Below are 55,804 nucleotides of genomic sequence, written 5' to 3'. Positions count from 1 at the left end.
CCCGGCGCTGCGCGAGCGCGGCGAAGACATCCTGCTGCTGGCCAACGCGGTGCTGGCCGAGCACGGGCACGAGGCGCACCGGCGCATCCGCGGCTTCTCGGCCTGCGCGACACAGGCGATGATGCAGTACGCCTGGCCGGGCAATGTGCGCGAACTGATCAACCGCGTGCGCCGCGCCATCGTGATGACCGACAACCGCAAGATCACCGCCGAAGACCTGCAGCTGCATGGCGGGGCGGAGTTGCCGCGCAAGACCCTCGACGCGATCCGCGAGGAGGCCGAGCGCGAGGCGATCCGCACCGTGATGGCCAGCCACGGCTTTCATGTGGTGCCGGCCGCGCGCGAACTCAATGTGTCGCGCGTGACCCTGTACCGGCTCATGCACAAGCACAACATTCGTGTGGAGAGCCACGCCGCGGTCGGCGAATAGGTGCAACAGGCGCAGACCGCCGACAGGCGGTACCGGCCTGCTCCGAGGCGCCTGTGGGAAAGGGGAAGCGGCGACGTCCGCTCGCCGCTTCCGCCTTTCCCCGTGCCGGCCGGCACGTCAGCGCACAACCCCCAGGGGCCGCCCGGCCCCCGTCCCGCCCGCGAACCCGCCGCTGGCCGTATCCGCTGGCCCCGAGGCGAGGTTCATGCTGATCTTGCCGCGCGCAGGGCGCGGCCCGCTTTCATCCGGCTGTCGCCACGGCACGATGTCGAGGCGGCGCAGGCTGTCGCGCGCGTGCCGCTCGGGCGGCGGCAGCGCGTCGCCGCCCGGCGTGTCTGGTGACAGCTGCAACTCCCCCCAGGCCCAGCCGAAGCCGCGCACATAGACATCGTTGCTGACGGCGGCGTGGCTGTTGGCGCTGGCTGCGTCGGGGCGGTCGAACCAGGCATAGCTGGCCCCGGCCGCGCCGCTCGAGCAGACGGCCAGCGCGATGGCAAGCATGACGGCTTTCATGTCCACGCCTCCCTGTGGAAAAAAGGTGACCGCCGGGGGACGGAGCACCAAATTCGGGCGGATACGCTGGCTCGCGTGCCCGCTTGTTGTTTGTCTGCGGCACTGCCGTGCCGGCTGCTACGCGCGCCGCTTGCCCTCATGGCGGCGAAACGCAGGCCTGGCCTGCACAGGTCCCCGGGTCACCGCGCACGCGGCGCCTTGGGCGGCACGCGCAACCTGTGGCGCGCGCGCGCGCGGATAGGGCAGCAGCGGCGCCGACAGCAAGTCCACCTCTGACGGCGGCGGACCGGCCAGGCGGTAAGCGCGCCGGCGAGCCGTCATGCGGGAGGGGGGATGACGCATGGCTGGGTTCTCTCCTGTGTGCCAGATTGGGTCTGCACAGGGACGGGCGCAGGCTGGCAGGCCTGCGCTTGCCGGAGGCAGAGCGACAAGTGTGCCAAGGGCCGTAAAGGCTTGTGGCAGGCGGCTTTACGGCCCGCACCACCCATCCGGGTGGGCACAGGGGCGCCGCGGCGGACCAATCGGTTTCGCCGTTGCAACGCGGATGGCGCGCGTCGCGGCCGCGCAGGCACGGCACCGGCCGCCCCTTGCGCGCACCGGGTGGACGATTGCCGCGCGGCACGGCGCTGCCGCCACGGTCTTGCAACCCGTTGCGTGCTTGAAACAGGCGTTACATCAGTCTTGCCCGCGGAGTTGCGGCGCGCATTGAGGCTCAGGCGCACATCACGCTGGCGCGGCCACGCAGAAACGGGTACGCCCCGGGGTGCGCCAGCGTGCGTGGCGTCAGCGTGGCTGGCCCGATGCGGGGGCGCGTGGGGCGTCGGGGGTATTGGACGTGGCGGGCGCGGACGGCGCACCCGGCAGGGCGCTGGACGCGGTGCCGGAGATCGGCTTGGGGCCCGGCTGGCTGCGCTCGCAGCCGGCGCAGCCCAGCACTGCGACGATCATCAGCACGGCCGCGGGGCGTGTGCGGAGGTTGCAGGTCACGGGTGCCTCCTTGCGCCGGCGCGCGGGCAGGGATGCGCCGGCAGGTATGCCTGGTCTTACTGTAGCAGGTTGCCTCCGGTGCGCCGCTCGGTGCCTCTATCGGTGCGCGGCTCCGTACGCCCGATTGGGCAACCCGCCCGATGCGCAGTATGATGAACGCAGAGTCCGCCGCGCACACCGCGCCGCGCGGGCAGGCGCAACGCACGCGCGCTCCGCATGGCGGGTCGCGTCAGCACAAGGCCGTGACCGACAAGACCGACCCCCCGACCTCTCCTGCCGCCAGCGGCGTGCCGCAGCCGCGCAAGCATCGCCCGCACTGGCTGCCCGACCGCCACACCGGCGCGCGCACGTTGCGCGTGGTCGGCGCCGCCATCAACTCGTGGTTCGCGCACCGCGCCGCCAGCAAGGGTGCGGCCCTGTCTTTTTATATGTTGTTCTCGCTGGCGCCGATCCTGGTGCTGGTGATCTCGATCGCCGGATTGTTTTTTGGCGCCGAGGCCGCGCGCGGCGAGATCTTCACGCAGCTCAAAGACCTGGTGGGCGACCAGGGCGCCGCCGCCATCCAGCAAATACTCGCCGCCACGCACCGCGCCGGCGGCAGCGGCATGGCGGCACTGATAGCGACGGGCATCCTGTTCGTAGGCGCCACCAGTGCCTTTGCCGAACTCAAGAGCAGCCTGGATGACATCTGGCATGTGCCGGTGCCCGCAACGGCCAGCTGGCGGCAACTGCTGCACGCGCGCCTGCTGTCATTCAGCCTGGTGCTGGTGCTGGCCTTCATGCTGCTGGTATCGCTGATCGTCAATGCCGCGCTGGCGGTGGTCGAGCGGCTCTGGGGCCAGTTGTGGACACAGTCGTGGTTTGCGCCGGTGGCCGATGTGATCTCCACCGTGTTTTCCTTTGCCGTGGTGACCACGCTGTTCGCCGTGATCTTCAAGATGCTGCCCAATGCACGCATCGCCTGGCGCGACGTGACCATGGGTGCGGTCATCACCGCGCTGCTGTTTTCGTTCGGCAAGCGGCTCATCGGCCTGTACCTGGGCAACAGCGCCGTGGCCTCGTCGTACGGCGCCGCGGGCTCGGTGGTGGCGCTGATGCTATGGGTGTACTACTCGGCACAGATTTTCTTTTTCGGCGCCGAACTGACGCGCCAGTACGCGCTGCAGTTCGGCAGCCTGCGCGGCAAGCCGGCGGACAAGCTGGCCGAATAGGAACAGCGCAAATCCCGTAGCGGCGCCCAAACCGGTAAAATAACGCCCCATTCCCTTCGCGTGCCCGCAGTGCTCGGCCCCGTCGCCGCCTGCGGCGCTGCCGGTCCTGGTCCCGGCCACCCGCCGGGCCATCCAATATTCCCAGTCAAACTCCGCTGCCGTGAGCTCGCTCGTTTCTGAAATTGCGCGTCGACGCACCTTTGCCATCATCTCCCACCCCGATGCGGGCAAGACCACCCTGACCGAAAAGCTGCTGTGGTTCGGCGGCGCCATCCAGGTCGCGGGCGAAGTGCGCGCGCGCAAGGCCGACCGCCACGCCACCTCGGACTGGATGGAGCTGGAAAAACAGCGCGGCATCTCGGTGACCTCGTCGGTGATGCAGTTCCCCTACCGCCGTGACACCGGGGATGGCAAGGCGCAGGAGAACATCGTCAACCTGCTCGACACCCCGGGCCACGAGGACTTCTCCGAAGACACTTACCGCACGCTGACCGCAGTGGACTCCGCGGTGATGGTGATCGACTCGGTCAACGGCGTGGAAGCGCAGACCATCAAGCTCCTCAACGTCTGCCGCCTGCGCGCCACGCCCATCCTGACCTTCATCAACAAGCTCGACCGCGAGGGCCGCTCGCCGATCGAGCTGCTCGACGAGATCGAGGACGTGCTGCAGATCCAGTGCGCGCCGATGACCTGGCCGATCGGCATGGGCAAGGCCTTCCGCGGCGTCTACCACCTGATCGACGACAAGGTGCAGCTGTTCGATCCGCATGGCGACAAGGGTACGGCCGCGATCCTGGACGGGCTGGACAATCCGGAACTGGACCGCATGCTGGGCAGCCAGGCCGAAGAGCTGCGCATCGAGATCGAACTGGTGCGCGGTGCCTCGCACACCTTCGACAAGGAAGCCTTCCTCAACGGCAAGCAGACCCCGGTGTACTTTGGCTCGGCCATCAACAACTTCGGCGTGCAGTCGCTGCTGGATGCGCTGTGCGAACTGTCGCCGCCGCCGCTGGCGCGCCATACGGATTCGCGCGTGGTGGAGCCGCAGGAGCCCAAGTTCACCGGCTTCGTCTTCAAGATCCAGGCCAATATGGATCCGCGCCACCGCGACCGCATCGCCTTCGTGCGCGTGTGCTCGGGCCGCTTCGAGCGCGGCATGAAGCTGCTGCACGTGTCGGCGGGCAAGACCGTGGCGATCAACAACGCCATCACCTTCATGGCGCAGGACCGCAACACCACCGAAGAGGCCTATGCCGGCGACATCATCGGCGTGCCCAACCACGGCACCATCCGCCTGGGCGATGTCTTCACCGAGGGCGAGCCGCTCAAGTTCACCGGCATCCCGTCGTTCGCGCCGGAGTTCTTCCGCCGCGCGCGCCTGAACAACCCGCTCAAGGTCAAGCAGCTGCAGAAGGGCCTGCAGCAGCTGGCGGAAGAGGGCGCCACGCAGATGTTCCGCCCGCTGGCTTCCAACGACCTGGTGCTGGGTGCCGTGGGCATCCTGCAGTTCGATGTGGTCGCGCACCGGCTCGAGCACGAGTACGGTGTCGACGCCATCTTCGAATCGCATGAATGTGCCACCGCGCGCTGGCTCAAGGGTACCCCCGCGGAGATCGAAAAGCTGATCGCCAAGGCTGGACATAACGTAGCACTGGACGGGGCTGGCGACCATGTCTACCTGGCGCCGAGCATGGTGAACCTGCGCTTGACGCAGGAGCGGTTCCCGGAACTGCAGTTCCTGGGGACGCGCGAGATCGTGTGATCCTGTGTATCCGCTGCAAGCAAAACGGCCCGCGTGATGAACGCGGGCCGTTTTGCTTGCAGGCTGTTGGCCCCCCGCTTCCGGCCGCTTGTACCCGAAAGGCGGCAGCGACGCGCATATCTCGCCGCTTTTTGTGTGCGTATGTGGCCATCTGTATGCATGAATTAAGCATGCGCTTTAGAATCTTGCCTTTGTGCGCTGCAATTGCTGGCATCGTGTCCCCGATGGCACGGTGACCCGCGGCAGCGCACAACAATTTCCGCCTCCCTCCCGCACCCATGTCTTCCCCTGCCACCGTCCCGGCCGCCGAGCCGGACAGCGTATTCCGCGACGCCGTTTTCCGCCGCTACTGGTTCGCGCGCCTGTGCACCACCATTGGCTACCAGATCTTTACCGTGGCGGTGGGCTGGCAGATGTACGACCTGACGCGCGACCCGCTGATGCTGGGCATGGTCGGGCTGGTGCAGTTCCTGCCGTCGGTGGTGCTGATCCTGATGTCGGGCCATGTGGCGGACCGTTTCGACCGGCGCCGGATCGTGCGCACCTGCCAGTCGATCGAAGCACTGCTGGCCGCGGGGATGGCGGCAGCCAGCTTGAATGGCTGGATCGACAGCCACTACATCTTTGTTTTCGTCGCGCTGATCGGGGCCACGCGCGCGTTCGAGAACCCCACGCTGCAGGCGCTGCTGCCCAGCGTGGTGACGCCGCGCCAGCTGCCGCGCGCCGTGGCGCTGGCGAGCTCGGCCGGCCAGACCGCCATCATCATCGGCCCGGCCATCGGCGGCTTTGCCTATGTGGCGGGCCCGGGCGTGGTGTACACGCTGAGCGCGACACTGTTTGCCATCGCGGCCGCGCTGGTGAGCGGCATCACGCTGCGCCAGGCCGCGCAGCGGCTGACCGCGCCGGTCAGCGTGCGCACCGTCTTTGCCGGCTTTGCCTATATCCGCAGCCGCCCGGTGCTGCTGGGGGCGATCTCGCTGGACATGGTCGCGGTGTTGCTGGGCGGCGCCGCGGCGCTCTTGCCGATCTACGCACGCGACATCCTGCATACCGGGCCTTGGGGCCTGGGGCTGCTGCGCTCGTCGCCGGCCATCGGTGCACTTGCCATGGCGCTGTGGCTGGCGCGCCATCCGCTGAACCGGCGCGCCGGGCGCATCATGTTCGCCGCGGTGGCGGTGTTCGGGGTCGCCACGGTGGTGTTCGGCGTGTCGACCTGGCTGCCGCTGTCGATGGCGGCGCTGGTGGTGCTGGGCGCGTCGGACATGATCAGCGTGGTGGTGCGCTCCACGCTGGTGCAGCTCGATACGCCGGACGACATGCGCGGGCGCGTCGGCGCCGTCAACTCGGTCTTTATCGGCGCCTCCAACCAGCTGGGCGAGTTCGAGTCCGGCGTCACGGCGGCGCTTTTCGGCCCGGTGGGGGCGGTGATCCTGGGCGGCGTCGGCACGCTGCTGGTGGTGGCGGTGTGGATGCGGCTGTTCCCGGCGCTGGCGTCGCGCGACAAGCTGCACGACCACTCGGCCTGAGCGGGGCGCAAACGGGCAGCGAAATGCGCAAAGCGTACCCGTTTCTGCGTGTGCGGATTTGGGGCTGCGGGCGGTATAGTCGAGGCTCGCGCGCCAACTTTCGTCGCTGAAAGTAGCGCACGCCGAGCCCAGCCGCACCCTTTACCAACGCGTGCAACCCATGCCCATGCCGACCGATCCGCTCCAGCGCCACGCCGTGTTCGCCGCACTCAGCGGCTCGCGCGCGTCGCTGGAACGCGCCGCCGCGCTGGGCGATGGCCTCGGCGTGGCGCTGTGGCGCAACCGGAACGACAGCACCGGCTACGCGCAGCCCGGCCACCACACCATGTCGGTCTACCTGGAAGGCGGGCACGCCACCTACCGGCGCAACCAGCCCGGCAACAAGGGCGCCCCGGGCCGGCTGTGCCTGCTGCCTGCCGACCATGAATCGCGCTGGCACGTGGGCGGCCCGCAGCGCTTCCTGCACCTGTACTTCCGCCCCGAATACCTGGCCTGGCACTGCGTGCGCCTGCTCGACCGCGAGCCGCGCGCGGTGGCCTTGCGTGACCTGACCTTTGCCGACGATCCCTATCTGTTTGGCCTGAGCCAGCGGCTTGCCGCCATGAACTGGGGCCAGCCCGACGCGCGCATGGCCGGCAATGCGCTGGCGCACGAGGCGGTCAGCCACCTGGTGCTCACCCACGCCGGGTGCGCCGCGCCGACGGACTGGCGCGGCGGCCTGTCGGCGCAGGCGCGGCGCACCGTGCGCGACTGGATCGAGAGCCACCCCGGCGACAACCCCACGCTGGGCGAACTGGCCGCACTGGCCGGGCTGTCCGAGTTCCACTTCGCGCGCATGTTCCGGGTGTCGTTCGGCATGCCGCCCCATGCCTGGATCCTGCGCGCGCGGCTGGAGCGGGCACAGCGGCTGCTGGCCGATCCGCGCCGTCCGCTGCACGAGGTGGCCGCCCGCGCCGGGTTTGCCTCGGCCAGCCACCTGAGCCATCGCTTTCGTGCCACATTCGGCGTGACACCCGGCGTCTGGCGCGCGGGCGCAACGCACGCTGCCAGCATCGGCTGATCCGGCGCCAGCCGTTACGGCGCAAGGGCTGGCGCCGAACCCGCTGGGCTCGTCCCGAAATCCCGGGAAACCAAATCCCGCTCCGCTTGTCCCCCTCAGTGTGGCGTGTTTCCAGCTTTGTCAGTGATCGTCTGACATCGTATATTCAACGTTCATCAATTTTTCAAATCGATGTTCGCGTATGGTGGCCGGCGGACGCCCCCGAACGCCCGTTGCAGCACGCAGAAACGGGTACGCATTGCCAGCACCGTCTAGAACCCCGACAACAACCGCAAACGGAGCCGCTCCCATGAACCTCAACCTTATCGATGCCAACAAAGTCGAGGCGGGCTGGACTTACCTGGTCCAGTTCGCCATCAATCAGGGCATGAACTGCCTGGCGGCGCTGCTGATCCTGATTGCCGGCTGGTGGCTCTCGGCCCGCGTTGCCACCGCGGCGCGGCGCGCGCTCAGCGGCACCCATGTCGACGCCACCATGCGCCCGCTGCTGGCCAATACGCTGCAGTGGATGGTGCGCGTGCTGACCATCGTGCTGGTGCTGTCGCAGTTCGGCGTGCAGACCGCCAGCATCATCGCCATGCTGGGCGCCGCGGGCCTGGCCATCGGGCTGGCGCTGCAGGGCACGCTGCAGAACATTGCCGCCGGCATCATGCTGGTGCTGCTGCGGCCGTTCCGCGTGGGCCAGTACATCGATGCGCAGGGCGTGGCCGGCACGGTGCGCGAAACCGGGCTCTTCATGACCGAGCTGACCACCTTCGACGGCGTCTGCCTGCGCGTGCCCAACGGCAAGCTGTGGGGCAGCGCCATCACCAACTACAGCGAGAACGCCACGCGGCGCGCGGACATCGAGGCCACGGTGACCTTCGACAGCGATGTGCAGCGCAGCCTGGAAGCGCTGCGCGCGATGCTCGCGCGCGAGCCGCGCCTGCTGGCCGAGCCCAGGCCCGAGGCCATGGTAGTCAACTACACGCAGCAGGGCATCACGCTCAACGTGCGCTACTGGACCTCGAACGACGACTACTGGAACGTGCGCTTCGCGTTCTACGAGCGCATCAAGCACGTGCTGGAACAGGCCGGCAGCAAGCTGGCGGTGCCGATCCAGGAACTGCATGTACCGGGCGCCGCCTCCGTACCTGGTGCGGTGAAGGTGGTCGACAGCGCGCCATCGACGGGTGCGCCGCGCCCGGCCGGCGCGGCCCCGCGCCAGCCGGTGCAGCACCTGGGCTAGCCCTGCACGGGCACGTTGCTTTCGCTGGCCTCGGTGGCCTCGTTGTCACCCTCGCTCTCGTCCGAAAACAGCGTGCAGGCGCCGCTTTCGGCAGTGCTGACATGGCGCCGGAAGGTGGCGAACAGGTCGCGGCCCACGCCGTGGCGATTGGCGCGCAAGTCTGGCCGGGCCGGCTCGCGCGCCTGCCATTCATCATCCCGCACCAGTACATCAAGGATCCCGCCAGGCGCATCCACCATCATCATGTCGCCGGTGCGCACGCGCGCTATCGCGCCGCCGTGCAGCGCCTCGGGGCAGACGTGGATCGCCGCGGGCACCTTGCCCGACGCGCCCGACATGCGCCCATCGGTCACCAGCGCCACATGGAAGCCGCGGTCCTGCAGCACCGTCAGCGTGGGCGTGAGCTTGTGCAGCTCGGGCATGCCGCACGAGGCCGGGCCCTGCCACGGCAGCACCGCGACGAAGTCGCGCTCCAGCTCGCCGCGCCTGAACGCGTGCAGCACATCGTCCTGATGCGCGAACACGATCGCCGGTGCCTGCACCACCTGGTGCTCGGCCTTGACCGCCGACGTCTTGATCACCGCGCGGCCCAGTTTGCCGTCCAGCAGCTTGATGCCGCCGTCCGGGGCAAAGGGCGCATCCGCGCCGCGCACGATGCTGTCGTCGAGCGGCACGGCCGGGCCATCGATCCAGGTCAGCTTGCCGTCGCGCAGCACGGGTTCGCGCGTGTAGTCCTGCAGCCCGCGGCCGACGATGGTGGTCACGTCGTCGTGCACGAGGCCGAGCGCCAGCAGCCCGCGGATCACCACCGGCAGCCCGCCGGCGGCCTGGAACTGGTTCACGTCGGCCTTGCCGTTCGGGTACACGCGCGCCAGCAGCGGCACCACGGCCGAGAGCTCGTCGAAGTCGTCCCAGCTCAGCACGATGCCGGCCACGCGCGCCATCGCGATCAGGTGCAGGGTGTGGTTGGTGGAGCCGCCCGTGGCCAGCAGCCCGACGATGCCATTGACGAAGGCGCGCTCGTCCAGCACCTCGGCCACTGGCGTATAGCGCTCGCCGCCGTGCACCAGCCTGAGCGCCTGGCGCGCGGCCTCGCGCGTGAGCGCTTCGCGCAGCGGCGTGTTGGGGTTGACGAAGGCCGTTCCCGGCAGGTGCAGGCCCATCATTTCCATCAGCATCTGGTTGGAGTTGGCGGTGCCGTAGAAGGTGCAGGTGCCGGGGCCGTGATAGGAGCGGGTCTCGGCCTCGAGCAGTTCCTTGCGGCCGATCTTGCCTTCGGCGTAGAGCTGGCGCGTTTGCGCCTTTTCGTCGTTGCTGATGCCGGTGGTCATCGGCCCGCCCGGCACGAACACCGCCGGCAGGTGGCCGAAGGACAGCGCGCCCATCACCAGGCCGGGCACGATCTTGTCGCACACGCCCAGGTACAGCGCCGCATCGAACATCTGGTGCGACAGCGCCACGGCCGCGGCCAGCGCGATCACGTCGCGCGAGAACAGCGACAGGTCCATGCCGTCCTGGCCTTGCGTGACGCCGTCGCACATCGCGGGCGTGCCGCCGGCAAACTGCGCGGTGCCGCCGGCTTCGAGCGCCGCTTCCTTGAGCCATTGGGGGAAGGCCGCCAGCGGCTGGTGCGCCGACAGCATGTCGTTGTAGGCCGAGACGATCGCCAGGTTGGGTCGCTCGTCGGCTTTCAGCCGGATCTTGGCGGCGTCCGGCATGGCGGCCACCGCGTGGGCCAGGTTGGTACAGGAAAGCTGCGCGCGTTCGACCTTCTGCCCGGCCATGGCGCGGGTGCGCTCAAGATACGCCTGGCGCGAGGCGGCGCTGCGGGAGACGATGCGGGCGGTGACCCGCTCGAGCACTGGATGACGTGGCATGGGGTTCTCCTGCGGGGGAGCTTTCAGCCTAGCGCACTTTGCCGCGTACCGCACGATCCCCCGCGCGGTGCACGCAGAAACGGGTACGCTTCGCGTTTCGGTCATGCATTTGCCATGGCATGTGCCGCGGCCTGCGCCTCGCCAAGCGCTGGCGAGTCACGTAAACTGGCCACAACGCGCGCCTTCCATGGCGGGTCTTCCATCGCTAAAGGAGTTCAGGGTGAGCATGCCTGATTTCGACATGGTGCTGTGCGGCGGCACCGGCGACCTGGCGCGGCGCAAGCTGCTGCCTTCCCTGTTCGATGCGCACCACGCGGGCCTGCTGCATCCGGCCGCGCGCATCCTCGCCACCGGCAGCCAGCCGCTCTCGACCGCGGACTACCTCGCCTCGCTGGAGCAGACCGTGCGCCCCGCGCTGGCCCATGCGCCGCCGGAGTCATGGGACAGGTTCTGCGCGCGCATCGTCTACGTGCAGGCCGATGCACGCGTGCCGGCGCATTTCGATGCACTGGCCGAGCAGGTGCTGGCACGCAAGCCAGAAGTGGTGGTGTGCTATCTCGCCACCGCGCCGCATCTGTTCGTGCCGATCTGCGAGCAGCTGGCACGCACCGGCCTGAATACGCGCCAGGCGCCCAACGTCCGCATCGTGCTGGAGAAGCCGCTGGGGCATGACCTGGAATCGAACGAGGCCATCAACTCGGCGGTGGCGAAGTTCTTCGCCGAAGAGCAGATCTACCGCATCGACCATTACCTCGGCAAGGAGTCGGTGCAGAACCTGATGGCGATCCGCTTCGGCAACGCGCTGTTCGAGCCGCTGTGGCGGCGCGAGTGGGTGCAGGACGTGCAGATCACCATCGCCGAAGAACTGGGCGTGGAAACGCGCGGCGACTTCTACGACCACACCGGCGCACTGCGCGACATGGTGCAGAACCACTTGCTGCAGCTCCTGTGCATGGTGGCGATGGAGCCGCCGGCCAGCCTCAGCGAAGACGCCATCCGCGACGAGAAGATCAAGATCCTGAAAGCGCTCAGGCCGATCACGCCGCAGGACGTGGCCGAGAAGACCGTGCGCGGCCAGTACAAGTCGGGTGCCATCGGCGGCAAGCCGGTTCCGGGCTACCTGGAAGAAGCGGGCATCGCGTCGGACAGTCGTACCGAGACCTTTGTCGCGATCAAGGCCGAGATCGCCAACTGGCGCTGGGAAGGCGTGCCCTTCTACCTGCGCACGGGGAAGCGCATGCAGTCGCGCGTGGCCGAGATCGTGATCCATTTCCGCGACGTGCCGCACGCGATCTTCCCGCGGCCGCTGACGCTGTCGCCGCAGAACCGGCTAGTGATCCAGTTGCAGCCCGAGGAAAGCATCCGCCTGTACTGCCTGGTCAAGCAGCCCGGCGACACGCTGGAACTGACGCCGACCTCGCTCGACCTGGACTTCGCCAACTCGTTCAAGGTGCGCCGTGCCGGCGCCTACGAACGGCTGCTGCTGGACGTGATCCGCGGCCGGCTGGGCCTGTTCGTGCGCCGCGACGAGCAGGTGCAGGCATGGCGCTGGGTCGAACCCATCATCGATACCTGGGAAGCCAGCACCATGCCGCCCAAGCCCTATACCGCCGGCACCTGGGGGCCGGCCGCGTCGTCGGCGCTGATGTCGCGCGACGGCGGGCTGTGGCACGAGGAGGCCTGAGCCATGCGCCCGCAGAATCGCAAAGGAAACCATCATGCGGCTGTTTGAACATCCCACCCCGATGGACCAGGCCGAGGCGCTGGCCATCTCCATCGGTCATGCGCTGGAGCTCGCCATCCGCGTCAAGGGCTGGGCGGTGCTGGCCGTCTCGGGCGGACGCTCGCCGGTGGCGATGTTCGAGCGGCTGCGCCACCGCCACGTGCGCTGGGACGCGGTGACCATTACACTGGTCGACGAGCGCGTGGTGCCGCCCGATCACGCGGACAGCAACGCGGCGCTGGTGCGCGCGCACCTGCTGCGCGAGGCCGCCGCGAGTGCCGCCTTCGTGCCGCTGATTGCCGATGCGCAGGACGTGGCCGCCCCCGCGCAGGCGGTGGCGCGCGCCAACGGCGCATTCCGCCAACCCGACGTGGTCGTGCTGGGCATGGGCGAGGACGGCCATACCGCCTCGCTGTTCCCGGATGCGCCCGAACTGCAGAGCGCGCTGAGCGAGCCTCAGCCGGGCTACGTGATCACGCACCCGTCGGTCGCGCCGCATGCCCGCATCACGCTGAATCTGGCGGCGCTGCTGGCCGCCGAGCGCGTGTTCCTGTCAGTGTCCGGCGCGGCCAAGGCCGAGGTGCTCGACCGCGCGCTGCAGGGCCCGACGCCGTCCTTGCCGGTCAGCCTGGTGCTGTCGCGGCACCGGCACGGGTTTGACGTGTTCAAGACCTGACTGAGCTGATTTCCAAGGGGAGCGATACCCGACGCCATGGCCACCACTGCATCCTCCTATGCCGATTTCCCCCGCCTGCTCGGCGATATCGGCGGCACCAACGTGCGCTTTGCCCTGGAAACCGCGCCCATGCAGATCGGGCCGGTGACGGCGCTGAAGGTGGCCGATTTCACATCGCTGGAAGCCGCGCTGCGCCAGTTCCTCGACGGCCTCGCCGCGTCGGGACAGCCCGCGCCGCGGCACGCCGCGATCGGCCTGGCGAACCCGGTGACCGGCGACCAGGTCCGCCTCACCAACCACAACTGGTCGTTCTCGATCGACGGCATGCGGCGTGCGCTCGGGCTGCAGACCCTGTTGGCCATCAACGACTTCACCGCGCTGGCGATGGCCCTGCCGCACCTGCCCGCCAACGGGCTGGCACAGGTGCGCGCCGGCACCGCAGTGCGCACCGCGCCGCTGGCGCTGGTCGGGCCCGGTACCGGCCTGGGCGTCTCCGGCCTGGTGCCGGCGCCGGGCGGGCAGGCCGTGGCGCTGGCCGGAGAAGGCGGCCATATCGAGCTGATGCCGGACACTGACGACGAATGGGTCGCCTGGCGCGCGGCGCATCGCAACGTCGGCCGGGTGTCGGCAGAGCGGCTCCTGAGCGGCAGCGGCCTGTCGCATATCCATGCCGCGCTGGCCGCAGAAACGGGTACGCTTTTGCTCGCGCCGCTGCTGCCGGAGCAGGTCACCACGGGTGCCTTTGAACGCAACGACTCGCTGTGCCAGCGCGCCATGGCCGTGTTCTTCGGCTTGCTCGGCTCGGTTGCGGCCGACGTCGCGCTGGTGGTCGGTGCGCGCGGCGGGGTCTACCTGGGCGGCGGCATCCTGCCGCGCTTCGTGCCGGCGCTGCAGGCCTCGGTGTTCGCCGAACGCTTCGTCGCCAAGGGCCGCATGCGCGGCTGGCTCGAGGCCGTGCCGGTCTACGTCATCACCGCCAGCCATCCGGCGCTGCCGGGGCTGGCGCAAGCGCTGGCCGAGCGCCTCGGCGGCCCGGTCCGGAACGGCTAGCCATGCGCGTGCTGCTGGTGGAAGACGACGCCATGATCGGCGACAGTGTCAAGCTGGCGCTGCGCCAGGAAGGCTTTACCGTCGACTGGGTGCGCGATGGCGACGCGGGCCTGGCCGCGGCCAGCACCGCGCACGATGGCCAGCCGTGCTACGACCTGATCCTGCTCGACCTGGGACTGCCGCGGCGCCCGGGCCTCGATGTGCTGCGCACCCTGCGCGCGCGCGGCGTGCCGACCCCCGTGCTGATCCTGACCGCACGCGACGCCGTCGCGGACCGTGTCGCGGGGCTGAACGCCGGCGCCGACGACTACCTGGTCAAGCCGTTCGACCTGCAGGAGCTTGCCGCGCGCATGCATGCGTTGGCGCGCCGCGCCGCCGGGCGCGCGGAACCGCTGGTCACCTATGGCGATATCGTGCTCAACCCCACCACCCGCGAGGCCACCCATCGCGGCGAGCCGGTGCGGCTGTCGGCGCGCGAGTTCGCGCTGCTGTCCGCGCTGATGGCACGCCCTGGCAAGGTGTGGTCGGTGGCGCAGTTGCAGGAGCGGCTGTACGGCTGGGACGACGAAGTCGGCAGCAATACCGTCGAAGTCTATATCCACGCACTGCGCAAGAAGTTCGGCGCGGCGCTGATCCGCAATATCCGCGGCGTGGGCTATGTGGTGCCGCGCCTCGACGGGGACGCGGCGTCCAGCGAAGGAGATACCCCCTGATGCGCTCCATCCAGCGAACCCTGCTGTGGTGGCTGGCCGCGGGCCTGCTTGCCGGCATCGCCATCGCCACCGCGCTGATCTACGGGCAGGCACGGCAGGAAGCCAATGCGCTGTTCGACTACCAGATGAAGCAGATGGCAGCGGCGCTGCCCAGCCAGTTTGCCGACCCGGTGGCGGCGCCCTTCCTGGGCGCGCCCGGCGACCTCACGCATGCCGACGAGGACGTGGTCATCCACATCTGGGACGGCTCCGGCCGCAGCCTGTACCTGTCGCATTCGCACCCGGCGCTGCCGGCGCGCGCCGAGCTGGGCTTTTCCAACGTGACCACGCAGCAGGGCGAATGGCGCCTGTACAGCATGCAGCTGGGGCCCACCGTGGTACAGATCGCGCAGCCGATGAGCGCGCGCCGCACGCTGGCCGCGCGCATGGCGCTGCGCACCGTGGCGCCGCTGCTGCTGTTGTTGCCGCTGTTGGGCTGGCTGGTCTGGATGGCAGTGGGGCGCGGCCTGCGCCCGCTGCGCGAAATCGCCACCGAAGTGCGCTCGCGCGACGCCAACACGCTGGCGCCGCTGGCCGTGCGCCAGATGCCGGACGAGATCGCACCGCTGAGCGCCGCGCTGAACCAGTTGCTGGCGCGGCTCTCGCACGCCATCGACACTCAGCGCGCCTTCGTCGCCGACGCCGCGCACGCCCTGCGTACGCCGCTGGCCGCGCTGCAGCTGCAGGCACAGCTGGTGGAGCGGGCCGAGAACGGCGCGGCGCGTGACGTAGCCATCGGCAAGCTGCGCCAGGGGCTGGAGCGGCTGACCCACCTCGTCACCCAGCTGCTGACGCTGGCGCGGCAGGAGCCGGGCGCGGCCATTCCTCCGCACGAACCGGTCGCGCTGCACGAACTGGCCGCAAGCGTGGTCGCGGACATGGCGCAGGCCGCGCTGGATCGCAATATCGACCTCGGGCTGGACGGCAGCGAGGACACCTCGCCGGCGGTGGTGCGCGGCGATGCGGACGCGTTGCGCATCCTGCTGACCAACCTGCTGGACAATGCGCTGGCTTATATCCCTGCTGGCGGCCGTATCGATGTGCTGGTGGACCGCAGCGCCGACGGACGCACCGTCGAACTGGTGGTCAGCGACAACGGGCCGGGGATCCCCGCTGAAGAACGTGCGCGCGTATTTGATCGCTTCTATCGGGTGGCCGATGCGCCGACCGGTGGTAGCGGGCTGGGGCTGGCCATCGTGGCCGAGATCGCGCAGTCGCATGGGGCGCGGGTAGTGCTCGAGGATGCGGGGCCAGGCTTGCGGGTCAGGGTGGTGTTTGGGGTCGATCAACGGTTACCGTCCGCCGTCCATTAGCGCGCATGCCAAGGGAAATGTAGACCCCAGAATCGTTATGCGCCCGGTCCGGCCGGGCGCCGCGGCGCAGGCACGCGGGTAGGCGCTATACGCTGCGCGAGAACCGGCGACCCAGTTCGCGTAACCACGTCAGGAACGTATTGATGGCGGGATCCTCAAGGCGTGCATTGTGGACGTAGCTGCAGTAGCGCCACGCAGGCAAGGCCGGCCCTTCGAACGGAAACACAAGACGGCCCTCGTCGACATCCAGCGCAACCAGCGCGGTCGGGCCCATCGCGATACCCAGGCCATCAATCGCGGCTTGCAGGGTCAGGTAGAAATGATCGAGCTGCAAGGAATTGCGTGTGGCAAGCCGAGGGTTGCCGCACGCCGCGAGCCACTCCGCCCAAAGGCCGGGATAGGTCGCCGTGTGCAGCAAGGTGTGTTGCGCCAGGTCCGAGACATGGCGAATCGGGTGGGATTCCAGCACACGGGGCGAGCAAACCGGCAGACGCACTTCGGATAGAAACTCGCTGACGACGTATCCCGCGGGCTTCTGCTCGCTGCCACGAATCGCCACATCGAATTCGTCGCGCAGTCTTTCGACGGGCTCATCCGACGTCGTTAGCCGAACCTCCACCGCCGGGTTGGCTAACTGGAAGTTCGACAACTGCGGCAAGAGCCAGCGCAGGGCGAACGTGGTCGGCGCATTGACCCGGATAATCTGTTGCCGCGCGGCATGGAGTTGCTCATTGGTGGCCAGTGCGATGCGATCAAGCGCCGCAGATATCTCGGACAGGTAAGCGCGCCCCAGTGCAGTCAGTACGACCCGCCGGCCCCGGCGTTCAAACAGGTCATGGCCAAGCCAGGCTTCCAGTTGCCCCACTTGCCGGCTGACTGCGCCGTGCGTGACACATAGCTCGTCTGCTGCCGCGGAAAAGCCCTCAAGCCGGGCGGCGGCTTCGAACACGCGCAGTGCGTTCAACGGTGGCAGGCGGCGTGGCATGTGACTACCTTCTATGTGACTTTTCCTGACATAGATTCTGAGTTTATATCGATTTTCATGACGGAAGATAGCCAATATATTGCGTCGGTAGCTCTCAGACCCGTTCCGGATCTGTCTGATTAACTCACCAGAGAGGCGATCGTATGTCGAATGTTGTTGTGGTTGGCGCACAGTGGGGCGATGAGGGCAAGGGCCGGATTGTGGATTGGCTTGCCGAAAAGGCGGACATCGTTGCCCGCTACAACGGCGGCCACAATGCCGGTCACACGCTCGTCGTGAATGGCCAGACCTACAAACTGGCGCTGCTTCCGAGTGGTGTCGTGCGCGGAAAGCTTGGGCTGATCGGCAATGGCGTGGCCCTGGACCCGGAGGCGTTGCTCGCGGAGATCGACCGCATGGCTGCGCTGGGCATCCGCGTGACGCCGGAGGTGCTGCAGATCGCCGATACGGCCACGCTTGTGCTCCCGGTCCACCGGGCGATCGACGCCGCTCAGGAAGGCCTGCGCGCCAAGCCGATCGGCACCACGCTTCGCGGCATCGGTCCGGCATATGAAGACAAAGTCGGGCGCCGCGGCTTGCGCGTTTGCGATCTTGCTGAACCGGAATGGCTCGCGAGCAAGCTTGATCTGCTGCTGCAGCACCACAACGCGTGGTTCCGCGGCCTGGGCCTGCAACCGTTCCGGAAAGACCAGATGCTGAGCGACCTGCTCGCAATGGCGCCGAGAATCCTGCCGTTCATGGGACGCGTCTGGGAGCAGCTCGACCACGCATACACATCGGGCAAGCGCACGGTGTTCGAAGGCTCGCAGGCTGTCATGCTGGACGTGGATTGGGGCAGCTATCCCTATGTGACATCGTCGAGCGCCATTGCCGCTGGCGCGGCAAGCGGCACGGGTATCGCACCCTCCCGCCTGGGGCCGGTGCTGGGCGTCAGCAAAGTCTATGCGACGCGCGTTGGCGAAGGTCCTTTCACGTCCGAAGTGGAAGGAGCGCAGGGTGACACGCTCAGACAGCGGGGTGGCGAGTACGGCGTCAACACCGGCCGCCCGCGTCGCTGCGGCTGGCTGGACACCGTGCAGCTTCGCCAGAGCGGCAAGGTCGCCGGCATCAATCTGCTGGCTTTGACCAAGCTGGATGTGCTCGATGGATTCGACTCGGTCTACGTATGCGTGGGCTACGAACTCGACGGGAAGCGCATCGACTACATGCCCTCCACGAACGCCGAACAGCAACGCCTCGTTCCGGTGCTCAAGCGCTTTGAAGGTTGGAAGGATTCGACCAGGGGCATCCGGTCTTTTGCCGATCTTCCCTGCCAGGCCGTGGCGTTGATCGAGGCGATTCAAGAGGAGGTCGGCATCCCGGTGGCAATGGTGACTACCGGCCCCGAGCGGGACGACGCGATTGTGCTCAGATCCCCGTTCGACGATGCGGGCTGTCTGGCTATGTGAAGGCGATCACGGCGGTGGGTGAGGCAATCCGCCTCACTCGAATTCGCCCGCGCTCTCGATGGTCTCCGTGAGTGTAGGGCGTTTGTGGCTCTTGGCGGGCCTCCTGGTCGTTGGCTTGGGTAGGTAGGTAGGTCGGGTTCGATGTTGTCGTAGGTTTAAGCGCCTGGTTCCGCCCTGCTGGGCGGGTCACTTTTTGTCCGAGCGACAAAAAGTAACCAAAAAACGCGTCGCCTCTGGCGGCTGGCCACCAATTTGGTGGTGTTGGTGGTTCGGGCGGAGGTGCTTGCCGTTTGGCGTGGTTGGCCGTTCGAGCCTGCTACGCACCCTGTCTGTGCCCACATCAACGGACTATTGGACGAACCCGACTTTAGGCCGGTGGCAGCCTGCTAACCACCGCGTCGGTGGGACGCCTTCGGCTGCGCTTCGCGCGGGCCCTAACGTGGCAGGCGGACGGCCACGTCCTGATTTGCGTTTTTGGCTCGGCAATACGACCGCCCCGTGCGAGCGCAGCGACGCACTCCGTGCCCGGGCCCCCGACCTTCGATACTGAGTGCGCGCAGCGCAGCCGTAGGCGTCCTACCGATGACCTCGTTAGCAGGCTGCCAATAGCCTAAAGTCGGGTTCGTCCAATAGTCCGTGGACGGAGGCACCGGACAGGGAGCGTAGCTGGGTCGAACGGCCAACCACGCCAAACGGCAAGCACCGCCGCCCGAACCACCCCCAACACCAAATTGGTGGCCAGCCGCCAGAGGCGACGCGTTTTTTGGTTACTTTTTGTCGCTCGGACAAAAAATGACCCGCCCAGCAGGGCGGAACCAGGCGCTTAAACCTACGACAACAGGAAACCCGACCTACATCCCCAAGCCAACAAGCAGGAAGCCCGCCGGCTACGCCGGCGAAACAGCCCACACCCGCCAAGAACGCCAGCATCCCGCAGGCCAACAGCAAAACCTGCCCTCACCCCACCGCCGTCAACACCCCCTCCCCCGCAAAATGCCTCCGCGCATTCTCCAGAAACTGCATCACGGACGCCGTGATGGCCTCCGGCGACCAGCCGGCCACATGCGGGGTCAACACAACGTTAGGGCAGTCGAACAACACTACCGGCGGCGCCGGCTCGCTCTCGTAGACATCCAGCCCAGCACCACCCAGCTGGCCGGCACGCAGCGCTGACGCCAGCGCCTCAGTATCCACCACGCTGCCGCGCGCGATATTGACGAGGAAGCCGGCCGGCCCCAGCGCCGCCAGCACGCCTGCATCGACCAGGTGCCGCGTGCCAGCCCCGCCCGGCGTGGCGATCACCAGGTAGTCCGCCCACGCGGCCAGCGCACCGATGCTGTCGAAGTACCGGTACCCCGCGTCCTCGCGCGGCTTGCGGTTGTGATAGCCGATCTGCAGGTCGAAGCCCTCGCCGCGCCGGGCGATGCGCTGGCCGATGGTGCCGAGCCCGACAATGCCCAGCCGCTTGCCCGAGACATTGGGCCGCAGCGGCAGCGCAGTGCGCCAGGTGCCGGCGCGTGTGGCCGCGTCCAGCTGCGGCACGGCGCGCACGGTCGCCAGCAGCAGCGCGAAGGCGTGGTCGGCCACGCAGCTGTCGTTGGTGCCGGCCCCGTTGGCCACGGCGACGCCGCGCGCGCGGGCGTGGGCCACGGCGATGTTCTCGAAGCCCGCGCCCAGCGCGCACACCAGTTCCAGTGCCGGCATGGCGTCGATCTCCGCCGCGCTCAGGCCGGCGGAGCCGATGGTCAGTACCGCGCGGATGCGCTCGCCCTGCGTGGCGATCTGCGCGGCGCGGCCTTCGGCGTCCGGGGCGTAGAGGATCTCGAAGCGTTCGGCGATGGCGTCGCGGTGGTGGGTAGCGACCTGGGTCAGGATCAGCAGCGTGGGCTTCATAGCGGGGACAGCGGAGTATGCGGTGGAGTGGAAGGAGGGAGCCAGCGTGGCGGCTGCCGCAGGCATCCGGGGCGCGGATAGCGGGCAGACGTCACATTCTAGCGCCGCGGCGTCAGGCTTGCCGAGGGCGACAACGAACGCGGGCGGCACGCAGAAACGGGTACGCTTTGCCTCCGGCGGGCGGATTTGCGACGGGTCCTGAATCGTGGCATGTGCCTATAAACAAGGGTCAAACGCGTTTTCCGAACGGCCCACGATGCCGTTTTGCCGGTCCCGGCAACGCACGCAGAAACGGGTACGCTTTGGTGCCGCGACGGTGCCGCGACCGTCTCGCAAGCATGCCGGCACAACACCATTGCGTATCATGCGTGTTCTCTTCCTCACTCGCGAAAGAACGGCATGCGCGCAATCGGCAACTTCCTCTGGTTCATCCTTGGCGGCGTGGTGATGGGCCTGGCCTGGTGGCTGGCCGGGCTGCTGGCCTTTATCTCGATCATCGGGATTCCCTGGGGCAAGGCCTGCTTCGTGATCGGCACCTTCACCTTCTTCCCGTTCGGCAAGCAGGCCATCAGCCGGCGTGAGCTGACCGGGCGCGACGATGTCGGCACCGGCGCGCTGGGGCTGTTGGGCAATGTGTTGTGGTTTGTCTTTGCCGGCGTGTGGCTGGCGATCGGCCACGTGATGGCGGCGGTCGCCAACTTCGTGACCATCATCGGCATCCCGTTTGCGATCCAGCACCTGAAGCTTGCTGGCATTGCGCTGGCGCCGATCGGCCAGACCGTGGTCAGCAACGAGGTGGCTGACGCCGCGCGCCGCGATGGCGCGCGCGTGCAGGTGGACAAGCTGCGCCGCTGAAGCATCAGGCGCCGGCGTCCTCGGCGCCTTCGTCTTCCTGCTGGCGGGCTTGCACATCGCTGGCAGGACTGCCTTGGCCTATGCTACGCCAGAGGCACACTGCCTCGGCCCACTCACTGCGCCATGCCCACGCTCCCGACCGATGCCGCCCCCCGCGCCACCTGGCTGCCGCCGCCGGGCAGTTGGCAGTACCACGTGCTGCTGGGCGCGGCCGGCATGCTGGTGCTGGGGCCGCTGGGCGGCATCGCTGCCGCGTACATGAATTTCTCGCTGGGCTTCTTTGTCGGCGGGCAGGTGCTGGCGGGCATCCTCGGCTCGGTGGTGACGGCTGGCTATGGGGCGTCCGGACGCCACGGTGCCAACTACATCCAGACTGCGGCGGCGTCGGTGGCTGGCATGGGTGGCATGGCCGTGGTGCTGCAGGCGATGGCGTGGCTGGGCATGGCGCAGCCGCCGCTGTGGCAACTGGTGCTCTACATGCTGTGCATCGGCATGTTCGGCGTGGGCGTGGGCATGCTGTACACGCCATTGCTGGTGGACCGGATGCAGCTGACCTTCCCGTCGGGGCTGGCGGTGGCCAATATCCTGCGCGCGCTGACCGATCCGGCGCTGCTGCGGCGCTCCGTGGCGCGGCTGGGCGGCGGCATGGCACTGGGCCTGGCCAGCGGGCTGGGCGCGGCGCGCGTGCCGTGGCTGGCGGCGATGGACCTGTCGGCCGCGACCTTCGGTGCCGGCATGATCGTCGGCGCGCGCGTGGGCGTTGCCGCGCTGGTGGGCGGGCTGGCCGGCTGGGCCATGACGCCGTGGTTTGTCGCCGCGGGCTGGCTGGCGCCGGGCGAGCCGTACCGCAAGGCCACGTTTCTGGTTGCGCTGGGCATGATCATGGGGGCGGCCGTGGTCGATGTGGGGCTGCTGCTGGTGCAGGCGTGGCACCAGTGGCGCGCGCCCCGGCGGCCTGCGCCGCGGCGCGGGCCGGGCATGGGCTGGGTGGCGGCCTGGGCGCTGCTGTGGGGCGCGGCCACGGTGGCGGCGGGCGTGGCGTGGTTCGGGCAGCCGCTGGGTTTCCAACTGATGGCGGTGCTGCTGGTGCTGGTGTTTGCACTGGTCAATGGCATCTCGGTCGGCATGGTCGACCAGAACCCGATCTCGTCGGCCTTCGTGCTGTCGGTGATCCTGATGGCCGCCGCCGGCCTGCGTGCGCCGCATGTCGGGCTGATCGCCGCCACGGTATTGCTGGTGGCCACGGCCGAGGCCAGCGATATGCAGCAGGACCGCTCCACCGGCTGGCGGCTGGGCAGTGACCGCATGGTGCAGTTCGGCTACCAGGTGGCGGGCATTGTCGTGGGCGCGCTGGTTACCGTGGCGATGGCCCGGTTGTTCCTGCAAGCCTATCCGGTACTGGCGCTGGACCAGACCAGCCTGCCGGCCGACCAGCAGCCGGCCCGCTGGACCTCCGCCATGACGTACAAGATCGTGGGCGTGCTGCATGGCCTGTCGCGCAGCCGTGCCGACCAGTACGTGGCGGTGGGGGCGGGGCTGGCGATCGGGCTGGCCACGGCGCTGCTGCGCCGCGCCATCCTCGGCCGGCCGGCGTGGCAGCACTTTGCGCAGGCCGGCCGGGGCGGACGGGCCGCGGACTTCCTGCTCGATGCAGTGATCCTGCCGTCGCCCTATGCGTCGTCGTTCGGCGGCTTCGTCAACCTGGCGGCCGCGGGATGGATGGCCGCGGGCGGCGTGGTGGCCAGCGTCGCCGCTGCCGTGGCCAGGCCGGCAACGCCCCGACAGGGCCTGCCACAGGACATGAGCACGGCGTCGCTGCTTGGCGGGGGCCTGATCGCCGGCGATGCGCTGGCGGCGCTGGCCATCGGCGTGGCGGGCTTGTTGTCCGTCACCAGGGTTTGAGCGGTGCTTGTCTAGCCGGGATTGTCAAATTTCATTGACGCTTCTGTCCAAAATACAGTGGATTGTCAAATCACGCGAGCGGCGTACCATAGGCGGCCAGACTGACGTACTGGCTTGACCCGGAGAATCACCATGGCCCTTGACCAAGAATCCTTTGCCCTGCTGCGCGCCTCGGTGCAGCGTTTCATCGACGAACGCCTGAAGCCCGCCGAAGACACGCTGGAGGAAACCGACGACGTGCCCGCCGAGATCGTCGCGGACATGAAGGAGATGGGCCTGTTCGGCATCTCCATCCCCGAGGCCTACGGCGGCATCGGTCTGTCGATGTCGCAGGAATGCGATGTGGTCTATGACCTGGGCCACACCGCGTTCGCCTTCCGTTCGGTGTTCGGCACCAACGTGGGCATCGGCTCGCAGGGCATCCTGATGGATGGCACCGAGGAACAGAAGCAGCAGTACCTGCCGCGCATCGCCAGCGGCGACCTGATCATCTCGTTCGCGCTGACCGAGCCGAATGCCGGCTCCGATGCGGCCTCGCTGCAGACCAGGGCCGAGCTCGACGGCGACCACTACGTCATCAACGGCACCAAGCGCTTCATCACCAACGCGCCGCGCGCCGGCGCCTTCACGCTGATGGCGCGCACGGGTGGTGCGGGCGCCTCGGGCATCTCGTCCTTCATCGTGCCGGCCGACGCCCCGGGCATTTCGCTGGGCAAACCGGACAAGAAGATGGGCCAGCGCGGCACCAAGACCTGCGACGTGGTGCTGGAGAACGTGCGCGTGCCGGCCGCCAACATCATCGGCGGCGTGCCGGGCGTGGGCTTCAAGACCGCGATGAAGGTGCTGGACCGCGGCCGCCTGCATCTCTCGGCGCTGGCCTGCGGCATGGCGCATCGCCTGATCACCGACGCGGTGGCCTATGCCAAGGAACGCAAGCAGTTCGGCAAGCCCATCGGCGACTTCCAGCTGATCCAGGCCATGCTGGCCGACAGCCAGGCCGAGCTGTACGCGGGCCTGTCGATGGTGCGCGACTGCGCCCAGCGCTACGACGCCAAGCCTGCCGGCAAGAGCGATCCGGAAGTCAGCATGCTGGCCTCCTGCACCAAGATGTTCTGTACCGAGATGGTGGGCCGCGTGGCCGACCGCGCGGTGCAGATCCATGGCGGCGCCGGCTATATCGCCGAATACAAGGCCGAGCGCTTCTACCGCGATGTGCGCCTGCTGCGCCTGTACGAAGGCACCACGCAGATCCAGCAGCTGATCATCGCCAAGCAACTGCTGCGCGACTGACCATGCAACCGCCCGGCGCGGCAGGAGTCGACATGAACACGATGCAGTTCCGCGAGCCGGCCAGCCCGCTGCAGGCAGGGCATGATGGCGACGCGCCGCACCGGCTGCGCGCCGTGGTGGCGACCTATCGCCCCACGCTGCAGGCCTATACGCTGGCGGTGTCGCCAGCCGAGCTGATGGCGCTCAGCGCGCCGCCGGCGGAGATGGCGGGCGGCGCGTGCGATCCACGCGCGCACGCGCACCTGGCGCGCTTGCGCGGCGAGGTCCAGGCCAGCGGCATTGCGTTGCCGGGTGCGATCGTGGTCGCGGTCAGCGGCGGCAGCCTGCAATGCGAATTTGACCATCTCTATACGCTGTCGCTGCGTCCGCGCCGCGGTGACCGGCTGATCGTGCTGGACGGCTACGAGCGCCTGCTGGCGCTTGCGCACGGCGAGCGCCGGCAATGCAAGACGCTGGTATCGGCGGTGCTGTGGCGCACGGCGCTGGAGGCCGCCGCGGCGGTGCCGGCAACGGATGCTGCCAACGATACGATCGATGCGCCCGTGGCGCAGTCATGCGCGGCGCGCTGGGCCAACGCTACCCGCGTGTGGCATTGACCGCGGCACCGGGCACGCGGTCAATGCGCCTGGCGCTATCCGTGTGATCAGCGCAATGTGACTTAAGCCGCCTGCCTGGCGGCTCTTTCTTTGGCAGTGCCCGGACGTGTCCGAACGCGGCTGCACCGCTTGCTCGCGGTATGGCCGCTTATTGCTGCGGCCACACCCCATCGACATCGCGCAGCAGGTGGCCGGCGAGAATATAGTCCCCGAGCCGCGTGGCCTTGGCCTCGAGGTCGAGCAGTTCATTGTCCGCCAGCGTGCCAAGATCGAACTGGCAATAGAGATTGCGTTGACGGAATGTGCCCTTGGGTTTGGCCAGCCCTTCGATCAGGGCTTCGCGGGAACGGACGGCGATGCTTTCTTGTCCGCGATACTGCACCTTGATACCGCGCTTTTCTCCGAGCCTGCCGAGTTCGACGGCGTCCTGCCATCCCGTCTCGTAGTCCAGCTCAAGCGCCAGCACGCCTTCCGAGGCCAGAAGCCTGAGCGCTTCTGCCTTGCTGCCAGCTCGCACGATTGACATCCACACCTCTTTTATATCGACTTATACTGTACGAATATACAGTCAACCCGGAGTCGCGGCAAGGCCCTTGCAGCGGACAGCGGTCGACTGTTCCCGGTCACGCCGCCGGGATGTTGCGCCGGCCGCGCCCCCCGGCCTGCGCCAGCCCAGCCGAGTATTGTTTTCCATGTATGTCAGAGGCATGTCAGAGGCGCGCCGGCGGCTCGGAACTGCCCCCGTCACTGCCGGCACTGCTGCCCGTTGCCGTGCCCGTTGCCGTGCCGGGTGCGCCCGCCTGCGCCGGTGCGCCGGCGAAGTCGCCCGCATAGGCGCGTGACAAGGCGCCGGGCTGCATGTAGCGCCGGATGGCGGCGTTGACGGTCTCCGGCGTGGCGCCGCGCAGCCGTTGCTCGAGTTCCTCGGTAAAGGCCATGGTGCGGCCCAGGTAGAGCTGGTTGACCAGCATGCCGGCCAGCGCGGCGTCGCTGCTGCGGCTGACCATGCCCTGCTGCAACAGGCCGCTGACCGCCTCGGCCAGTTCCTCGGCGTTAATGCCGTCGCGCACGAAGCGCTCGAGTTCCTCGGTCACGGCGCGCTGCACGCGAGGCAGGTTCTGAGGCGCATACTGCGCGCGCACGCCGAAGCGGCCGGCGCGGTCGAGCGCACCTACCTGCACCCAGCTGCTCGCGCCATAGCTCAGGCCTTCCCGCTGGCGCAGCCGGTCAGCCAGCCGGCTGCGCAGGCTGGCGCCGCCCAGCACGCGGTTGGCAATCATCATCAGCGCATAGTCGGATGCGTCGCTGGTCAGGTCGATCGGGCTGATGGCCAGGTAGATGGCATTGGCCTTGCCCGGTGTGGGCAGCGTGAACTCGGCCGGCGGGATCGGCACGAAGGGACGGTCGACACGCGCATAGGGCTGTGGCGCCGTCCAGTCGCCGAACAACTGCGCTGCCTGCGCGCTGGCCGCAGCGGCATCGAAGTCGCCCACCAGGCTCAGTTGCGCATGGCCCGCGCCGTAGAAGCGGGCGTGGAAGTCGCGCACCTGCGCCAGCGTGGCGGCCTGCAGGTCGGCAATGCTCTCGGCGATGGTGCGGGCATGGCGCGGGTCGCCCACGGGATAGGGGTCGCCGTGCTGGCCCAGGGCATTGGATGCCAGCACGCCGGGTTCGCGCTGCATGCTTTCGATATCGGCGATGCTGGTCTTGCGCAGCGTCTCGAACTCGGCTTCAGGGAAGGTCGGCGCGCGCAGCAGGTCGCGCAGCAGCGCCAGCACTTCCGGCAGGTGCGCGCGGCGAGTCTCGAAGCTGACCGTTACCCGCTCCGAGCTGCCGGAGATGCCGACGCGCGCGCGCAGGGCCTCGATGCGGTCGGCGATCTGCTGGCGGTCCATGCCGGCCGTGCCGCGCCGGAGCATGGTGGCGGTCAGCGCGCCCACCGTGGTCAACCCCTGCAGGCTCTGCGCATCGCCCATGTGCAGGACCAGCACGCCGTTCACCACTTCACCGCGTGCGGGCTTGGGCAGCAGCGCCAGCTGCATGCCGTTGGCGAGTGCCTGGCGTGAGGTATGGGTTTCGATATTGGCGGGGCTGGGGTCGAATGCCGCCACCGCGGCCAGCGCCTGCCTGCCCTGGTAGCCGCTGACCATCGCCGCGACGTCCGGTGCCGGCGGCACCTGCGCGCGCTGCGGCTGCTCGGCGGGCAGGAACACGCCCAGGGTACGGTTCGAAGCCTGGAAGTAGTTCTGCGCCACGCGCTGCACGTCGGCGAGGGTGGTGGTCTCGATGCGGTCGCGCGCCAGGAAGAACAGTCGCCAGTCGCCCTTGGCGATGGCCTCGGACAGCGCAATGCCCAGCGCGCCGGGATCGTTCATGTACTGCTCAAAGGCGTTGCGCATGCGCACGCGCGCGCGTTCCAGCTCGGCCTCGGTCACGGGCGCGTCGGCAAAGCCTTCGACCTGCGTGATCAGCCCCGCGCGCGCGGCGGCGAGCGGCTGGTCTTTCGATGTCTCCGCCATGAACAGCAGCACGCCGGGGTCCTTCATCGCATAGAACGCGCTGCCGATCGAGGCCGCCTGGCCGCGTTCGACCAGCGCCTTGTACAGCCGCCCGCCAGGCGTGTCGGCGAGGATGATGGTCAGCAGCGACAGTGCGGTGGCGTCCGGGTGCGCGCCCGGGCTGACGTGGTATTGCGCGGCCACCAGGCGGGTGTCGCCCGGGCGCATCACCACCAGCTCGCGCGCGCCTTCCTGCGGGGGCTCGACGGTATGCTCGGGCGGCAGCACCCGCTGCGGGCGCGGAATCGGTCCGAAGTCACGCTCGATGCGCGCCAGCGTGGCGGCAGGATCGAACTTGCCCGCCACCACCAGCACCGCATTGTCGGGCTGGTAGTAGCGGCGATAGAAGGCGCGCAGGTTGTCGATGCTGACTTGCTCCACGTCGCTGCGCGCGCCGATCGGGGCCTTGCCGTAGTTGTGCCAGCGATAGGAAGCGGCCATGGTCTGCTGCATCAGCATGCGCCCGGGGCTGTTCTCGCCCATTTCCATCTCGTTGCGCACCACCGTCATCTCGCTGTCCAGGTCGGCGCGTGCGATCACGCTGTTGACCATGCGGTCGGCCTCCATGCGCAGCGCCCAGTCCAGGTTGTCGTCGCTGGCGGTAAAGGTCTCGAAGTAGTTGGTACGGTCCTGCGCGGTGGTGCCGTTTATGCTCATGCCGCGCCGCGCGAATTCGGTCGGGATGGTCTTGCCCGGCAGCGACGGCGTGCCCTTGAACAGCAGGTGCTCGAGCAGGTGGGCCATGCCGGTTTCGCCGTAATTCTCATGGCGGCTGCCGACCAGGTAGGTGATATTGACGGTGGTGCTGGCCTTGGCCGCGTCCGGCGCCAGCACGATGCGCAGGCCGTTGGGCAGGCGGTACTCGGTGATGCCTTCGACCGACGTCACCTGCGTGGCCCTGGCAGATGTCGCCGCGGGCGCGGTCTGCACCGGCTGCGCCAGCGCCGGCGTGCAGGCAAGCGAAGCAAGCAAGGACAGGTGCAGGGCAGTACGGCGCATGGCGTCTCCGGTCGGGCGGTGGCAGTGAGGGCGGTAGAAAGTTCGCGGGTGAGGCACGAAGCGCATTCTAGCCGCCGTCCCTGTCAGCCACTGTGCCGCAGCCCACGCCCGCGCGCCAGAGGGAAATGTCCGAATCCAGCGGGTATGCGGGTGCATGTAGCGGTAGCATGCCGTCATGAACCTCGATCCCGATACCTGCTACAAGGCCGTCGCCTCGCACGACCGCCGCTTCGACGGGCGCTTCTTCGTGGGCGTGTCGTCCACGGGGGTGTACTGCCGGCCGGTATGCGCGGTGCGCACGCCCAAGCGCGAGAACTGCACCTTCTACGAAAGTGCCGCGGCGGCGGAAAAGCATGGGTTCCGCCCGTGCCTGCGTTGCCGTCCGGAGCTGGCGCCCGGGCACGGCCTGGCTGATATCTCGGGCCGGCTGGCGCAGGCCGCGGCGACGCTGATCGACGAGGGCTTCATGGCCGAAGGCAGTGTTGCCACACTGGCCGCGCGCATTGGCGTGACCGAGCGCCACCTTCGACGACTGTTCGATGCGCAGTTCGGCGTGTCGGTGCTGGAGTATGCGCAGACGCAGCGCTTGCTGCTGGCCAAGCGGCTGCTGGCCGACACCGCGCTGCCCGTGACCGAAGTGGCGCTGGCGGCGGGTTTCGGCAGCGTGCGGCGCTTCAACGATGTGCTGAAGACCCGCTACGGCCTGACGCCGCTGGCGCTGCGCCGGCGCGCCGCCGACGGCGTTGCTGACCGGCTGGTGTTCGATCTCGGCTACCGCCCGCCCTTTGCCTGGGACGCATGGCTGCGCTTCCTGGCCACGCGCGCGGTGGACGGCATTGAAGTGGTCCGTGACGGCGCCTATGCGCGCACGCTGCTGGTGGAAGCCGGCGGCGCCGCGCACACCGGCTGGGTACGGATCGAACACATGCCGCGCCGGCTGGTGCTGCGCGTGACGCTGTCGGCCTCGCTGGCGCGGGTGATTCCGCAGGCGCTGGGCAAGGTGCGCCGGCTGTGCGACCTGGGCTGCCGCCCGGACGTGGTGGACCGGCACCTGGGCGAGCTGGCCGAGGCGATGCCGGGTGTGCGCCTGCCGGGCACCGTCGACGGCTTTGAGATCGCGGTGCGCGCGGTGGTGGGGCAGGTGATCTCGGTGGTGCACGCGCGGCGCATCCTGGCCGCGCTGGCGCAGCACGCGGGGCAGCCGCTGGACGGCACGCCCCCGGACGGCCTGCGCCACACGTTCCCGACCGCCGCGGCCATTGCCGCGCTGCCGCTGAAGTCCCTGCGCGATGCCGGGGTGCCGGCAGGCAAGGCGCGCACGCTGCAGGCACTGGCGCAACGCGTCGCCGACGGCACGCTGGCGCTCGACGCGCACGCGGCGCCGGAGCAGGCGGTGGCGGCGCTGCGCGAGATCGACGGCATCGGCGACTGGACCGCGCAGTATGTGGCCATGCGCGCGCTGGGCTGGCCCGATGCCTTCCCCGGCACCGACTATGCGCTGCGCAAGGTGCTGGGCGTCAGCACCGTACGCGCGATGCACGAGCGCACGGCGCAATGGGCGCCGTGGCGGGCCTATGCCGCCATCCACCTGTGGCATCAGTACGAAGCGATGAAGGATGCGGCCACTGCCGCGGCCGAACCGGAGACGATCACATGACCAGCTATCGCCATATCGACAGCCCGCTCGGGACCGTATTGCTGCGCGTGCAGCAGGGGCACCTGACCGGCGTCTACTTCTCGGGGCAGAAATACCACCCCACGGGGATTGCCGACAGTCGCGACGTGCCCCCGGACGATGCCGCGGTGCTCGACCGCGCCCAGGCGGAGCTGGCCGAGTATTTCGCCGGCCGCCGCGACACCTTCACTGTGCCGGTGCGCTTTGCCGGCAGCCCGTTCCAGCAGCGCGTCTGGCAGGCGCTGCTGGACATCCCGTGTGGCGAGACCGCGTCGTATGGCGAGCTGGCCCGCATGCTGGGCCTGCCGCCCACGCATGCGCGCGCGGTGGGCGGCGCGGTGGGGCGCAACCCGCTGTCGGTGATCGTGCCCTGCCATCGCGTGCTGGGCAGTGCCGGCGCGCTGACCGGCTACGCCGGCGGGATCGATCGCAAACGCGCCCTGCTGCAGCGAGAGGGCAACGGCGCCGCGCCCGGCTGACGGCCTGGCGGCGTTGGCATGGCCCGCCTGTTTATCGCCGTGGAGGTGCCGCCCGCACAGGCGGCATGGCTGCTGTCGACCCTTCCTGCCGCGCACGGCGTGCGGGCCGCCGCGCCCGCGCAGGTCCACCTGACCCTGCACTTCCTGGGTGAGTGCCACACGCCTGGTGAACAACTTGAAGCCGCGCTCGGCAACATCAGCGCGGCTGCCTTCGAACTCCGTGCATTCGGTACCGGGCGCTTTCGCAGCGGCCAGGGTTCGGTGCTGTGGGCAGGCCTGGCGCCAGGCCCCGGCCTGGAGGCGCTGCGCGCCTTGCATGCCGCTGTCGGCCAGGCGCTGGCGGACACCGCCGGCATCACGCCGGAGCGGCGGCGCTTTCATCCCCACCTGACGCTGGCGCGCTGCAAGCCGTCGGTGCCGGAAAGCGTGCTGCGCGCCTGGCTCGATACGCACCGTACGCTGGCCAGCGAGCCGTGGCGCGTCGCGCGGCTGGTGCTGTTCGAAAGCCGGCTCGGCCCGCAAGGCCCGCAGCATCTGGTGCGCCAGGTGTGGCCGTTGACGCAGGCCGGCCCTACGCCAGGTTGCTGAGCCCCAGCGCCACGCCCAGCCCGCACAGGGCCGAGCCGATGGTGCGGTCCAGCAGCCGCTGGCGCCGCAGCATCGCCGCGCGCAGCGCCGGCGCGGTGAAGACGCAGGCCACCAGGCTGAACCACGCCAGGTGCGCCACCGACATGAATCCGCCATAGGCCCACTGCACTGGCACCGGCGTGTGCGTATCGACCACCTGGGTGTAGGTGCTGACCACGAACAGTGTGGTTTTCGGGTTCAGCGCATTGGTGAGAAAACCCATGCGCAGCGCCGCCAGCGGTGTCAGCGCGCGCGCGCCATGCAGGTCCAGCGACAGGGCGTCCCGGTTGCGCAGCGTCTGGATGCCGATCCACACCAGGTAGGCCGCGCCCAGCATCTTCACCACCGTCAGCACGTCGTGCGCATGCGCCATCAGCAGCGCCACCCCGAACATCGTATAGAGCACATGCACCTGCACCCCCAGCGCGATCCCGAGCGCGCTGAGCAGGCCGGCGCGGCGGCCGTACAGGTAGCTGTTGCGGGTGACCATGGCGAAGTCCGGGCCCGGACTGACGACGGCCAGCACGGTCACGGCGGCGACCGTCAGGGATTCGGCGATTGGGGTCATTTTCTGTCAGGTTATGTTGCAGTTATCCGCAGATCACCACCTCCGGCGATCAAAGCGTACCCAATTCTGCGTGCCGCGAAGTGCCGCCACAACCGATATATACTCGCGCAATTCAGTGAGAAAAACTGACTGATGCACTGGCTGGGCTGGATCCGATTCTTTGAGGCCGCGGCGCGCCATGAGAGCTTTGTCCGGGCAGCGCAGGAGATGCACCTGACCCATGGCGCGGTCAGCCGGCAGATCCGCCAGCTCGAGGACACGCTGGGCGTGGCGCTGTTCGAGCGGCGCAACCGCGGGGTCTTCCTGACCGAGGCGGGGCGCACGCTGTTTGCCGCGGCCACGCAGTCGATGGAGGTGCTGGCCGGCGCCGCCGCGCGCATCCGCACGCAGCCGCCGGGGCGGGCGCTGGTGTTGTCGTGCGAGCCGACCATCGCCATGCGCTGGCTGATCCCGCGGCTGCCGCGCTTTGCCGCGCGCCACCCCGACATCCCGCTGCACCTGATGGCCGCCGGCGGTCCGATTGATTTCCCGCGCAGCGGCGCCGATCTGGCGCTGCGGCGCAATGACTTCGCCTTCGATGCGCGCTGGCATGCGCGCGAGGTGGCGCAGGAAAGGGTGGGGCCGGTGTGCCGGCCCCAGCTTGCCGAGGGCGCGGCCGTGGTGCCGGCACGGTTGCATACGCGTACACGGCCCGAGGCGTGGCAGCGCTGGCAGGCCGTGCGTGCCGATGCTGCCGCGACGGTGGCGTTCGACGGCGACGCCTGGTACGAGCACTTCTATCTCAGCCTGCAGGCCGCGGCGGCGGGCCTGGGCTGGGCCATGGCCTCGCAGCTGATGGCCGCCGATGAGATTGCCGACGGCCGGCTGGCGGCGCCGTTCGGCTTTGTGGCCGACGGTTCGGCCTACCACCTGTTGTCGCCCGCGCCGTTCGAGCACGACACGCGCCGGCTGGTGCTGCTGGCCTGGTTGCGCGAAGAGGCGCAGACAACGCTTGGCGGGTTGCCGCCAGCGTCCCCCGAGGCCTGAAAGCGGCGTGCACGCTACCCCCCGGAAGTCTGTGCTCAAGTTCTGCCACAGATTTGCCGAAGTGAGAACATGCGTCTTGCCGGGTATTGGGGCAGGCGCTTAACATGCTGCGCGCGGCCGGCAGGCCTATACGCCCCCGATTGCTTCCATAGCCAGCGATCCCAGCCATTCCAGATGTTGCTTGAATCCATGAACCAGCACGACGCCTCCGGGCCAGCCGACACCGGTGCCGAATCCGACCTCGAGCCGACCGATGACCGCTATCGCCTGACGCACAACTCGCAGGTCGGCACGGTGCTGCGCGACCTGTCGTGGCAGAAATGCATGCTGAGCGTGCGCACCCGCAGCGCGCACCAGTTCGTTACCTCGATCCTGCATGTCGACCCGGTCAACCGCACCTTCGTGTTCGACTGGTGCAATGCGGAACCCGAGCGGATGTCGCTGATGACCTCCGAAGAGAACGCGTTCTCGGGACTGTTGCGCGGGGTGCCCGTCAACTTCGTGGTGGGCCAGCCGGCCGCCACGCGCTACGAGGAAGGCCCCGCCTTCGTGGTCGAGTTTCCGCAGAAGCTCTACCACTTCCAGCGCCGCCGCCATTTCCGCGCGCGCACGCTGGTGACCAAGGGCTACCGCTGCGAGATGCAGATGCCGGACAAGACCGTGCTGGGCCTCGATATTGCCGACCTGTCGCTGTCGGGCGTGGGACTGCGCTCGAAGACCGTCACGTCCGAGCATCTGCCGGTTGGCACCACGGTCGGCAAATGCCGGCTGGACTTCCGCGAACTGGGCAAGCTCGAGCTGGACATGCAGGTGGTCGGCCACTGGCTGGTGGGGCATGACGACAGCGCCATCCACCACTTTGGCTGCGCCTTCGTCAATCCGGACGGGCGCATTGAAAATTTCCTGCAGCGGCTGGTGTTCGCGCTCGAGCTGGCGCACCGGGGCTGATCCCCGCGGCGGGCGCGTGGCGCGCTGCCGCAGCCTATCGCGGACCACGGCGTGACCGCGGCCATGCTCAGTCCCGCGCGGCTGTGCGGGTAAGCAGGGGAATCAGGAGCCGACCATGCGGCCGATCGCCGCCGCCGCTTCGCGCATCGGCGCCAGCAGCCGCGTGATCATCTCGGCTTCGGAGACGCGCGCGGCGCGCACGCTCACGCTCAGCCCCGCCAGCACGATGCCCGAGGCCGAGCGCACCGGCACGGCCATGGCGCGCAGGCCGGGCTCCAGTTCTTCATCGACGATCACGTAGTCCACTTCACGGGCGCGTTCGAAGCACGCTTCCAGTTCCTGCCGCGAGATCTTGGTCTGCAGCGTGCGCGGGCGCAGTTCGGCATGCTCGAAAAAGCCGTCCAGCACCGTGGCGGGCTGGTGCGCCAGCAGCAGCCGGCCGTTCGAGGTGCAGTAGGCCGGCAGGCGGCTGCCCATGCCGAGCGAGTAGTTCAGCACCCGCTGCACTTCGGAGCGCACCAGGTACAGGATGTCCGTGCCGTCCAGGATCGCCAGCGTGCAGGTCTCGTGGATGCGCGCGCTCAGGTTGTCCAGGATCGGCTGCGCCAGCGAGACCAGCGAGGTCGACGAGAAATACGCGTGCCCGAGGTGCAGCACGCGCGGGCGCAGCGCGAACTGCCCGTCCTGCTGGCTGACGTAGCCGAGCTGCTCCAGCGTATAGAGGCAGCGCCGCACCGAGGCGCGCGATAGCTGCGTGCGCTGTGCCACCTGCGAGATCGTCAGCGGGCGCTTGCGTTCCGAGAAGGCTTCCAGCACGGTCAGGCCGCGCGCCAGCGACAGCATGAAGTTGGGATCGCCGGCAAAGCTGGCGAGCAGGTCGGCCTGGGGCCGGGCAACGCGGACGGTGTCGGCCTGGGCGTGGCCTAGACCGAGGGGGCGGAGGGCATCCATTGGGAGCGGAGTTGTCTGTGCATATTGTTCGATAATCGCGCAATGTTAAACCGGCCGGGGGCTGAGGGCCAGCACTGGTTTAATGCTGCGCTGCATCAACCCCGCTGCCGCCGGGCTACCCGCTCGGCGATTTCGAACAGCACCATGCCCGCCAGCATCGCCGCGACAAAGCCCCAGGCCTTGGCATAGCCGGCACCCAGCGCCACCAGCGCTGGGCCCGGGCAGAAGCCCGCCAGGCCCCAGCCCACGCCGAACGCCGCGCTGCCCAGCAGCAGGCGCGGCGTGACCGAGGCCAGCGCCGGCCACTGCATCGGCAGTCCCAGCCACGAGCGCTGGCGCCGCCGTGCGAGCGCGAAGGCCACCACGCCGACCAGGATCGCACCGGCCATGACAAAGGCGAGCGACGGGTCCCAGGCGCCGGCCAGGTCGAGAAAGCCCAGCACCTTGGCCGGGTTGGCCATGCCGGACAGGATCAGGCCGATGCCGAACACCAGCCCGGCCAGCAGTGCGAAGAGGGTGCCCATCGCTCAGCCTCCCAGCCAGTGGCGCTGCACCAGCACTGTCAGGAAGCCGGCCGCCATGAAGGTCAGCGTGGCGGCCAGCGAGCGCACCGAGCCGCGCGACAGGCCGCACACGCCGTGCCCGCTGGTGCAGCCGCCGGCGTAGCGCGTGCCGATGCCGACCAGCAGCCCGGCCACCAGCACCTCGCCCCAGCCGGCATCGATGCGGGCCGCGGGCATGGCATCGAACGCGCCGGCCAGCCACGGCGCCAGCAGCAGGCCGATGACAAAGGCGGCGCGCCAGGCGGTGTCGCCGTGGGGCAGTCTGAGCAGGCCGCCGACGATGCCGCTGATGCCGGCAATGCGGCCCAGGCCCAGGATCATCAGCGCTGCCGCGAGGCCGATGACCAGCCCGCCGGCCAGCGACAGCCAGGGCGTGAAATGAGTGAAATCGATCTGCATGGAAGTGGAGCGCGCCGGGGAACGGCGCACAGCGGCCGCAAGTGCAGCCCGAGGCCCGGATTATAGGCGCGCCGTTGCAAAGCCGGCGCCCATAAAAAAGTCGCCGCGGGGAGCGGCGACCGGGGAAGGTCGTCATTCAAGAGGGGTCTTGGTGACAGGGAAAGTATAGACCTTTGAATTAAGACATTACATACAACCTTGGTGGGGTACGGTTGGAGCACATTTGACGTGTGCTTATGCTGGCCAGTTCAGAATGGTTTGCCGAGGTACAGGTAGAAGCTGTAGGTACCCGCCGCCGCGCGGCCATAGGCCAGGTAGAGCGGGCCCAGCGGGCTGTCCAGCGCCAGGAAGATGGATCCGGACTTGAGCAGCCCGGTCGGGCTTCCTGGCACCAGCGGGTCGCCCACGCGGCCCGCCTCCAGCGAAAAGCCGGCGTAGACGCCTTGCAGCAGGGTCTGCCGTACTAGCTTGTTGTAGTACACCAGCCGCGCAAACTGCATGTTGCCGCCCAACAGCTGGCCGGTGGCATAGCCCGACTGCTGCAGGAAGCCGCCCCACTGGAACAGGTCATAGCGCGGCAGCGGATTGCCGCCGAGATTGCCCCCGGCCTTGAAGGCGAACGACAAGGTGTGGTCGCCGAACGAGTGGGCATAGATGCCGTCGGCCTGCGCCTTCACGTAGGACAGGTCGGCCCCCAACCCTGGCTGCGAGGCGTAGATCCGCATCCCGGCGGCATAGCCGAAGCGCGGAAATTCGACGCTGTCGAGCTGGTCGAAGACGAGCCGCCCGGTGATGGCCCCGCGCCGGATATTGCCCGGGCCCGGCGACAGCGACTCGGGGCCCGTGCTCAGGCTGGCATTCTCCGTGCCGGTCTGCACGCCCACGCGCAACTCGCCGTACTTGGTGAACTGGCTGCCGGCGTCCAGTGCGACGTCAAAGCGGCGCAGGTCATAGGTGGCGATGCGCGTGCTGCCCTGGAAGATATTGAGCGGGCGCCGCTCGATCTCGAAGCGCGGCGCGATGAAGAAGTACTGGCGCGTATCCAGCGGCTGGTAGAACTCGCTGGTCAGGGCCGAGGTCTGGCCCACCTGCACATCGGTGCGCCATTCGCCGCCGAGCGCATTGAGCCAGGTGCGCCGGTAGCTGCCCACCAGGTTGAAATACGCGTCGCCGCGGAAGTCCGAACTCAGCCCCAGCCCGAAGCGCAGGTAGTCGGGTCCGTACGATTTTTCCACCGCATTGACCGCCAGCACGCGCTTGCCGGGCTCTTCGAGGAAGGCGTAGTTGACGTGCTCGAAGTCGCCGGTGCCGAACAGGCGGCGCATGTCCTGGTCCAGCGTGGCCTGGTCGACCGGCTGCCCGGGCCTGGTCTGCATCACCGCGGTGGCGTAGTCCGGGTTGACGCGATGCAGCGGCGCCAGCCGGATCTCATCCACCGGGCGGGTGTCGGGCGGCGGCACCGCCTGTTGCCGGGCGCGCAGTTCTGCGTATTGCGCCGGCGGCAGCGCCAGTGGCGCGAGGCGGTCGGCGACCTTGCGCGCGGCGGCCTCGCCGATGGGGATGGTGGCCGGCAGGTGGTCGAAGTCGGTCGCGGAGAAGTCGCCCAGCGCGGGCTCGATCAGCACGTCGGTGGGCCGCAGCGACGCCAGCGACGCGCGCACGTTCTGCTCGGTCAGGATGTTGAGCATCTGGCCGGTGACGCCGATGATCGAGGTCAGCTCCTCGCGCTTCATCAGCGGCGTGCCCAGGTTCACGGCAATGACGATATCGGCGCCCATCTTGCGCGCCACGTCCACCGGCAGGTTGTCGGTGAGCCCGCCGTCGACCAGCAGCCGGCCCTCATATTCGGCCGGGGCCACCGCGCCCGGCACCGACATGCTGGCGCGCATCACATTGGCCATCTCGCCCTGGCTGAACACCACTGGCGTGCCCGCCACCAGGTCCGTCGCCACCGCGCGGTAGGGGATCGGCAACTGGTCGAAATCCCGGAAGCCGGGCGCGTTGGCCAACTGGCGCAGCACGGTCTCAAGCTGCACGCCCGAGACCGCGCCCTTGGGCAGCAGCAGGCCGCTGGACTGCACGCCGATCTCCGGCGTGATCAGGTTGGTGAAGTCGTCCTGCTTGCGGCGGATAGTCAGGTCCTGGCGCGGCGGCCGTTCCTTGAAGAGCTTTTCGGTGCTCAGGCCGCTGACCAGCCGCTCCATCTCGGCGGGTCCCATGCCGCTGGCATAGGCGCCCCCCACCAGTGAACCCATACTGGTGCCGGCGATGCAGTCGACCGGGATGCGCATCGCCTCCAGCACCTTCAGCACGCCGATATGCGCCGCGCCGCGCGCGCCGCCGCCCGACAGCACCAGGCAGATGCGCGGGCGCGTGCCCGTGGCAGGCATCGCAGCGGTGGCTGTCGCGTGGTTCACCGCGTGGTCGACAGCAGGGCGTGCTGCCGGGTCCGCGGGGGCCGGGTCTGCAGCCATCGCGGTGCCGCGAGCCAGGGCCAGGGCCGCAAGGACGAGCAGGTCGCGCAAGCGACGGGAGGGGGCTGCCTTCATGGCCTGGTCTGGTTCTTTGTCCGGTGAGCGTGGGCTGCCGCGGCGGGAGGTCCGGCTATCTTCGGGCAAAACGTGGCGTCCAGGTCCCCTGCCTGCGATCCGGTAAAAACAATTCATCACGTGCTTCGGAAGCGTGCAGATCGGCGCGACGCCCTGGTGCGCCGTACACTAAGATGGACAAACGCAAGGGGTTGGGGACTGCATGTACGGTTATTTCTTTTGCCAGACCCCCGCGGGACAGCTCACGCTGATTCCCCGCGAGAAGGACTGGATGCTGATGCTGGGCAATGGCGTGATGGGGCGATACCCCGATGCCCAGTCAGCGGTGGATGCCCTGCACGGTGGCGCATTGCGCATGCAGGGGCGGTGCATCGATGCCAGTGCGCTGGGCGTGCCAGCGCGCGCGCACGACTGGCTCTACCATGTACTGAGCCGCTGAGGCGGCGCACCGGCGGGCACGCTGTCCCGCCAGAGGGGGAATCGCCATGACTGCCCTGGTCGAGTGGACGCGCGAGCATACCTGCCGGCTGTTTCCGATGTCGGCCGAATACAGTCGCGGCTTCAGCCCCGATGGCGACAGCCAGGTGGAAGTCAGCTGGCAGGCCGAGCCGGCCGGCTCGCCCGGCCGCTGCCGCGTGAGCGCGGCGCTCTTGTTCGAGCAGAGCGTGATTGACGCCGTGTACCTGGCCGATGCGCCCGAACTGGCCCGCATCGGCGCCCGCCTGGCCAGTCTGGTGTCGCGCTGGCTGGCCGAGGATGACATCGCCTGCCTGTCCGGCGCGGCACTGGTGATCCCGGTCGGCGACGTGCTGCTCAGGCACTGAGCAGCGGCATCTCCACTTGGGGCGGGGCCGGCATCGGCGTGCGGGCCGGAATATACTGGCGGCTGGTCCGCCATTGCGCTGTCCGCGCGCTGCTCAAGTGTCTCAAGTGCCCCCCGGTTCCTCCCCCGACGATCCCCGCCCCGTGCCGCCAGAGCGGCCCGGCGACGACGAATGCTGCGGCTCCGGCTGCGATCCCTGCATCTTCGATTACTACTACCAGGAGATGGACCGCTACCGCGAGGAGCTGCGTGCGTGGGAGGCGCGCCAGGAAGCGCACCACGCGGAGGATCCGGCAAGTTGAGCGCGCTGCAGCAACCGCCGCCCGCGGTGTCCGCGCTGTTTGATTTCGTGCATCGCCACCCGCGCCTGTTCGTGCTGACCGGCGCGGGCATCAGCACCGATTCCGGCATTCCCGGCTACCGTGATGCACGCGGCCAGTGGCAACGCTCGCAGCCCATCACGCTGCAGGCCTTCCTCGGCTCGCACGCCGGGCGCCAACGCTACTGGGCGCGCAGCATGCTCGGCTGGCCGGTGGCGTGGCAGGCGCGTCCCAATGCTGCGCACCATGCGCTGGCGCGGATGGGCGGGCACGGCCGGCTCACGGCGCTGGTCACGCAGAACGTCGACGGCCTGCACCAGCGCGCCGGCAGCGAGGGCGTGATCGAACTGCATGGCAGCCTGGCCAATGCCATCTGCCTGGACTGCGGCACAAGCCATGACCGCGCCGGCCTGCAGGACTGGCTGCTGGCACAGAACGCCGCGCTGCGCGATGTAATTGCCGAGCCTGCCGCCGATGGCGACGTGCATTTCGAATCGCCGCTGTTCGCGCAGTTCCGCGTGCCCGAGTGCGGACGCTGCGGCGGCATCCTCAAGCCGGACGTGGTGTTCTTCGGCGAATCCGTGCCGCGCCCGCGTGTCGATGCCGCGCGCGCGGCGCTGGAAGCCGCGGACGCCATGCTGGTGGTCGGTTCGTCGCTGATGGTCTATTCCGGCTACCGCTTCTGCGTCTGGGCCGGCCAGATGGGCAAGCCCGTGGCTGCGCTCAACCTGGGCACCACGCGGGCCGACGCGATGCTCGCGCTGAAGGTGGAAGCCGGCTGCGCGCCGACGCTGCAGGCACTGGTGTCGCGGCTGGAGCAGGGCGCAGCAGAACCTCGTTGACGAGAGGGCCGCACAGGCATAGCATCGCCTGACTACTTCTTCGAAGTTTCCGATTCCCACCATGACCGCAGACCGCCAACGCCCCGTCAACGCCGCGCCCCCGGGCCGCGCGTTGCCATGCGTGCGTCGCCAGCCTGCGTTCACATCCGTCGCGCCGCCGCCGTACCTCGGCGGTGCGCACCCGCCGCCGCCGCTGCGCGGCTGACGGGCACGCCCTCCAGCCTCACTCAACTCCGGTAGTCCCGTATCCGTGTGCCTGCGCGCACGGCAGCCGCACGCCTGTGCGCGCTGCCGCCGTGCCGTGCCCGCATGCCGATGCGCGTCGCCGGAGCCTGCCAAGCTGACGACAGATGACATCCATGACGACCGACAAAGACTGCGCGGCGCAATTCGACGCCGCCACCGACACACGCACCGCCACCACCTCCGCCTGGGCCACGCCCCTCTTCGTGCTGCTCTGGAGCAGCGGCGCCATCGCCGCCCGGCTGGCGCTCGACCACGCCTCGCCCTTCGCCTTGCTGACGCTGCGCTTCGCGCTGGTCTGCGCCGTGCTCGGCGCGATCGGCCTGGCGCGGCACCGCCTGCTGCCGCCGCGCGGCGAGCGGCTGCACACGGCCCTGACCGGCCTGCTGCTGATCGGCGGCTATTCGGTCTTTTACTTTCTCGCGCTGGACCACGGCATGACACCCGGCTTGCTGGCCACCGTGCTCGGCGCCCAGCCGATGCTGACGCTGCTGCTGACCGAGCGGCGCTTCAGCGCCGCACGCATGGGGGGCCTCGCCCTTGCGCTGGCGGGGCTGGCCATGGTGGTGGCGGACAGCCTGCTGCTGGCCAGGCTGTCACTGGCGGGCGTGCTGTGCGCGCTGGCCTCGCTGGCGAGCATGACCGTCGGCGCGATCCTGCAAAAGCGCGTCACGCGCGCTCCTGCCGAAGTGCTGCCGCTGCAGTACGCCGTGAGCCTGGCGGCCTGCCTGCTGTGCCTGCCGTTCCAGCCCTTCGTTGTCGATGCCTCGCTGGCGTTCGCCGCGCCGCTGCTGTGGCTGGCGCTGGTTATCTCGATCGGCGCGACGCTGTTGTTCTACCGGCTGATCCGTGCAGGCAACCTGGTCAATGTCACCAGCCTTTTCTACCTGGTGCCGGCGGGCACGGCGCTGCTGGATTACTTGCTGCTGGGCAACCGCATGGCGCCCCTGGCGATGGCGGGGATGGGCGCGGTGCTGGCGGGGTTGGGGGTGGTGTTTCGGGGAGGAAGGGGGTGACGTAGCCGGAGAAGGAGCAGGCTTGGCCGGAAGGCCAGGCCTACCGTTGCTTCACCGCCACCCGCACCTCATCCTTGCCCACCGTGATCGCCCCCGGCTCAATGTCCTTGCCGCCAAAGCGCAGTTCCTCGGGCTTGAAGGTGTACACCGGATAGTCCTTCAGCAACTGCTGCGCAACCACCGCGCCGATAGCGTTGAGCTGTTCGCGGTATTGCCCCATGCCGGCGACCTCCACCTGCTGCACGGTCGGGTTGTCGAGCAGCACCGCGCGTTTGGCCGGGTCGTAGCGTACGCCGCTGTTCAGCGCGAGCTTGCCGTCGACCGGCGGCGAGGGCAGCAGGGCGTTGGTCAGGCGTGCGTCGACGTGGGTGGTGACGCGGTTGTTGGCTTCGTCCAGCACCAGCCGGGGGTGGCTGAGCTGTACGCTGATGACTTCGGCGTAGCGCAGCGTGGCGGGGAAGCGCTTGTCCAGCGCGGTCTGCAGTTCCTGCCGGGTCAGGGAGTATTCGCCGGTCCAGAGGTTGTAGCCGGCAAATGCCGAGGACGCGCCAGCGGCGATGCAGGCAGCGGCGAATAGCAGGGAGGGGTTCAGACGCATGTGGCGGATCGGGCGCGCCTGTCGACGGCGCCGTGGATGGAGTCAGCCTGTCAGACCGCGCGGGCGGGGTGGCGTTCCGTCACATCGGCTAGCGGCCTGCATGGCGCGGGCTGCGTCGATCAGTAGTGCGGCGGGATTTCCTGCTGGGGATCGGCTTCATCCGCGGTGGTGGCGGCGCTGCGCACCTGCTGGTACAGCGCGCGGAACTGCTCCTGCAGCAGGTCGATCTGCTGCTGCTGGCGCGCCACGGTGCTGTTCAGGGTATCAAGCAGGTCTTCCTGGAAGGCGAGCTTGATTTCGAGTTCGTTGATGCGATCGTCCATGGTTTCTCCGGCGGGCGGCGCATTGTAAGCCCATCAGCCCACATGGCGCGCCGCTGGCCGGGAAACCCGCGTCAGGTCTTGCTTACTTCGGTGCCGTCAGCAGCATCCACATGATGCCGAAACGGTCGGTGACCATGCCGAACTGGTCGGCAAAGAATGTCTTGTCCAGCGGCATCACCACCTGGCCGCCTTCCTTCAGGGCGTTAAAGGCCTTTTCGACGGCGGCCTTGTCAGGGTAGTTGATTGACAGGCCGAAGCCCTGGAAGTTGGGCTGGTTCGAGCAGCGGCCGTCGGAGGCCATGATCACGCTGTCGCCGATCTGGAATTCCAGGTGCATGACCTTGTCTTCCGTGCCGGCGCCGGGCTGGCAACCCGGGCTGGCCTTGTCGGCTTCCGGGTTTTCCTTGAACGTCATCCGCATGTTGACCTTGGCGCCGAGGGTCTTCTTGTAGAACTCGACGGCTTCATCGCAACGGCCTTCGAAGAACAGATAGGGCTGGACTTGCATGACAACTCCTGTAGGTAAGCCGCCGCCTGGGCGGCCCGTGGATATCGGCATGGCGCGCGCATCAGGCGGCGCGCTGGCAACTGGCGCACGCTTTTGTGTACGCCGTCCACAATACCTTAGCAAAGAAAATGGACGACGTCCACATCAATCGAAAGGGCCGTGGCCAGGACGGCAGTGCGGGCGCGATGCCCACGGTACTGCACTAGAATGGCCGCGACCTTGCCAATCGCCAAACCTTTCGACCTGCCCGGCCCAAACGGAGTTGCCTTGCGTTACGAACTGACCGACCTGCGCCTGTTCCAGGCCATTGCCGATGCGCAAAGCCTGTCGGGTGGTGCTTCGGCCACGCATATCACCGCGTCGGCGGCGAGCTACCGGTTGAAGAACCTGGAACATGCGATGGGCACGCCACTGTTCGTGCGCACCGCGCGCGGCATGGAACTGACGCCGGCCGGCGAAACCCTGCTGGTCCATGTGCGCGAACTGCTGCTTGGCGTGGAGCGCATGCATGGCGAGGTGGGGCGCTTCTCTGCCGGGCTGAAGGGCAATATCCGGCTGCTGGCCAACAGCAGTTCGCTCAACGGCTTCATCATCCCGAGCGTGAGCCGCTTCCTGCTGGCCAACCCGGATGTGAATATCGACCTGGAGGAACGCGCGAGCCAGTCGATCCTGGCGGCGGTGGCGGCGCACGAGGCCGACGTCGGCATCCTCGCGGGAGATTTCCAGAGCGGCGGCGAAGCCACTGGCGTGCGCTCGGTGCGCTACGCGCGCGACGAGCTGATCCTTGCGGTGGCCGCGGATCACCCGCTGGCGCGTGAGCCCGAAGTGCGCTTCGGCGCGGCATTGGCTTTCGACTTTGTCTGCATGAGCCGCACCAGCAGCAACTTCCTGTTCCTGCGCGACATGGCGCAGCGCGCGGGCAAGGGCCCGAACGTGCGTTTGCATGCGCACAGCTTCGATGCGGTGCTGGCGCTGGCCGAGGCCGGCGTGGGCGTGGCGCTGGTGCCGCGCAGCGTGGCGGCGCAGGCCTTGCGTGAGGCGCGCGTGGTGGGGGTGCGGCTGGCAGAGCCATGGGCCCTGCGCGAGCTGAACCTGATTGTGCGCGCCGATGGCAAGCTGCCTGCGTTTGCCGAGGTCTTTGCGCAATTCCTGCTGAACGATCCGCGCGTGGTGGCCACGCGCGAAGGCGGCACCGTGGCGGCCACGGCTCCGTAGCAGGCGCCAGTCAGCGCTTGCGGTTCAGGAAGGTGGCCATGTGCTGCTGCGGCTCGCCGGTGTCGAAGGCGCTGCCGAACTCGGTCACGCTGTTGTTGATCGAGACTTCCAGCGGCGCATCCTCCCACTCGCGCAGCAGGCGCTTCTGCTGCCGCACCGCGACCGGGCCGAAGCCGGCCAGCAGCGCGGCCACGCGTTCGACTTCCAGGTCCAGCTCCGCCAGCGGCACCACGCGGCTGACCAGGCCCCACTGCAGCGCTTCGGCCGCGTCGGAAATCTCGCCGGTCAGCAGCATCCATGCGGTGCGCGCGTTGCCGACCAGGCGCGGCATCAGCGCGGCGTGGATCACCGACGGGATGCCGACCTTCACTTCCGGCATGCCCAGCTGCGCGTTGTCGGCGGCGATGCGCAGATCGCACGCCAGCGCCAGTTCCAGCCCCCCGCCCAGGCACCAGCCCGGCATGCGCGCGATCACCGGCACCGGCAGGTGGCGCACGGCGTCGCACAGGCGGCGCAGGCCGCTGATGAAGGTCTCGGCGCTGGCGCGGTCCAGTGCGGCCATTTCCTTGATGTCGGCACCGCCGACAAAGCCCTTCTCGCCCGCGCCGCGCAGCACCAGCACGCGTACCGCGTCATTGCCGGCCAGCGCTTCGATGGCGCGTGTGAGCGATGCGATCACCGGCGTGCTGAGGATATTGAGCGAGCCCGCCTCGCGGATGGTGACGGTGGCGATGCCGCGCGCGTCGATCTCGACGCCGGCGTGCGGTTCTTGCTGAGGTGCGCTCATGTCGTTCCTTGTGGCTTACTGGAGTTTGGTGAAGTGGATGTCCTCGACGACTTGTTTCCAGTGGGCATTCTGCCCGCGGATCAGGTCGCCGAAGGCCTTGCGCGAAGTCGGTGCCGGGATCGCGCCTTGTTTCTCGATGGCGGCGATCACCTCCGGCTCGGCCAGCACCTGGCGCACGGCGTCGTTGAGCTTGTCGAGGATGGCGGCAGGCGTGCCTGCCGGCGCGCCCAGCCCGAACCACGACGGGTTGTTCATCGCGGGCAGGCCGGCCTCGGCATAGGTCGGCACATTGGGCAGCACCTTCAGGCGCTGCTTCGCGGCGACCGCCAGCGGCTTGAGGCGCCCGCCCTGGATCAGGCCCGATGACGACGGGATATTGTCGAACACCACCTGGATCTGGCCCGCCACCGCATCGTTGAGCGCCGGGCCCAGGCCCTTGTACGGCACGTGCAGCAAGCGCGTGCCGGTGGCGTTCATGAACAGCTCGCCGTTCATATGGCTCAGGCCGCCGTTGCCGGACGAGCCGAACGAGTACTTGCCGGGGTTGGCCTTCAACAGCTTGATGAACGACTGCAGGTCCGTGGCCGGGAACGCGGGGTTGACCACCAGCACGTTGGGCACGTCGGCCAGGTTGCTGACCGGCGCGAAATCCTTGACCGGATCATAGGCGGTCTTCAGGTAGACGTTGGGGTTGACCGCGTGCGAGCTCTCCACCTCCATCACCAGCGTGTAGCCGTCGGCCGGCTGCTTGGCCGCGTAGGCACTGCCGACCGCGCCGCCGGCGCCGGGGCGGTTCTCGACCACCACCGGTTGCCCCAGCACCGGGCCCAGGCGCGTGCCGACGATGCGCGCGATGATGTCGGTGGTGCCGCCGGCGGCGTAGGGGGCGATCAGCTTGATCGGCCGGTCGGGGTAAGCGGCCGCATGCGCGGCGCCGCTTGCGCATGCGGCCAGCAGGGCCATGGCGGTGAAGGTGGGTTTCATCGGTGTCTCCGTGTCAGGGTTATCAGTCTTTTGGGGGCCTACGCGCGGTTCAGCCTGCGAGGGTGTGCTCGCCCAGCAGCGGCGGCGGTGGCAGGGGCAGGTCGTGCCCGGCCAGCATCGGATTGCGCACCATGGGCACGCGGCCCATGACGGGGTGCTCGGCTACCTGCATCAGGCCGCGATGCCGCACCTGCGGGTGGGCGAAGACCTCATCCATGGTGTGGATCGGCCCCCACGGCACGCCGGCCGCATCGAAGGCATCGGTCCATGCCGAGCGGGTGCGCGTGGGGAAGAGATTGGTCAACAGGGCGCGCAGCGCGGGCAGATGTTCGATGCGCGCGGAGTTGGTGGCGTAGCGCGGGTCCTGCGCGAGCTCCGGCATGCCGGCCACGGCGCAAAAGCGCGCGAACTGGCCGTCATTGCCGATGGCCAGGATCAGGTGGCCGTCGGCGCAGCGGAACACTTCATAGGGCGCGCAGTTGGGATGGGCGTTGCCGCTGCGCTGCGGGTTCTGGCCCGACACCAGGTAGTTGGCGGCCTGGTTGGCGTTCATGGCTACCGCGACATCCAGCAGCGCGATATCCAGGTGCACGCCCAGGCCGGTCGACTGGCGCTGGTACAGCGCGGCCAGTACCGCGGAGGTGGCATACATCCCGGTGCTCAGGTCCACCACGGCCACGCCGGTGCGCAGCGGGCCGGCGCCGGGCGTGCCATCGGGCTGGCCGGTGTAGCTCATCAGCCCGCCCATGCCCTGGAACACATAGTCGTAGCCGGGTTTGTCCGCCATCGGCCCGCTCTGGCCGAAGCCGGTGATCGACAGGTAGACCAGGCACGGGTTGATGGCCTTGAGCGTGTCGTAATCCAGCCCGTAGCGGCGCAGCGTGCCGACCTTGTAGTTCTCGACCAGCACGTCGGCCTCGCGCGCCAGTTCGCGCACCTGCGCCGCGCCCTCGGGCGTGCCGTAGTCGATCGCGACCGAGCGCTTGCCGCGGTTGCAGCAGATGAAGTAGCCGGACAGGCGCTGAGCCCCACCGGTGCCTTCGTTGCCCTCGGGCGCTTCCAGGTAGGGCGGGCCCCAGCCGCGGGTATCGTCGCCGCGCTCGGGGTGCTCGACCTTGGTCACCTCGGCGCCCAGGTCGGCCAGGTTCTGGGTACACCAGGGACCAGCCAGGATGCGTGACAGGTCCAGGACCCGGACGCCTTCCAGGGCGCGATGCAGCATGACGACTCCGCTTTCAGACAACAGTGCGGCGCAGTATAGGGAGGGGTCCTGGAGCGAACCAGTCGAGAGTTTTGAACGGCGCGTTCGCGGGTTTTCAACGCAGTGGAAGGCAGCCACGCAGGTGGCGCCGGCGCCCCCGCCTGCCCCGGCGTTTGGCGCGTGGGCGCTGCCGTGTCACAATTCGCGTTTGGCACTGACTCGGCACGTGACTCGGCCGGCCGCGTCGCCGTGCTTCCCGCCGCCTCCGGCCGCTTGCGGCCGACGCTGTGGAAGCCCGCCCAAGAGCCGACAAATTCACATAGATTTCTGGCGATGACTACCATCCTGCAGCACATTCCTTCCGGCCAGCGCGTCGGAATCGCCTTCTCCGGCGGACTTGACACCAGCGCGGCACTCCTCTGGATGCGCCAGAAGGGCGCGATCCCCTACGCCTACACCGCCAACCTGGGCCAGCCCGACGAGCCCGACTACGACGACATCCCGCGCCGCGCCAAGGCCTACGGCGCCGAGGAAGCCCGCCTGGTCGACTGCCGCACGCAACTGGTGGCAGAAGGCATTGCCGCCATGCAGTGCGGTGCGTTCCATATCTCGACCGCCGGCATTACCTACTTCAACACCACCCCGATCGGCCGCGCTGTCACCGGCACCATGCTGGTTGCCGCGATGAAGGAAGATGGCGTCAACATCTGGGGTGATGGCAGCACGTTCAAGGGCAATGACATTGAGCGCTTCTACCGCTACGGCCTTCTGACCAACCCCGGCCTGCAGATCTACAAGCCGTGGCTGGACCAGCAGTTCATCGACGAACTGGGCGGCCGCGCCGAGATGTCCGAGTTCATGCGCCAGAACGGCTTCGACTACAAGATGTCGGCCGAAAAGGCGTACTCGACCGACTCCAACATGCTGGGCGCCACCCACGAGGCCAAGGACCTGGAGCACCTGGATTCGGGCATCCGTATCGTGCAGCCGATCATGGGCGTGCAGTTCTGGCGCGACGACGTCGAAGTCAAGCGCGAGGAAGTCACCGTGCGCTTCGAGGAAGGCCAGCCGGTCGCGCTGAACGGCCAGACCTTCGCCAACAGCGTCGACCTGTTCATGGAAGCCAACCGCATCGGCGGGCGCCATGGCCTGGGCATGAGCGACCAGATCGAGAACCGCATCATCGAAGCCAAGAGCCGCGGCATCTACGAAGCCCCGGGCCTGGCGCTGCTGTTCATCGCCTACGAGCGCCTGATCACCGGCATCCACAACGAAGACACCATCGAGCAGTACCGCGACAACGGCCGCCGCCTGGGCCGCCTGCTGTACCAGGGCCGCTGGTTCGACCCGCAAGCCATCATGCTGCGCGAAACCGCCCAGCGCTGGGTGGCGGGCGCCATCACCGGCGAAGTCACCATCGAACTGCGCCGCGGCAACGACTACTCGATCCTGAACACCACCTCGCCCAACCTGACCTACAAGCCGGAACGGCTGACCATGGAGAAGGGCGAGTCGATGTTCACGCCGCTGGACCGCATCGGCCAACTGACCATGCGCACGCTCGATATCGTCGACACGCGCGAGAAGCTGCAGACGTATGCCAAGAGCGGCCTGCTGTCGTCCAAGGTCAGCGCCTCGCTGCCGAAGCTGGAAGACTGAGCCTCACTGCGCCTTGCCTGACGGCGGGGCAGCCAGAAACCGGCACCTTCGGGTGCCGGTTTTTTTTTCGTCTCGGCGTTTTCCCCAACTGTCCCGGAATGTCAAACGTACGTCCCGGAATATCAAACCGCGGCGTCCCGATCGCCAGATACTGGCTGGGCTTGCCACCCCTGCGGGTGCGCGCAGTGAACGTCCGGCGGCGCGAAGACCGCCGGCTTGCTTCCGGAGACGCCCGACCATGTCCAGACCCCATCTTGCCGTTGCCGCGGAGCCGGTCGTGCCGGCCGTGCCGGCTGCCGCCGGACCGCGCTATGCGTGGCTTGTCTTTGCCCTGACTTTCGGGCTGCTGCTGTCGGACTACATGTCGCGCCAGGTGCTCAACGCGGTGTTCCCGCTGCTGAAGGCCGAGTGGCAGCTCGGCGATACGGAGCTGGGCGCGCTGGGCGGCGTGGTGGCGCTGATGGTGGGCGTGCTTGCGCTGCCGCTGTCGCTGCTGGCCGACCGCTGGGGGCGTGTGCGCAGCCTGATCCTGATGGCCGCGCTCTGGAGCCTCGCCACGCTGGGTTGCGCGGTGGCGGACAGCTTCGGCCAGATGTTCCTGGCGCGGCTCTGCGTCGGCATCGGCGAGGCGGCGTATGGCAGCGTGGGCATTGCCGTGGTGGTGTCGGTGTTCCCGCGCCATCTGCGCGCCAGCCTCAGCGCCGCGTTCATGGCAGGCGGTGCCTTTGGCTCCGTGCTTGGCATGGCACTGGGCGGCGTCCTTTCCGCCCACTTCGGCTGGCGTGCCGCCTTTGCGGGGATCGCCGCCTTCGGGCTGGTGCTGGTGGCCTGCTACTACCTGACGATCAGCGAGGAGCGCCTGCGCGGGCTTCAGGAACGCATGGGCGGGGCCAGTGGCAGCGCGGCCCCGGCCCGGCAGATTGCGGCGCGCCGGATCGTGCGCGAACTGCTGATGGTCCCCTCCGTGCTGTGTGCCTGCATGGGCAGCGCGCTGCAACTGCTGGTGCTGGCGTCGCTGCAGGCCTGGCTGCCCAGCTTTCTGTCGCGCGACTATGGCATGGCAACCGGCAACGCCGGTGTGGCCGCGGCGCTGCTGGTGATGATCGCGGGCGTGGGCATGGTGATCTGCGGCGCGCTGACCGACCGCGTGGCGCGCCACGCGCCCGCGCGCAAATGGCAGATGGCGATTGCGTACAGCGTGGTCTGCTGCCTGCTTCTCATGACCGGGTTCCGGCTGCACACAGGGCCGGCCCAACTGGCCCTGATCGGTGCCGGCATGCTGGTAGCTGGCGGCACCGCCGGCCCTGCCAGCGCCATGGTGGCCAACCTGGCGCAGCCTGCCATCCATGCGACCGCCTTCGCCACGCTGACGCTGATCAACAACCTGCTGGGGCTGGCGCCCGGCCCGTTTCTAACCGGCGTGCTGGCCGACCGTATCGGGCTGGCCGGCGCCCTGCAATGGATTCCGCTAGCCAGTGCCGCTGCTGCGCTCCTGTTCTGCATCGGCCGCCGCCACTATGCCGCGGACCTGCGGCGCCTGGAAAGCCCTGACCATCCTGCACTCCGTGCTGATCCTGGCGCTTCCGCCTGACCTCTTCCCATCCGTTTATGACTGCTACACCTACCCACACCGTCCTGATGGTGTCGGGCCTGCGCGACCATGTTGCCGAATGCTGGTTGCTGGTTTGGTTATGTAGGTCGGGTTCGATGTTGTCGTAGGTTTAAGCGCCTGGTTCCGCCCTGCTGGGCGGGTCACTTTTTGTCCGAGCGACAAAAAGTAACCAAAAAACGCGTCGCCTCAGGCGGCTGGCCATCAATTTGGTGGTGGGGGTGGTCCGGGCGGCGGTGCTTGCCGTTTGGCGTGGTTGGCCGTTCGACCCTGCTACGCACCCTGTCCGGTGCCTACGTCGACGGACTATTGGACGAACCCGACTTTAGGCTATTGGCAGCCTGCTAACGAGGTCATCGGTGGGACGCCTTCGGCTGCGATGCGCGCACTCAGTATCGCAGGTCGGGTGCTCGGGCACGGAGTGCGTCGCTGCGCTCGCACGGCGCGGTCGGGATGCCGAGCCCCAAAAAAAAGAACGCAAATCAGGACGTGGCCGTCCGCTTGCCACGTTAGGGCCGGCGCGAAGCGCAGCCGTAGGCGTCCCACCGACGCGGTACTTAGCAGGCTGCCAACCGCCTAAAGTCGGGTTCGTCCAATAGTCCGTTGATGTGGGCACAGACAGGGTGCGTAGCAGGCTCGAACGGCCAACCACGCCAAACGGCAAGCACCACCGCCCGGACCACCCCCACCACCAAATTGATGGCCAGCCGCCTGAGGCGACGCGTTTTTTGGTTACTTTTTGTCGCTCCGGACAAAAAGTGACCCGCCCAGCAGGGCGGAACCAGGCGGTTAAACCTACGACAACATCGAACCCGACCGACATAACCAAGCCTACGAGCAAGCAGCCCCGCCGGCTACGCCGGCGAATCAGCCCACGCCCGCCAAGAACCACAAACCAGCCGCATAGCAACAAGCCCAAAAGCCCCCAAATCCACAAGAAACCCTCCCTTCATTCCCCCACCTGCGCCCGCCACGCCGACACACTGCGCCCGAAATGCCCACTGAACCACCGCGAAAACGCGCTCAGCGACGAAAACCCCAGCAGCGCAGCCACTTCAGACAGCGGGCGCTCGCGATTCTCCAGGTAGCGGATCACCAGGTCGGCACGGGCCTCGGCGAGGATGTCGGTGTAAGTCGTATGTTCCTGCCCCAGCCGCCGATGCACGGTGCGCCGGTCGACGCTCAGGTGCTGGGCCACGCGTTCGACTGAGCACAGCCCGGTGGGCAGCAGCGCACAGACCAGCTTGCGCACCATGTCCGACATGGTCGCCGCGGTCGACTGCGCCAGCAGCGTGCCGAGATAGTGCTTTACCTGCTGCGCCATCACCGGGTCATACGACGGCAACGGCGCTTCCAGGTCCGAGGCCAGGCAGACGATGCCGTCGAAATCCTGGTTGAAGGTGCCGGGCATGCCGAACACGCGTGAAAACGTGGCCGTGCTGGCCGGTGCGGGATGCGTGAAGCAGACGCTGCGCGGCCGCCACGATGCGCCCAGGAACAGCCTCAGCATCCGGAACACAACGCCGACCGCCAGGTCGGCGGCCTGCCGCAAGGTGCCCGGCGCTTCGGTGAGCACCTGCAGCCGGATCATCACCAGGTCATCGCTGTCTTCGATGCGCATCGACAGCGACTCATTCTGCAGACCCATGTAGCGGACCATGGACTCCAGTGCGCGGCGCAGCGTGGGTTCCTCACGCACCACGAAGGCCAGCGGGCCGAGGTTCGAGAACTCGCGCAGCTCGGCCATGCGCAGGCCGAAATCGTCAGCCCCGGCGGCCTGTGCCGACGCATCCAGCAAGCGGCCCACCGATGCCGCGGGGATGCGGATATCGGGATCGAGCAGGACCGAGCGGTTGATCTTCGCCGCCCTTAGGTGCTGGTATGGATCCAGCCCCAGCGAACGCGCGACTTCCACGTAGTTGGTCAGGCTGGCGCTGCGCAGATAGTAGGACATGGGGCGGATTCCGGGCTTTCCCTGAGTGTCCCGAAATGTAAATCGAATGTCCCGGATCATCAAATCGCGACTGGTCTATCGCCGATACTCCAACCAACTAACCAACCGGAGCCATCCATGCAATTCCTTGACGATTCCCTGCACCCCGAAAACATGGACAAGGTGGTGATCACTGTGGCGCCCTATGGGCCGGAGTGGATGCCGCAGGACTTCCCCGAGGACATCCCCGTCACCATGGAAGAGCAAATCCAGAAAGCGGTGGACTGCTACAACGCCGGCGCCACCGTGCTGCACCTGCATGTGCGCGAGCTGGACGGCAAGGGCTCCAAGCGGCTGTCCAAGTTCAACGAGCTGATCGCCGGCGTGCGCGCCGCGGTGCCGGACATGATCATCCAGGTTGGCGGCTCGATCTCGTTTGCGCCGGAAGACGACGGCCAGGAAGCCAAGTGGCTGTCCGACGACACCCGCCACATGCTGGCGGAGCTGGAGCCCAAGCCCGACCAGGTGACCGTGGCGATCAACACCACGCAGATGAACATCATGGAGCTGCTCTATCCGGAGTACCTGAAGGGCACCTCGCTGGAACACCCGGCCTACCAGGCCGCCTACCGCGAAATGACCGTCCCGGCCGGCCCGGGCTGGGTGGAAGAGCACCTGCGCCGGCTGCAGGCCTCGGGTATCCAGCCGCATTTCCAGCTGACCGGCATGCACGCGCTGGAAACGCTGGAGCGGCTGGTGCGCGCCGGCGTCTACACCGGTCCGCTGAACCTGACCTGGATCGGCATCGGCGGCGGCTTCGACGGCCCCAACCCGTTCAACTTCTTCAACTTCGTGCACCGCGCGCCGGACGGCTGCACGCTGACCGCCGAGTCGCTGCTGAAGAACGTGCTGCCGTTCAACATGATGGCGATGTCGATGGGCCTGCATCCGCGCTGCGGCATCGAAGACACCATCATCGACCAGCATGGCAACCGCATGACCTCGGTGCAGCAGATCGAGCAGTGCGTGCGCGTGGCGCATGAACTGGGCCGCGAGATCGCCTCGGGCAAGGAAGCCCGCGAGATCTACCGCATCGGCACCTGGTACGACAGCGCCGATGCCACGCTGGAAGCCAATGGCATGGCGCCCAACCGCAAGACCGGCCAGAAGAACCTGCCGCTGCGCGCAGCGGCCTGACGCTGGCCACAGGGCCGGCATATGGCCAGCCCTCTCCAGGGACCACAGGAGTCCGTGATGCATCACCCTGACGCAATCGCCAATCCCTGCATCAACATCTGCCGCATGGACCTCGCCAATCGCTACTGTCAGGGCTGCGCCAGGACGCGGCTGGAAATCGGCCGCTGGGCGCAGATGAGCGAGGCCGAACGCGCGCAAGTGCTGGCGGCGGCGCCGGCCCGCCGCGGGCAGCGTGCCGCCACGGGCGCCCTGTCATGAGCCAGCCCGCCTCCCTCTTCATCCAGGTCGGGTTTGACCTGGTCTGTCCCTGGTGCATGATCGGCAAGCGCCATCTTGAAACGGCGCTGGCGCAACTGGCCCAGGAACGGCCCGATGTGGCCGTTACGGTCGAATGGCGCAGCAGCCCCCTGTTTCCGACGCTGCCGCCGGCCGGCATCCCATATCGCAAGTTCAGGCTGGCGCGGCTCGGCAGCGCCGAAGCCGTGGCGCTGCGGCAGGCGCAGGTATGCGCCGCGGCGCGCGAGGCCGGCATCACGCTGGAACCCGAGCGCATCGAGGTCCTGCCAAACACCGTGCTTGCACACCGCCTGATCCGGTACGCGCGCGAGGCAGGCGGCGACGCGGCCGCTTCCGCGCTGATCGACCGCTTGTTTGACGGGTATTTCCTGCGCGGCGAGGACCTGGGCGATCCGCGCGTGCTGCACGCGGCAGCGATCGCCTGCGGCATGCCGATGCCGCAACTGTCGGTGCCGGCCACGGCGCACGACCTGGCGTGGCTGCCGCCGCTGCATGGCGCGGATGCGCCACTACCCAATCCCGGCCTGGGCGTGCCGCGCTTCGTGATCAACGGTGCGCCGCCGATCGCCGGCGCGAGGCCCCCACGTGCCTTGCTGGAGGCCATGCTCCGGGCGCTGGCCCGCGCGTCTCCCGCTTCCCCATCCACCCCTGGTTTGGCGATCACCGCCCGGTGACGCCGCGCCGGGCAATGCTGGACAGAAGATCCATACAACATAACGGAGACAACATGCCCACCCACCCTTCCTTCCTGCTGCGCGTCGCCGCCGTCGCGGCCAGCCTTGCGCTGGCTGCTCCCGCCGCCATGGCCTGGACCAGCAAGCCGGTCCGGATGCTCGTGCCGGCCCCCGCCGGCGGCACCATGGACGTGCTCGCCCGCCTGCTGGCAGACCAGTTGTCGGCGGACCTTGGCCACCCTGTGGTGGTCGACAACAAGCCGGGCGCCGGCGGCGGCATCGCCATCACCACCATGCTGGCCGCGCCCGCCGATGGCCAGACCATCATGGTCACTGCCAGCAATGTGCTGACCGAGGTGCCGCATGTGCTCAAGCCCGCGTTCGACCCGCTGAAGGACGTCAGGCCCATCGCCGCCGTGGCACGTTCGCGCATGGTGATGATCGGCGCGCCTGGCCTGCCGGCCAAGGACCTGAAGGGCCTGATCAGCTACGCTCGGGCCAACCCGGGCAAGCTCAGCTTTGCCTCGTACAGCGCCGGCACTGCGTCGCACTACGCCGGCATGATCATGAACCAGAAGGCAGGGCTGGATCTGCAGCATGTGCCCTTTGCCGGCTCCGCGCCGGCGCTGGCGCAGGTGATGGGCAACCAGATCGCGGTGATGTACGACGGCATGGTGACGTCGCTGCCGATGATCCGCGCCGGCAAGGTGCAGGTCTATGCGGTGGCGTCGAAGAGCCGCTCGGCGCTGCTGCCACAGGTGCCGACCTTTGCGGAACTGGGCTACCCCGACATGGAGTTCAGCAACTGGGTGGGCGTGATTGCATCGTCAAAGCTGTCGCCCGAACTGGCCGAGAAGATCCACGCGGCTGCCTACAAGGCCGCGGCTTCGGCCAAGGTGCGCGACCGTCTGGAGGCGCTTGGCTATGAGCCGCTGCCGGCGCAGCCCTTGCCGCAATTGAGCGAGTCCTTGCGCGCGGAGTTCGAGCGCAATGCCGGCATCGTCAAGGCGTTTAATATCCAACCCTGAGTCCCTAGATACTATGAAGGGCCGCGAAGGAACAAGCCCCTGGAGTAAAACGAAGATTCGCAGTCTCGTTTCTCGAAAGGAGCACGCAAATGAACATGCCTGACACAGCCCTTCAGGGGCAGAATACG

At 68.3% G+C, this 55,804-nt stretch carries 53 protein-coding genes (1 of these 53 cut by a window edge); 33 read left to right on the top strand and 20 right to left on the bottom strand.

What is annotated here, in order from left to right:
• Positions 1-430, top strand: the 3' end of a protein-coding gene (locus DN412_RS07530) for a sigma-54 dependent transcriptional regulator (protein WP_115013929.1). Its footprint begins 938 nt before the window's first position; only the last 430 of its 1,368 coding nucleotides appear in the window; its start codon lies off the left edge, out of view; the stop codon is at positions 428-430.
• Between the two features lie 117 nt (positions 431-547).
• Here DN412_RS07530 and DN412_RS07525 read toward each other — a convergent pair whose 3' ends face one another.
• From DN412_RS07525 to DN412_RS07515, 3 genes are all read right to left on the bottom strand, one after another.
• Positions 548-943 carry a hypothetical protein gene (locus DN412_RS07525; RefSeq protein WP_115013928.1) on the bottom strand — a complete coding sequence of 132 codons (396 nt, stop codon included), beginning with the start codon at positions 941-943 and terminating at the stop codon, positions 548-550.
• A gap of 117 nt (positions 944-1,060) precedes the next feature.
• Entirely contained in the window at positions 1,061-1,285 is a 225-nt protein-coding gene (locus DN412_RS07520; protein ID WP_244222586.1) for a hypothetical protein, read from the bottom strand.
• A 441-nt stretch (positions 1,286-1,726) separates the two neighbouring features.
• Positions 1,727-1,930 carry a hypothetical protein gene (locus tag DN412_RS07515; RefSeq protein ID WP_244222585.1) on the bottom strand — a complete coding sequence of 68 codons (204 nt, stop codon included), beginning with the start codon at positions 1,928-1,930 and terminating at the stop codon, positions 1,727-1,729.
• Between the two features lie 140 nt (positions 1,931-2,070).
• Between DN412_RS07515 and DN412_RS07510 the strand changes: the two genes are divergently transcribed.
• From DN412_RS07510 to DN412_RS07490, 5 genes are all read left to right on the top strand, one after another.
• Positions 2,071-3,141 carry a YihY/virulence factor BrkB family protein gene (locus DN412_RS07510; protein ID WP_115013925.1) on the top strand — a complete coding sequence of 357 codons (1,071 nt, stop codon included), beginning with the start codon at positions 2,071-2,073 and terminating at the stop codon, positions 3,139-3,141.
• Between the two features lie 160 nt (positions 3,142-3,301).
• Positions 3,302-4,903 (top strand): peptide chain release factor 3, encoded by a 1,602-nt coding sequence (locus tag DN412_RS07505; RefSeq protein ID WP_115013924.1) that lies wholly within the window; start codon positions 3,302-3,304, stop codon positions 4,901-4,903.
• 278 nt (positions 4,904-5,181) lie between these two features.
• Positions 5,182-6,429: an MFS transporter gene (locus tag DN412_RS07500; RefSeq protein ID WP_115013923.1), complete on the top strand. Its 1,248-nt coding sequence runs from the start codon at positions 5,182-5,184 to the stop codon at positions 6,427-6,429.
• A gap of 160 nt (positions 6,430-6,589) precedes the next feature.
• Positions 6,590-7,489, top strand: coding sequence for a helix-turn-helix domain-containing protein (locus DN412_RS07495; protein ID WP_115013922.1), 900 nt, complete (start codon positions 6,590-6,592; stop codon positions 7,487-7,489).
• 289 nt (positions 7,490-7,778) lie between these two features.
• Positions 7,779-8,717 (top strand): mechanosensitive ion channel family protein, encoded by a 939-nt coding sequence (locus DN412_RS07490; RefSeq protein ID WP_115013921.1) that lies wholly within the window; start codon positions 7,779-7,781, stop codon positions 8,715-8,717.
• Here the strand turns inward: DN412_RS07490 and edd are convergent.
• The gene (gene edd / locus DN412_RS07485) at positions 8,714-10,594 is read right to left on the bottom strand and encodes a phosphogluconate dehydratase (RefSeq protein ID WP_115013920.1); all 1,881 of its coding nucleotides are present in this window, start codon (positions 10,592-10,594) and stop codon (positions 8,714-8,716) included. The genes DN412_RS07490 and edd overlap by 4 nt on opposite strands.
• A 226-nt stretch (positions 10,595-10,820) precedes the next feature.
• Between edd and zwf the strand changes: the two genes are divergently transcribed.
• The 5 genes from zwf to DN412_RS07460 are packed head-to-tail and all read left to right on the top strand — an operon-like array spanning position 10,821 to position 16,108.
• Positions 10,821-12,278, top strand: coding sequence for a glucose-6-phosphate dehydrogenase (gene zwf, locus DN412_RS07480; protein ID WP_115013919.1), 1,458 nt, complete (start codon positions 10,821-10,823; stop codon positions 12,276-12,278).
• Between the two features lie 34 nt (positions 12,279-12,312).
• Positions 12,313-12,993 (top strand): 6-phosphogluconolactonase, encoded by a 681-nt coding sequence (pgl, locus tag DN412_RS07475; protein ID WP_115013918.1) that lies wholly within the window; start codon positions 12,313-12,315, stop codon positions 12,991-12,993.
• A gap of 36 nt (positions 12,994-13,029) precedes the next feature.
• Positions 13,030-14,043: a glucokinase gene (glk, locus tag DN412_RS07470; protein WP_115013917.1), complete on the top strand. Its 1,014-nt coding sequence runs from the start codon at positions 13,030-13,032 to the stop codon at positions 14,041-14,043.
• A 2-nt stretch (positions 14,044-14,045) separates the two neighbouring features.
• The gene (locus DN412_RS07465) at positions 14,046-14,756 is read left to right on the top strand and encodes a response regulator (RefSeq protein WP_115013916.1); all 711 of its coding nucleotides are present in this window, start codon (positions 14,046-14,048) and stop codon (positions 14,754-14,756) included.
• A complete protein-coding gene (locus DN412_RS07460; RefSeq protein ID WP_115013915.1) occupies positions 14,756-16,108 on the top strand; it encodes a sensor histidine kinase in 1,353 nt (450 codons plus the stop codon). Before DN412_RS07465 ends, DN412_RS07460 begins: the two co-directional genes overlap by 1 nt.
• 85 nt (positions 16,109-16,193) lie before the next feature.
• Here the strand turns inward: DN412_RS07460 and gcvA are convergent, their stop codons facing one another.
• Positions 16,194-17,093, bottom strand: coding sequence for a transcriptional regulator GcvA (gene gcvA, locus DN412_RS07455; RefSeq protein ID WP_115013914.1), 900 nt, complete (start codon positions 17,091-17,093; stop codon positions 16,194-16,196).
• Positions 17,094-17,236: 143 nt separating this feature from the next.
• Here gcvA and DN412_RS07450 point away from each other — a divergent pair, with 143 nt between their 5' ends.
• Complete coding sequence (locus DN412_RS07450; RefSeq protein WP_115013913.1) at positions 17,237-18,541, top strand: adenylosuccinate synthase; 1,305 nt, start codon at positions 17,237-17,239, stop codon at positions 18,539-18,541.
• A 957-nt stretch (positions 18,542-19,498) separates the two neighbouring features.
• Here the strand turns inward: DN412_RS07450 and DN412_RS07445 are convergent.
• Positions 19,499-20,434, bottom strand: a complete 936-nt coding sequence (locus DN412_RS07445; protein ID WP_115013912.1) for a 2-hydroxyacid dehydrogenase — start codon at positions 20,432-20,434, stop codon at positions 19,499-19,501.
• Between the two features lie 399 nt (positions 20,435-20,833).
• Here DN412_RS07445 and DN412_RS07440 point away from each other — a divergent pair, with 399 nt between their 5' ends.
• From DN412_RS07440 to DN412_RS07425, 4 genes are all read left to right on the top strand, one after another.
• Positions 20,834-21,289, top strand: a complete 456-nt coding sequence (locus DN412_RS07440) for a YccF domain-containing protein (protein ID WP_115013911.1) — start codon at positions 20,834-20,836, stop codon at positions 21,287-21,289.
• A gap of 123 nt (positions 21,290-21,412) precedes the next feature.
• Positions 21,413-23,191, top strand: a complete 1,779-nt coding sequence (locus tag DN412_RS07435) for an OPT/YSL family transporter (RefSeq protein ID WP_115013910.1) — start codon at positions 21,413-21,415, stop codon at positions 23,189-23,191.
• A 132-nt stretch (positions 23,192-23,323) separates the two neighbouring features.
• A complete protein-coding gene (locus tag DN412_RS07430) occupies positions 23,324-24,481 on the top strand; it encodes an acyl-CoA dehydrogenase family protein (RefSeq protein ID WP_078201292.1) in 1,158 nt (385 codons plus the stop codon).
• A 32-nt stretch (positions 24,482-24,513) separates the two neighbouring features.
• Entirely contained in the window at positions 24,514-25,077 is a 564-nt protein-coding gene (locus DN412_RS07425) for a hypothetical protein (protein ID WP_115013909.1), read from the top strand.
• A 148-nt stretch (positions 25,078-25,225) separates the two neighbouring features.
• Here the strand turns inward: DN412_RS07425 and DN412_RS07420 are convergent, their stop codons facing one another.
• Together DN412_RS07420 and DN412_RS07415 are read right to left on the bottom strand one after the other, a co-directional pair.
• Positions 25,226-25,603: a PHA-granule associated protein 4 gene (locus tag DN412_RS07420; protein ID WP_115013908.1), complete on the bottom strand. Its 378-nt coding sequence runs from the start codon at positions 25,601-25,603 to the stop codon at positions 25,226-25,228.
• Between the two features lie 184 nt (positions 25,604-25,787).
• A complete protein-coding gene (locus tag DN412_RS07415) occupies positions 25,788-28,634 on the bottom strand; it encodes a M16 family metallopeptidase (protein WP_115013907.1) in 2,847 nt (948 codons plus the stop codon).
• 175 nt (positions 28,635-28,809) lie between these two features.
• Here DN412_RS07415 and DN412_RS07410 point away from each other — a divergent pair, with 175 nt between their 5' ends.
• Genes DN412_RS07410 through thpR form a run of 3 tightly spaced genes read left to right on the top strand, consistent with a single transcriptional unit; the run spans position 28,810 to position 31,376 of the window.
• Positions 28,810-30,291 (top strand): AlkA N-terminal domain-containing protein, encoded by a 1,482-nt coding sequence (locus tag DN412_RS07410; RefSeq protein WP_115013906.1) that lies wholly within the window; start codon positions 28,810-28,812, stop codon positions 30,289-30,291.
• A complete protein-coding gene (locus tag DN412_RS07405; RefSeq protein WP_115013905.1) occupies positions 30,288-30,788 on the top strand; it encodes a methylated-DNA--[protein]-cysteine S-methyltransferase in 501 nt (166 codons plus the stop codon). The genes DN412_RS07410 and DN412_RS07405 overlap by 4 nt, the downstream gene beginning before the upstream one ends.
• Before the next feature lie 18 nt (positions 30,789-30,806).
• Positions 30,807-31,376 (top strand): RNA 2',3'-cyclic phosphodiesterase, encoded by a 570-nt coding sequence (gene thpR, locus DN412_RS07400; RefSeq protein ID WP_078201286.1) that lies wholly within the window; start codon positions 30,807-30,809, stop codon positions 31,374-31,376.
• Here thpR and DN412_RS07395 read toward each other — a convergent pair.
• Positions 31,360-31,983, bottom strand: a complete 624-nt coding sequence (locus DN412_RS07395) for a LysE family transporter (protein ID WP_115013904.1) — start codon at positions 31,981-31,983, stop codon at positions 31,360-31,362. The genes thpR and DN412_RS07395 overlap by 17 nt on opposite strands.
• A gap of 132 nt (positions 31,984-32,115) precedes the next feature.
• Here DN412_RS07395 and DN412_RS07390 point away from each other — a divergent pair, with 132 nt between their 5' ends.
• On the top strand, positions 32,116-33,009 hold the full coding sequence (locus tag DN412_RS07390; RefSeq protein ID WP_115013903.1) for a LysR substrate-binding domain-containing protein: 894 nt from the start codon (positions 32,116-32,118) through the stop codon (positions 33,007-33,009).
• Between the two features lie 174 nt (positions 33,010-33,183).
• Entirely contained in the window at positions 33,184-33,957 is a 774-nt protein-coding gene (locus tag DN412_RS07385; RefSeq protein WP_115013902.1) for a flagellar brake protein, read from the top strand.
• Positions 33,958-34,059: 102 nt separating this feature from the next.
• Here the strand turns inward: DN412_RS07385 and DN412_RS07380 are convergent, their stop codons facing one another.
• From DN412_RS07380 to DN412_RS07365, 4 genes are all read right to left on the bottom strand, one after another.
• Positions 34,060-34,908, bottom strand: coding sequence for an IclR family transcriptional regulator domain-containing protein (locus DN412_RS07380; RefSeq protein WP_078201283.1), 849 nt, complete (start codon positions 34,906-34,908; stop codon positions 34,060-34,062).
• 95 nt (positions 34,909-35,003) lie between these two features.
• Positions 35,004-35,432 (bottom strand): DUF6691 family protein, encoded by a 429-nt coding sequence (locus tag DN412_RS07375; protein ID WP_115013901.1) that lies wholly within the window; start codon positions 35,430-35,432, stop codon positions 35,004-35,006.
• 3 nt (positions 35,433-35,435) lie between these two features.
• Positions 35,436-35,870 (bottom strand): YeeE/YedE family protein, encoded by a 435-nt coding sequence (locus DN412_RS07370; RefSeq protein ID WP_115013900.1) that lies wholly within the window; start codon positions 35,868-35,870, stop codon positions 35,436-35,438.
• 248 nt (positions 35,871-36,118) lie between these two features.
• Entirely contained in the window at positions 36,119-38,419 is a 2,301-nt protein-coding gene (locus tag DN412_RS07365) for a patatin-like phospholipase family protein (RefSeq protein ID WP_115013899.1), read from the bottom strand.
• A 202-nt stretch (positions 38,420-38,621) separates the two neighbouring features.
• On the opposite strand from DN412_RS07365, the gene DN412_RS07360 reads away from it, so the two are divergent.
• From DN412_RS07360 to DN412_RS07340, 5 genes are all read left to right on the top strand, one after another.
• Entirely contained in the window at positions 38,622-38,858 is a 237-nt protein-coding gene (locus DN412_RS07360) for a hypothetical protein (protein ID WP_078201279.1), read from the top strand.
• 46 nt (positions 38,859-38,904) lie between these two features.
• Positions 38,905-39,243 carry a hypothetical protein gene (locus DN412_RS07355; protein WP_115013898.1) on the top strand — a complete coding sequence of 113 codons (339 nt, stop codon included), beginning with the start codon at positions 38,905-38,907 and terminating at the stop codon, positions 39,241-39,243.
• A gap of 97 nt (positions 39,244-39,340) precedes the next feature.
• Positions 39,341-39,544 (top strand): oxidoreductase-like domain-containing protein, encoded by a 204-nt coding sequence (locus tag DN412_RS07350; protein WP_244222584.1) that lies wholly within the window; start codon positions 39,341-39,343, stop codon positions 39,542-39,544.
• The gene (locus tag DN412_RS07345; protein WP_115013896.1) at positions 39,541-40,404 is read left to right on the top strand and encodes an NAD-dependent protein deacetylase; all 864 of its coding nucleotides are present in this window, start codon (positions 39,541-39,543) and stop codon (positions 40,402-40,404) included. The genes DN412_RS07350 and DN412_RS07345 overlap by 4 nt, the downstream gene beginning before the upstream one ends.
• A 359-nt stretch (positions 40,405-40,763) precedes the next feature.
• Entirely contained in the window at positions 40,764-41,663 is a 900-nt protein-coding gene (locus DN412_RS07340; protein WP_115013895.1) for a DMT family transporter, read from the top strand.
• A 40-nt stretch (positions 41,664-41,703) separates the two neighbouring features.
• Here DN412_RS07340 and DN412_RS07335 read toward each other — a convergent pair whose 3' ends face one another.
• From DN412_RS07335 to DN412_RS07325, 3 genes are all read right to left on the bottom strand, one after another.
• Entirely contained in the window at positions 41,704-42,261 is a 558-nt protein-coding gene (locus DN412_RS07335) for a DUF1439 domain-containing protein (RefSeq protein ID WP_115013894.1), read from the bottom strand.
• Between the two features lie 119 nt (positions 42,262-42,380).
• The gene (locus tag DN412_RS07330) at positions 42,381-42,584 is read right to left on the bottom strand and encodes a SlyX family protein (protein WP_115013893.1); all 204 of its coding nucleotides are present in this window, start codon (positions 42,582-42,584) and stop codon (positions 42,381-42,383) included.
• A gap of 82 nt (positions 42,585-42,666) precedes the next feature.
• Positions 42,667-43,092 carry a VOC family protein gene (locus DN412_RS07325; protein ID WP_115013892.1) on the bottom strand — a complete coding sequence of 142 codons (426 nt, stop codon included), beginning with the start codon at positions 43,090-43,092 and terminating at the stop codon, positions 42,667-42,669.
• Positions 43,093-43,359: 267 nt separating this feature from the next.
• On the opposite strand from DN412_RS07325, the gene DN412_RS07320 reads away from it, so the two are divergent.
• Positions 43,360-44,307 carry a LysR family transcriptional regulator gene (locus DN412_RS07320; protein ID WP_115013891.1) on the top strand — a complete coding sequence of 316 codons (948 nt, stop codon included), beginning with the start codon at positions 43,360-43,362 and terminating at the stop codon, positions 44,305-44,307.
• 10 nt (positions 44,308-44,317) lie between these two features.
• On the opposite strand, the gene DN412_RS07315 is transcribed toward DN412_RS07320, so the two are convergent.
• Genes DN412_RS07315 through DN412_RS07305 form a run of 3 tightly spaced genes read right to left on the bottom strand, consistent with a single transcriptional unit; the run spans position 44,318 to position 47,300 of the window.
• On the bottom strand, positions 44,318-45,094 hold the full coding sequence (locus tag DN412_RS07315; protein ID WP_115013890.1) for an enoyl-CoA hydratase: 777 nt from the start codon (positions 45,092-45,094) through the stop codon (positions 44,318-44,320).
• A gap of 15 nt (positions 45,095-45,109) precedes the next feature.
• Positions 45,110-46,078, bottom strand: coding sequence for a tripartite tricarboxylate transporter substrate binding protein (locus DN412_RS07310; RefSeq protein WP_115013889.1), 969 nt, complete (start codon positions 46,076-46,078; stop codon positions 45,110-45,112).
• Between the two features lie 49 nt (positions 46,079-46,127).
• A complete protein-coding gene (locus DN412_RS07305; RefSeq protein WP_115013888.1) occupies positions 46,128-47,300 on the bottom strand; it encodes a CaiB/BaiF CoA transferase family protein in 1,173 nt (390 codons plus the stop codon).
• Positions 47,301-47,612: 312 nt separating this feature from the next.
• Here DN412_RS07305 and argG point away from each other — a divergent pair, with 312 nt between their 5' ends.
• Positions 47,613-48,938 carry an argininosuccinate synthase gene (gene argG / locus DN412_RS07300; RefSeq protein ID WP_078201268.1) on the top strand — a complete coding sequence of 442 codons (1,326 nt, stop codon included), beginning with the start codon at positions 47,613-47,615 and terminating at the stop codon, positions 48,936-48,938.
• A 238-nt stretch (positions 48,939-49,176) separates the two neighbouring features.
• Positions 49,177-50,529, top strand: a complete 1,353-nt coding sequence (locus DN412_RS07295) for an MFS transporter (protein WP_115013887.1) — start codon at positions 49,177-49,179, stop codon at positions 50,527-50,529.
• A gap of 967 nt (positions 50,530-51,496) precedes the next feature.
• On the opposite strand, the gene DN412_RS07280 is transcribed toward DN412_RS07295, so the two are convergent.
• Complete coding sequence (locus DN412_RS07280; RefSeq protein WP_115013885.1) at positions 51,497-52,501, bottom strand: AraC family transcriptional regulator; 1,005 nt, start codon at positions 52,499-52,501, stop codon at positions 51,497-51,499.
• Positions 52,502-52,618: 117 nt separating this feature from the next.
• Here DN412_RS07280 and DN412_RS07275 point away from each other — a divergent pair, with 117 nt between their 5' ends.
• Genes DN412_RS07275 through DN412_RS07260 form a run of 4 tightly spaced genes read left to right on the top strand, consistent with a single transcriptional unit; the run spans position 52,619 to position 55,676 of the window.
• Entirely contained in the window at positions 52,619-53,677 is a 1,059-nt protein-coding gene (locus DN412_RS07275; protein ID WP_115013884.1) for a beta-keto acid cleavage family enzyme, read from the top strand.
• 57 nt (positions 53,678-53,734) lie between these two features.
• Positions 53,735-53,935, top strand: a complete 201-nt coding sequence (locus tag DN412_RS07270; protein WP_115013883.1) for a DUF1289 domain-containing protein — start codon at positions 53,735-53,737, stop codon at positions 53,933-53,935.
• A complete protein-coding gene (locus DN412_RS07265) occupies positions 53,932-54,648 on the top strand; it encodes a DsbA family oxidoreductase (protein WP_115013882.1) in 717 nt (238 codons plus the stop codon). The genes DN412_RS07270 and DN412_RS07265 overlap by 4 nt, the downstream gene beginning before the upstream one ends.
• Positions 54,649-54,701: 53 nt before the next feature.
• A complete protein-coding gene (locus DN412_RS07260; RefSeq protein WP_115013881.1) occupies positions 54,702-55,676 on the top strand; it encodes a tripartite tricarboxylate transporter substrate binding protein in 975 nt (324 codons plus the stop codon).
• Positions 55,677-55,804 lie beyond the last annotated feature (128 nt).

This window comes from Cupriavidus lacunae (genome assembly GCF_003353055.1).
Taxonomy (GTDB): domain Bacteria; phylum Pseudomonadota; class Gammaproteobacteria; order Burkholderiales; family Burkholderiaceae; genus Cupriavidus; species Cupriavidus lacunae.
This window is presented reverse-complemented; position numbering and strand designations above follow the sequence as displayed.

Bases quoted from the DNA above. Each gene is read 5' to 3' on its own strand.
- DN412_RS07375 (WP_115013901.1), bottom strand. From the start codon at position 35,432: ATGGGCACCCTCTTCGCACTGCTGGCCGGGCTGGTGTTCGGCATCGGC.
- DN412_RS07355 (WP_115013898.1), top strand. From the start codon at position 38,905: ATGACTGCCCTGGTCGAGTGGACGCGCGAGCATACCTGCCGGCTGTTT.
- DN412_RS07325 (WP_115013892.1), bottom strand. From the start codon at position 43,092: ATGCAAGTCCAGCCCTATCTGTTCTTCGAAGGCCGTTGCGATGAAGCC.
- DN412_RS07265 (WP_115013882.1), top strand. From the start codon at position 53,932: ATGAGCCAGCCCGCCTCCCTCTTCATCCAGGTCGGGTTTGACCTGGTC.
- edd (WP_115013920.1), bottom strand. From the start codon at position 10,594: ATGCCACGTCATCCAGTGCTCGAGCGGGTCACCGCCCGCATCGTCTCC.
- DN412_RS07385 (WP_115013902.1), top strand. From the start codon at position 33,184: ATGTTGCTTGAATCCATGAACCAGCACGACGCCTCCGGGCCAGCCGAC.
- DN412_RS07415 (WP_115013907.1), bottom strand. From the start codon at position 28,634: ATGCGCCGTACTGCCCTGCACCTGTCCTTGCTTGCTTCGCTTGCCTGC.
- DN412_RS07420 (WP_115013908.1), bottom strand. From the start codon at position 25,603: ATGTCAATCGTGCGAGCTGGCAGCAAGGCAGAAGCGCTCAGGCTTCTG.
- DN412_RS07390 (WP_115013903.1), top strand. From the start codon at position 32,116: ATGCACTGGCTGGGCTGGATCCGATTCTTTGAGGCCGCGGCGCGCCAT.
- DN412_RS07370 (WP_115013900.1), bottom strand. From the start codon at position 35,870: ATGCAGATCGATTTCACTCATTTCACGCCCTGGCTGTCGCTGGCCGGC.
- DN412_RS07395 (WP_115013904.1), bottom strand. From the start codon at position 31,983: ATGACCCCAATCGCCGAATCCCTGACGGTCGCCGCCGTGACCGTGCTG.
- DN412_RS07330 (WP_115013893.1), bottom strand. From the start codon at position 42,584: ATGGACGATCGCATCAACGAACTCGAAATCAAGCTCGCCTTCCAGGAA.
- DN412_RS07340 (WP_115013895.1), top strand. From the start codon at position 40,764: ATGACGACCGACAAAGACTGCGCGGCGCAATTCGACGCCGCCACCGAC.
- DN412_RS07495 (WP_115013922.1), top strand. From the start codon at position 6,590: ATGCCCATGCCGACCGATCCGCTCCAGCGCCACGCCGTGTTCGCCGCA.
- thpR (WP_078201286.1), top strand. From the start codon at position 30,807: ATGGCCCGCCTGTTTATCGCCGTGGAGGTGCCGCCCGCACAGGCGGCA.
- DN412_RS07465 (WP_115013916.1), top strand. From the start codon at position 14,046: ATGCGCGTGCTGCTGGTGGAAGACGACGCCATGATCGGCGACAGTGTC.
- DN412_RS07405 (WP_115013905.1), top strand. From the start codon at position 30,288: ATGACCAGCTATCGCCATATCGACAGCCCGCTCGGGACCGTATTGCTG.
- DN412_RS07275 (WP_115013884.1), top strand. From the start codon at position 52,619: ATGCAATTCCTTGACGATTCCCTGCACCCCGAAAACATGGACAAGGTG.
- DN412_RS07295 (WP_115013887.1), top strand. From the start codon at position 49,177: ATGTCCAGACCCCATCTTGCCGTTGCCGCGGAGCCGGTCGTGCCGGCC.
- DN412_RS07280 (WP_115013885.1), bottom strand. From the start codon at position 52,501: ATGTCCTACTATCTGCGCAGCGCCAGCCTGACCAACTACGTGGAAGTC.
- DN412_RS07315 (WP_115013890.1), bottom strand. From the start codon at position 45,094: ATGAGCGCACCTCAGCAAGAACCGCACGCCGGCGTCGAGATCGACGCG.
- DN412_RS07500 (WP_115013923.1), top strand. From the start codon at position 5,182: ATGTCTTCCCCTGCCACCGTCCCGGCCGCCGAGCCGGACAGCGTATTC.
- DN412_RS07380 (WP_078201283.1), bottom strand. From the start codon at position 34,908: ATGGATGCCCTCCGCCCCCTCGGTCTAGGCCACGCCCAGGCCGACACC.
- DN412_RS07270 (WP_115013883.1), top strand. From the start codon at position 53,735: ATGCATCACCCTGACGCAATCGCCAATCCCTGCATCAACATCTGCCGC.
- DN412_RS07510 (WP_115013925.1), top strand. From the start codon at position 2,071: ATGCGCAGTATGATGAACGCAGAGTCCGCCGCGCACACCGCGCCGCGC.
- DN412_RS07335 (WP_115013894.1), bottom strand. From the start codon at position 42,261: ATGCGTCTGAACCCCTCCCTGCTATTCGCCGCTGCCTGCATCGCCGCT.
- DN412_RS07450 (WP_115013913.1), top strand. From the start codon at position 17,237: ATGTCGAATGTTGTTGTGGTTGGCGCACAGTGGGGCGATGAGGGCAAG.
- DN412_RS07310 (WP_115013889.1), bottom strand. From the start codon at position 46,078: ATGAAACCCACCTTCACCGCCATGGCCCTGCTGGCCGCATGCGCAAGC.
- DN412_RS07305 (WP_115013888.1), bottom strand. From the start codon at position 47,300: ATGCTGCATCGCGCCCTGGAAGGCGTCCGGGTCCTGGACCTGTCACGC.
- DN412_RS07360 (WP_078201279.1), top strand. From the start codon at position 38,622: ATGTACGGTTATTTCTTTTGCCAGACCCCCGCGGGACAGCTCACGCTG.
- DN412_RS07490 (WP_115013921.1), top strand. From the start codon at position 7,779: ATGAACCTCAACCTTATCGATGCCAACAAAGTCGAGGCGGGCTGGACT.
- DN412_RS07435 (WP_115013910.1), top strand. From the start codon at position 21,413: ATGCCCACGCTCCCGACCGATGCCGCCCCCCGCGCCACCTGGCTGCCG.
- gcvA (WP_115013914.1), bottom strand. From the start codon at position 17,093: ATGCCACGCCGCCTGCCACCGTTGAACGCACTGCGCGTGTTCGAAGCC.
- argG (WP_078201268.1), top strand. From the start codon at position 47,613: ATGACTACCATCCTGCAGCACATTCCTTCCGGCCAGCGCGTCGGAATC.
- DN412_RS07445 (WP_115013912.1), bottom strand. From the start codon at position 20,434: ATGAAGCCCACGCTGCTGATCCTGACCCAGGTCGCTACCCACCACCGC.
- DN412_RS07365 (WP_115013899.1), bottom strand. From the start codon at position 38,419: ATGAAGGCAGCCCCCTCCCGTCGCTTGCGCGACCTGCTCGTCCTTGCG.
- DN412_RS07260 (WP_115013881.1), top strand. From the start codon at position 54,702: ATGCCCACCCACCCTTCCTTCCTGCTGCGCGTCGCCGCCGTCGCGGCC.
- DN412_RS07525 (WP_115013928.1), bottom strand. From the start codon at position 943: ATGAAAGCCGTCATGCTTGCCATCGCGCTGGCCGTCTGCTCGAGCGGC.
- glk (WP_115013917.1), top strand. From the start codon at position 13,030: ATGGCCACCACTGCATCCTCCTATGCCGATTTCCCCCGCCTGCTCGGC.
- DN412_RS07430 (WP_078201292.1), top strand. From the start codon at position 23,324: ATGGCCCTTGACCAAGAATCCTTTGCCCTGCTGCGCGCCTCGGTGCAG.
- DN412_RS07460 (WP_115013915.1), top strand. From the start codon at position 14,756: ATGCGCTCCATCCAGCGAACCCTGCTGTGGTGGCTGGCCGCGGGCCTG.
- pgl (WP_115013918.1), top strand. From the start codon at position 12,313: ATGCGGCTGTTTGAACATCCCACCCCGATGGACCAGGCCGAGGCGCTG.
- zwf (WP_115013919.1), top strand. From the start codon at position 10,821: ATGCCTGATTTCGACATGGTGCTGTGCGGCGGCACCGGCGACCTGGCG.
- DN412_RS07520 (WP_244222586.1), bottom strand. From the start codon at position 1,285: ATGCGTCATCCCCCCTCCCGCATGACGGCTCGCCGGCGCGCTTACCGC.
- DN412_RS07425 (WP_115013909.1), top strand. From the start codon at position 24,514: ATGAACACGATGCAGTTCCGCGAGCCGGCCAGCCCGCTGCAGGCAGGG.
- DN412_RS07440 (WP_115013911.1), top strand. From the start codon at position 20,834: ATGCGCGCAATCGGCAACTTCCTCTGGTTCATCCTTGGCGGCGTGGTG.
- DN412_RS07410 (WP_115013906.1), top strand. From the start codon at position 28,810: ATGAACCTCGATCCCGATACCTGCTACAAGGCCGTCGCCTCGCACGAC.